The 57,671-nt window shown below is 36.5% G+C and carries 54 protein-coding genes (2 of these 54 running past the window's edge); 43 read left to right on the top strand and 11 right to left on the bottom strand.

Annotated features, from left to right (window positions below):
- The 12 genes from putP to FH508_RS21915 form a co-directional block, all read left to right on the top strand.
- On the top strand, positions 1–708 hold the end of the coding sequence (putP, locus tag FH508_RS21970) for a sodium/proline symporter PutP (RefSeq protein WP_173479371.1). The gene continues 783 nt to the left of window position 1, outside the view; 708 of the gene's 1,491 nt are visible here — the last part of the coding sequence; the start codon falls outside the window, past its left edge; the stop codon is at positions 706–708.
- A 317-nt stretch (positions 709–1,025) separates the two neighbouring features.
- Positions 1,026–2,312: a GTPase HflX gene (gene hflX / locus FH508_RS21965; protein ID WP_173479372.1), complete on the top strand. Its 1,287-nt coding sequence runs from the start codon at positions 1,026–1,028 to the stop codon at positions 2,310–2,312.
- 385 nt (positions 2,313–2,697) lie between these two features.
- Complete coding sequence (locus tag FH508_RS21960) at positions 2,698–4,185, top strand: peptide MFS transporter (RefSeq protein ID WP_173479373.1); 1,488 nt, start codon at positions 2,698–2,700, stop codon at positions 4,183–4,185.
- A 372-nt stretch (positions 4,186–4,557) separates the two neighbouring features.
- Positions 4,558–5,685 (top strand): M20 peptidase aminoacylase family protein, encoded by a 1,128-nt coding sequence (locus FH508_RS21955; protein WP_173479374.1) that lies wholly within the window; start codon positions 4,558–4,560, stop codon positions 5,683–5,685.
- A gap of 15 nt (positions 5,686–5,700) precedes the next feature.
- Positions 5,701–6,525 carry a GNAT family N-acetyltransferase gene (locus FH508_RS21950; protein ID WP_173479375.1) on the top strand — a complete coding sequence of 275 codons (825 nt, stop codon included), beginning with the start codon at positions 5,701–5,703 and terminating at the stop codon, positions 6,523–6,525.
- A 21-nt stretch (positions 6,526–6,546) separates the two neighbouring features.
- The gene (gene menC, locus FH508_RS21945) at positions 6,547–7,656 is read left to right on the top strand and encodes an o-succinylbenzoate synthase (RefSeq protein ID WP_173479376.1); all 1,110 of its coding nucleotides are present in this window, start codon (positions 6,547–6,549) and stop codon (positions 7,654–7,656) included.
- Positions 7,657–7,722: 66 nt separating this feature from the next.
- Positions 7,723–8,778 carry a YkvI family membrane protein gene (locus FH508_RS21940; RefSeq protein WP_173479377.1) on the top strand — a complete coding sequence of 352 codons (1,056 nt, stop codon included), beginning with the start codon at positions 7,723–7,725 and terminating at the stop codon, positions 8,776–8,778.
- 283 nt (positions 8,779–9,061) lie between these two features.
- Complete coding sequence (locus FH508_RS21935) at positions 9,062–10,012, top strand: ABC transporter permease (RefSeq protein WP_173479378.1); 951 nt, start codon at positions 9,062–9,064, stop codon at positions 10,010–10,012.
- Positions 10,005–10,958, top strand: a complete 954-nt coding sequence (locus tag FH508_RS21930) for an iron chelate uptake ABC transporter family permease subunit (protein WP_173479379.1) — start codon at positions 10,005–10,007, stop codon at positions 10,956–10,958. Before FH508_RS21935 ends, FH508_RS21930 begins: the two co-directional genes overlap by 8 nt.
- Positions 10,955–11,716, top strand: a complete 762-nt coding sequence (locus tag FH508_RS21925; protein WP_173479380.1) for an iron ABC transporter ATP-binding protein — start codon at positions 10,955–10,957, stop codon at positions 11,714–11,716. Before FH508_RS21930 ends, FH508_RS21925 begins: the two co-directional genes overlap by 4 nt.
- Before the next feature lie 56 nt (positions 11,717–11,772).
- Positions 11,773–12,780, top strand: a complete 1,008-nt coding sequence (locus FH508_RS21920; protein ID WP_139860004.1) for a siderophore ABC transporter substrate-binding protein — start codon at positions 11,773–11,775, stop codon at positions 12,778–12,780.
- 1 nt (position 12,781) lies between these two features.
- Positions 12,782–13,096: an antibiotic biosynthesis monooxygenase family protein gene (locus FH508_RS21915; protein WP_139860006.1), complete on the top strand. Its 315-nt coding sequence runs from the start codon at positions 12,782–12,784 to the stop codon at positions 13,094–13,096.
- A gap of 289 nt (positions 13,097–13,385) precedes the next feature.
- Here FH508_RS21915 and FH508_RS21910 read toward each other — a convergent pair whose 3' ends face one another.
- Positions 13,386–14,024, bottom strand: a complete 639-nt coding sequence (locus FH508_RS21910; protein ID WP_139860008.1) for a hypothetical protein — start codon at positions 14,022–14,024, stop codon at positions 13,386–13,388.
- A 372-nt stretch (positions 14,025–14,396) separates the two neighbouring features.
- Between FH508_RS21910 and FH508_RS21905 the strand changes: the two genes are divergently transcribed.
- The 8 genes from FH508_RS21905 to zupT all read left to right on the top strand — a co-directional run bounded on the left by FH508_RS21905 (position 14,397) and on the right by zupT (position 21,533).
- Complete coding sequence (locus FH508_RS21905; protein WP_139860009.1) at positions 14,397–15,299, top strand: polyprenyl synthetase family protein; 903 nt, start codon at positions 14,397–14,399, stop codon at positions 15,297–15,299.
- 12 nt (positions 15,300–15,311) lie between these two features.
- The gene (gene comX / locus FH508_RS21900; protein WP_139860011.1) at positions 15,312–15,470 is read left to right on the top strand and encodes a competence pheromone ComX; all 159 of its coding nucleotides are present in this window, start codon (positions 15,312–15,314) and stop codon (positions 15,468–15,470) included.
- Between the two features lie 23 nt (positions 15,471–15,493).
- Positions 15,494–17,761 carry a sensor histidine kinase gene (locus FH508_RS21895; RefSeq protein ID WP_173479418.1) on the top strand — a complete coding sequence of 756 codons (2,268 nt, stop codon included), beginning with the start codon at positions 15,494–15,496 and terminating at the stop codon, positions 17,759–17,761.
- A complete protein-coding gene (locus FH508_RS21890; protein ID WP_228134530.1) occupies positions 17,745–18,359 on the top strand; it encodes a response regulator in 615 nt (204 codons plus the stop codon). Before FH508_RS21895 ends, FH508_RS21890 begins: the two co-directional genes overlap by 17 nt.
- A gap of 416 nt (positions 18,360–18,775) precedes the next feature.
- On the top strand, positions 18,776–19,675 hold the full coding sequence (locus tag FH508_RS21885; RefSeq protein WP_173479382.1) for a hypothetical protein: 900 nt from the start codon (positions 18,776–18,778) through the stop codon (positions 19,673–19,675).
- Positions 19,676–19,712: 37 nt separating this feature from the next.
- On the top strand, positions 19,713–19,847 hold the full coding sequence (locus FH508_RS24005) for a hypothetical protein (protein WP_255639593.1): 135 nt from the start codon (positions 19,713–19,715) through the stop codon (positions 19,845–19,847).
- An 86-nt stretch (positions 19,848–19,933) separates the two neighbouring features.
- Entirely contained in the window at positions 19,934–20,548 is a 615-nt protein-coding gene (locus FH508_RS21880; protein ID WP_217270343.1) for a phosphatase PAP2 family protein, read from the top strand.
- A gap of 175 nt (positions 20,549–20,723) precedes the next feature.
- A complete protein-coding gene (gene zupT / locus FH508_RS21875; RefSeq protein WP_173479383.1) occupies positions 20,724–21,533 on the top strand; it encodes a zinc transporter ZupT in 810 nt (269 codons plus the stop codon).
- A 54-nt stretch (positions 21,534–21,587) separates the two neighbouring features.
- Here zupT and FH508_RS21870 read toward each other — a convergent pair whose 3' ends face one another.
- Genes FH508_RS21870 through thrC form a run of 3 tightly spaced genes read right to left on the bottom strand, consistent with a single transcriptional unit; the run spans position 21,588 to position 24,247 of the window.
- Entirely contained in the window at positions 21,588–22,253 is a 666-nt protein-coding gene (locus FH508_RS21870; protein WP_173479384.1) for a 2-hydroxy-3-keto-5-methylthiopentenyl-1-phosphate phosphatase, read from the bottom strand.
- 51 nt (positions 22,254–22,304) lie between these two features.
- Entirely contained in the window at positions 22,305–23,198 is an 894-nt protein-coding gene (gene thrB, locus FH508_RS21865) for a homoserine kinase (RefSeq protein WP_173479385.1), read from the bottom strand.
- Positions 23,195–24,247, bottom strand: a complete 1,053-nt coding sequence (thrC, locus tag FH508_RS21860; protein ID WP_173479386.1) for a threonine synthase — start codon at positions 24,245–24,247, stop codon at positions 23,195–23,197. Before thrC ends, thrB begins: the two co-directional genes overlap by 4 nt.
- 204 nt (positions 24,248–24,451) lie before the next feature.
- Here thrC and FH508_RS21855 point away from each other — a divergent pair, with 204 nt between their 5' ends.
- Together FH508_RS21855 and FH508_RS21850 are read left to right on the top strand one after the other, a co-directional pair.
- Positions 24,452–25,666: an MFS transporter gene (locus FH508_RS21855; RefSeq protein ID WP_217270344.1), complete on the top strand. Its 1,215-nt coding sequence runs from the start codon at positions 24,452–24,454 to the stop codon at positions 25,664–25,666.
- A gap of 738 nt (positions 25,667–26,404) precedes the next feature.
- Positions 26,405–27,271 (top strand): MurR/RpiR family transcriptional regulator, encoded by an 867-nt coding sequence (locus FH508_RS21850; RefSeq protein WP_173479387.1) that lies wholly within the window; start codon positions 26,405–26,407, stop codon positions 27,269–27,271.
- Between the two features lie 116 nt (positions 27,272–27,387).
- On the opposite strand, the gene FH508_RS21845 is transcribed toward FH508_RS21850, so the two are convergent.
- A complete protein-coding gene (locus FH508_RS21845) occupies positions 27,388–28,194 on the bottom strand; it encodes a GNAT family N-acetyltransferase (protein ID WP_228134196.1) in 807 nt (268 codons plus the stop codon).
- Between the two features lie 332 nt (positions 28,195–28,526).
- Here FH508_RS21845 and FH508_RS21840 point away from each other — a divergent pair, with 332 nt between their 5' ends.
- On the top strand, positions 28,527–29,453 hold the full coding sequence (locus tag FH508_RS21840) for a manganese-dependent inorganic pyrophosphatase (protein WP_139859929.1): 927 nt from the start codon (positions 28,527–28,529) through the stop codon (positions 29,451–29,453).
- Positions 29,454–29,715: 262 nt separating this feature from the next.
- Here the strand turns inward: FH508_RS21840 and FH508_RS21835 are convergent, their stop codons facing one another.
- On the bottom strand, positions 29,716–31,095 hold the full coding sequence (locus FH508_RS21835; RefSeq protein WP_139859931.1) for an FAD-dependent oxidoreductase: 1,380 nt from the start codon (positions 31,093–31,095) through the stop codon (positions 29,716–29,718).
- 126 nt (positions 31,096–31,221) lie between these two features.
- Between FH508_RS21835 and FH508_RS21830 the strand changes: the two genes are divergently transcribed.
- The 3 genes from FH508_RS21830 (at position 31,222) to FH508_RS21820 (ending at position 35,511) form a co-directional block, all read left to right on the top strand.
- Complete coding sequence (locus tag FH508_RS21830) at positions 31,222–31,929, top strand: DsbA family oxidoreductase (RefSeq protein WP_173479389.1); 708 nt, start codon at positions 31,222–31,224, stop codon at positions 31,927–31,929.
- 288 nt (positions 31,930–32,217) lie between these two features.
- Positions 32,218–32,844: an FMN-dependent NADH-azoreductase gene (locus tag FH508_RS21825; protein WP_173479390.1), complete on the top strand. Its 627-nt coding sequence runs from the start codon at positions 32,218–32,220 to the stop codon at positions 32,842–32,844.
- A gap of 306 nt (positions 32,845–33,150) precedes the next feature.
- Positions 33,151–35,511 (top strand): bifunctional 2',3'-cyclic-nucleotide 2'-phosphodiesterase/3'-nucleotidase, encoded by a 2,361-nt coding sequence (locus tag FH508_RS21820; RefSeq protein ID WP_173479391.1) that lies wholly within the window; start codon positions 33,151–33,153, stop codon positions 35,509–35,511.
- Positions 35,512–35,566: 55 nt separating this feature from the next.
- Here FH508_RS21820 and FH508_RS21815 read toward each other — a convergent pair whose 3' ends face one another.
- The gene (locus FH508_RS21815; RefSeq protein ID WP_173479392.1) at positions 35,567–36,430 is read right to left on the bottom strand and encodes a VOC family protein; all 864 of its coding nucleotides are present in this window, start codon (positions 36,428–36,430) and stop codon (positions 35,567–35,569) included.
- 143 nt (positions 36,431–36,573) lie between these two features.
- Between FH508_RS21815 and FH508_RS21810 the strand changes: the two genes are divergently transcribed.
- The 13 genes from FH508_RS21810 (at position 36,574) to FH508_RS21750 (ending at position 48,954) form a co-directional block, all read left to right on the top strand.
- Positions 36,574–36,879 (top strand): winged helix-turn-helix transcriptional regulator, encoded by a 306-nt coding sequence (locus FH508_RS21810; protein WP_173479393.1) that lies wholly within the window; start codon positions 36,574–36,576, stop codon positions 36,877–36,879.
- 281 nt (positions 36,880–37,160) lie between these two features.
- Positions 37,161–38,075: a UDP-N-acetylmuramate dehydrogenase gene (gene murB / locus FH508_RS21805; protein ID WP_139859807.1), complete on the top strand. Its 915-nt coding sequence runs from the start codon at positions 37,161–37,163 to the stop codon at positions 38,073–38,075.
- Positions 38,076–38,130: 55 nt separating this feature from the next.
- Positions 38,131–38,886 carry an exodeoxyribonuclease III gene (locus FH508_RS21800; RefSeq protein WP_139859809.1) on the top strand — a complete coding sequence of 252 codons (756 nt, stop codon included), beginning with the start codon at positions 38,131–38,133 and terminating at the stop codon, positions 38,884–38,886.
- 226 nt (positions 38,887–39,112) lie between these two features.
- Complete coding sequence (locus FH508_RS21795; protein WP_139859811.1) at positions 39,113–41,476, top strand: penicillin acylase family protein; 2,364 nt, start codon at positions 39,113–39,115, stop codon at positions 41,474–41,476.
- 315 nt (positions 41,477–41,791) lie between these two features.
- A complete protein-coding gene (locus FH508_RS21790) occupies positions 41,792–42,163 on the top strand; it encodes an ArsR/SmtB family transcription factor (protein WP_173479394.1) in 372 nt (123 codons plus the stop codon).
- Positions 42,144–44,267, top strand: coding sequence for a heavy metal translocating P-type ATPase (locus FH508_RS21785; RefSeq protein ID WP_173479395.1), 2,124 nt, complete (start codon positions 42,144–42,146; stop codon positions 44,265–44,267). The genes FH508_RS21790 and FH508_RS21785 overlap by 20 nt, the downstream gene beginning before the upstream one ends.
- A gap of 170 nt (positions 44,268–44,437) precedes the next feature.
- The gene (locus FH508_RS21780; RefSeq protein WP_173479396.1) at positions 44,438–44,716 is read left to right on the top strand and encodes a late competence development ComFB family protein; all 279 of its coding nucleotides are present in this window, start codon (positions 44,438–44,440) and stop codon (positions 44,714–44,716) included.
- 140 nt (positions 44,717–44,856) lie between these two features.
- On the top strand, positions 44,857–45,276 hold the full coding sequence (mntR, locus tag FH508_RS21775; protein WP_173479397.1) for a transcriptional regulator MntR: 420 nt from the start codon (positions 44,857–44,859) through the stop codon (positions 45,274–45,276).
- A 156-nt stretch (positions 45,277–45,432) separates the two neighbouring features.
- Entirely contained in the window at positions 45,433–46,290 is an 858-nt protein-coding gene (locus tag FH508_RS21770) for a CvfB family protein (RefSeq protein WP_173479398.1), read from the top strand.
- A gap of 128 nt (positions 46,291–46,418) precedes the next feature.
- Positions 46,419–47,333: a DUF1002 domain-containing protein gene (locus FH508_RS21765; RefSeq protein ID WP_173479399.1), complete on the top strand. Its 915-nt coding sequence runs from the start codon at positions 46,419–46,421 to the stop codon at positions 47,331–47,333.
- A 180-nt stretch (positions 47,334–47,513) separates the two neighbouring features.
- A complete protein-coding gene (locus FH508_RS21760; RefSeq protein WP_173479400.1) occupies positions 47,514–47,795 on the top strand; it encodes a GNAT family N-acetyltransferase in 282 nt (93 codons plus the stop codon).
- 325 nt (positions 47,796–48,120) lie between these two features.
- Positions 48,121–48,570, top strand: a complete 450-nt coding sequence (locus FH508_RS21755; RefSeq protein ID WP_173479401.1) for a GNAT family N-acetyltransferase — start codon at positions 48,121–48,123, stop codon at positions 48,568–48,570.
- 72 nt (positions 48,571–48,642) lie between these two features.
- Positions 48,643–48,954 carry a hypothetical protein gene (locus FH508_RS21750; protein ID WP_173479402.1) on the top strand — a complete coding sequence of 104 codons (312 nt, stop codon included), beginning with the start codon at positions 48,643–48,645 and terminating at the stop codon, positions 48,952–48,954.
- Between the two features lie 124 nt (positions 48,955–49,078).
- Here the strand turns inward: FH508_RS21750 and FH508_RS21745 are convergent, their stop codons facing one another.
- The 3 genes from FH508_RS21745 to FH508_RS21735 all read right to left on the bottom strand — a co-directional run bounded on the left by FH508_RS21745 (position 49,079) and on the right by FH508_RS21735 (position 52,798).
- Positions 49,079–50,230, bottom strand: a complete 1,152-nt coding sequence (locus tag FH508_RS21745; RefSeq protein WP_173479403.1) for an MFS transporter — start codon at positions 50,228–50,230, stop codon at positions 49,079–49,081.
- Positions 50,231–50,336: 106 nt separating this feature from the next.
- A complete protein-coding gene (locus tag FH508_RS21740) occupies positions 50,337–51,857 on the bottom strand; it encodes a succinyl-CoA:acetate CoA-transferase ScpC (RefSeq protein WP_173479404.1) in 1,521 nt (506 codons plus the stop codon).
- 290 nt (positions 51,858–52,147) lie between these two features.
- Entirely contained in the window at positions 52,148–52,798 is a 651-nt protein-coding gene (locus FH508_RS21735; protein ID WP_173479405.1) for a LytTR family DNA-binding domain-containing protein, read from the bottom strand.
- A 505-nt stretch (positions 52,799–53,303) separates the two neighbouring features.
- On the opposite strand from FH508_RS21735, the gene FH508_RS21730 reads away from it, so the two are divergent.
- The 4 genes from FH508_RS21730 to FH508_RS21715 all read left to right on the top strand — a co-directional run bounded on the left by FH508_RS21730 (position 53,304) and on the right by FH508_RS21715 (position 56,394).
- Complete coding sequence (locus tag FH508_RS21730; protein WP_173479406.1) at positions 53,304–54,098, top strand: helix-turn-helix transcriptional regulator; 795 nt, start codon at positions 53,304–53,306, stop codon at positions 54,096–54,098.
- A gap of 225 nt (positions 54,099–54,323) precedes the next feature.
- Positions 54,324–55,085 (top strand): membrane protein insertase YidC, encoded by a 762-nt coding sequence (gene yidC / locus FH508_RS21725; protein WP_173479407.1) that lies wholly within the window; start codon positions 54,324–54,326, stop codon positions 55,083–55,085.
- A gap of 56 nt (positions 55,086–55,141) precedes the next feature.
- Entirely contained in the window at positions 55,142–55,390 is a 249-nt protein-coding gene (locus tag FH508_RS21720; protein ID WP_173479408.1) for a hypothetical protein, read from the top strand.
- A gap of 233 nt (positions 55,391–55,623) precedes the next feature.
- Complete coding sequence (locus FH508_RS21715) at positions 55,624–56,394, top strand: M15 family metallopeptidase (protein ID WP_173479409.1); 771 nt, start codon at positions 55,624–55,626, stop codon at positions 56,392–56,394.
- Between the two features lie 466 nt (positions 56,395–56,860).
- On the opposite strand, the gene cls is transcribed toward FH508_RS21715, so the two are convergent.
- Positions 56,861–57,671, bottom strand: the 3' portion of a protein-coding gene (gene cls / locus FH508_RS21705) for a cardiolipin synthase (RefSeq protein ID WP_228134195.1). The gene runs 647 nt beyond the window's last position; the window shows 811 of its 1,458 coding nt (coding positions 648–1,458); its start codon lies beyond the right edge, outside the window; it ends in the stop codon at positions 56,861–56,863.

The following is a 57,671-nucleotide window of genomic DNA, read 5'->3' as shown; positions in this document are numbered from 1 at the left end:
ATTAGTTCAGTAAAAGAAACAAAACAGGCACGTCGTATTGGTATTGGATGGATGATATTAAGTCTTGCGGGTGCTCTTGCAACGGCATTAGTAGGTGTAGCATACTATCAACAAAATGCTGGCGAATTAAAGGATGCTGAAACGGTGTTTATTGTACTTGGTCAACTATTGTTCCATCCATTTATTGCGGGTATAATGCTGGCGGCCATTTTAGCAGCAATTATGAGTACAATCTCATCACAATTAATTGTTACCTCTTCCGCACTTGTTGAGGATATATACAAGGCTTTGTTTAATAAAACAGCTACTGATAAGCATTATGTTTTTATTGGCCGAATGGCAGTATTAGTAGTAGCGATAATTGCGGCCATTTTAGCTTGGAATCCTGAAAATTCTATTTTAGATTTAGTAGGTTTTGCCTGGGCTGGGTTTGGAGCGGCATTTGGACCAATTATTTTATTATCATTATATTGGAAGAAACTGACGAATTACGGAGCGCTCAGTGGGATGGTATTAGGGGCGGTAACAGCCTTTGTTTGGGGGAAAATTAATTCACTGTCAACAGCTCTTTACGAAATCGTACCAGGTTTCCTCGTTTGTTTAGTAATAGCCATAATCGTTAGTATGATGACATACAAAAGAAACGATGAGATTGAAGATGAATTCAATCGTAGCCTATCGCTGTTAAAAGAAGAACAAGGAAAATGATGAACAAAACTTAAAAAAAGGAATACTGTTCGTTTCTTATAGAATGTAGGCTCAGCCCATTGGGAAAAGTATGACGTAGTTCGATTTTTTATTAGAGGTTAAGAAAATAAAAAGTTTTATCTACAGTTCGAATACGCCCAACTTTAGGGCGTATTTATTTTTTAATCATTAAAATTCAACGCTAAGTAATTTTGTTAAATAATAGCGCTTTGGTGTCATGAAAGAAACACGACTAAAAGACACAGGTTCGGGCATTATATGGTAAGATGAAGAAAATTTGCTGTAGCGTCACCAAGGCGTTGGTGGGAGGATTGTGAGTGGAAAAATTGAAAGAAGTAGATGTTTTGCTAGAAAAGGCTATTCTTGTTGGGGTTAATTTACGCAATGATAAGCATTTTGAATATTCTATGGAAGAGTTAACAAATTTAGCCGAAGCATTGAATGTAGAAGTCGTAGGCGTAGTGACACAAAATTTAGAGCGTGTCACACCTTCACATTATGTTGGTACGGGTAAAATCGAAGAGATAAAAAGCTTTTATGAAGAAGCACAAGGGAATCTTGTTATTTTTAATGATGAATTATCACCTTCACAAATCCGAAATTTAGAGCGTGATTTAGAAACGAAAGTAATCGATCGAACGATGTTAATTTTAGATATTTTTGGTCGTCGTGCAAAAACACGTGAGGCGCAAATGCAGGTAGAGTTAGCGCAACTTCTATATATGCTTCCACGGTTAGTCGGCTTGCACGCTTCGCTAAGTCGACAAGGTGGTGGTACTGGAGGCGGTTTTAAAAACCGTGGAGCTGGTGAAACGAAACTGGAACTAGATCGCCGTAAAATTGAAGATCAGATTTCAAAAATAAAAAAAGAGCTGGAGCAAGTGAAGGAGCAGCGAGAGACACAACGAAAACAACGTCGGAAAAATGCAGTTCCAGTTGTGTCCATTGTAGGGTATACGAATGCTGGTAAGTCAACTATCATGAACCAACTGCTAGCTAAAATTGGACAAGAAGATCATAAGCAAGTATTTGAGAAGGATATGCTGTTTGCGACGCTTGAAACGTCCGTCCGTTATATTGAATTACATGATAAGAAGTCATTTTTATTAACTGATACAGTAGGCTTTGTAAGTAAATTACCACATCACTTAGTAAAGGCGTTTCGCTCAACACTAGAAGAAGCACGTGATGCTGATCTATTGCTTCATGTTGTGGATGTTTCAAATCAAGAGCATGGTTTTATGATGGATGTTACAAATGAAACATTAAAGGCAGTTGGCGTTGAGGGAATCCCTACTATATATGTCTATAACAAAGCAGACTTAGCAAATGTTCCGTACCCAGTCATTAGTGGGGATAATATATGGATTTCTGCAAAGCAGGGTACTGGATTAGATGAACTATTACAAATTATACGCCAACACATTTTTTCTGATTATGTGACATGTAAAATGCTTATTCCATATGAGCAGGGCAATATAGTGTCTTATTTAAATGAAAATGCAACTATTTACGAAACGGCATATGAAGAAAATGGCACATTATTAAAGCTTGAAGCAAAAGAAGCTGATTACGCAAAATATCAACATTTTGTTGTGAAATAGCAATTAAATAATTCATACGCAAATTAGTATTGCAATGTGATTGTAATCTAAATTGGGTGTGTAGAAAAATCAACAGCAATTATGGCTGTTGATTTTTTTATTTGTAAAAAAATATAAAAAACCTAATATTTATTATTTTCAAACATTAAATTTAAATACAATTTATTAGAGGAGAGGGAAGAGTGGGAAAACGTAGATATTTCAATATATTTAATAAAATATTAACTAATCAGTCTGAATATAAAGAAAAATGACAAATTTTCAACATTTTTTAAAACTCTTGCGAAAGTAATAAAAACGCTTTAGTATGATGAAACATAGTTTTTTATCCTTATCAATGGGGAACAATATTTAAATGAATAATGAAAGTGGGAGAGGATATTGTATGTCTACTAAAGATGAAATTGTAAAATCCGTCCCTCAAAAAGGATTTGTCGGACACCCTAAAGGGCTCTTTACATTATTTTTCACAGAATTCTGGGAGCGTTTTTCATACTACGGTATGCGAGCGATTCTAATCTTCTTCATGTATTATGAATTAAATGAAGGTGGATTAGGTCTTGATCGCGGAACAGCGAATTCAATTATGGCTATATATGGATCGCTTGTTTATATGTCGGGTATTATTGGAGGCTGGATTGCCGATCGACTTTTAGGGACACGTAAAACGATTTTTTATGGTGGCGTGTTAATTATGATCGGTCACTTACTGCTAGCATTCCCTGGCGGTGTGACAATGTTATTTGCTTCAATGGCGTTTATTGTTATCGGTACTGGTTTATTAAAACCGAATGTCTCAAGTATTGTAGGAGATATTTATGCTGAAACAGATAGTCGTCGTGATGCAGGATTCTCGATTTTCTATATGGGTATTAATATGGGTGCATTCATTGCGCCGTTTATTGTCGGAACAATTGGACAAAAGTATAGTTTCCATTTAGGCTTCAGTTTAGCAGCAGTTGGTATGCTAGTTGGATTAATTGTTTTTAAAGTAACTGAGAAAAAATATTTAGGTCTAGCGGGCTTACAAGTAAATAACCCGTTAAAACCTGAAGAACGTAAAAAAGTCTTTACGCAATTCGGTATTATAGCATTAGTCATTATCGTTTTAGGTGGCATTGGTATTAAAACTGGTGTACTAACAATGGATGTCTTTAGCTTAATTATTACAGCACTTGGTGTGATAATACCAACAGTGTTCTTTATTTATATGTATCGTAGTAAGAAAACTACAAAAGATGAGAAATCTCGTCTACTTGCATACATTCCGTTGTTTTTAGCCGCGGTTATGTTTTGGGCTATTCAAGAACAAGGTGCAACAATTTTAGCAACGTATGCAGATGAGCGTACACAATTAAATATTGGTGGTTTCCATCTTGAATCGTCTTGGTTCCAATCGCTTAACCCATTATTCGTTATTACCATGTCTCCATTATTTGCGATGCTATGGTTAAAATGGGGCGATAAGCAACCATCAACACCACGTAAGTTTTCTTATTCACTATTTTTTGCAGGACTATCATTTTTAGTAATGATGATTCCAGCACATCTTTCAGGTGGACAAGCTTTAGTTAGTCCATTGTGGTTAGTATTATCATTCTTCTTAGTAGTAGTTGGGGAATTATTATTGTCTCCAGTAGGTCTATCTGCAACAACGAAATTAGCGCCACAAGCTTTTGCTGCACAAACCATGTCACTTTGGTTTTTAACGAGTGCTGCGGCTCAAGCAATTAACGCACAGCTTGTAAAGGTATATGAAGTTGTAAGCGAATTCACATATTTCGGATTCTTAGGAACATTGTCGATTGTTATCGGCATACTCTTATTAGTACTTTCACCTATTATTTCTAAAGCGATGCGTGGTATTAATTAGTTAAAGAGGCTAGAGAAAAGAAAAAAGTGTTAGATTGACTGCGGTCAATCTAACACTTTTTTTGCTATGCCGTTGATGTCCGCTACGGCGGTGCTTTCCGCGGGCACACACGTAAGCCGCAACCCTCGCTAACGCGCGGCTTGTTGCGTCTTACGCTGCGTGCGTTCCCGCAGGAGTCACCGCCTCCGCTACCACCAACTATTATTATTACATACACCTTTGCCCTGCTTTTAAAATTTTAGAGTAATGTCCCTGCACCTTTTTTGTCTCTTGTGTAGTCTATTAGCTAGAAGATAATTTAATTTTCTGTAGAATAGAGCTGTTTTTCGTTATAATAATCTTACTAGTAACAATTTTAAGGGGTTGGTTGTCATGAAAGAAGCATTGGATCGTTTGAGGCCACGATTAATGGAGATATTCACGTATTTACATGCGAATCCAGAAATAAGCTGGCAAGAGGTAGAAACAACAAATTATATATTTGATTTGTTGACGCGTGAAGGATTTTCACCCCAACGCTTTAAAAATTGCACAGGGCTGTATGTTGATATTGGTGATGGAAACCCAAAGGTAGGTTTACGGACGGATATAGATGCATTATGGCAAGAAGTAGATGGTGAGTTTAGAGCAAATCATTCTTGTGGACATGATGGACATATGACAATGGCAATCGGAGCTCTTTTACTTCTGAAAGAGCAGTCTCAATCATACAAAGGCACAATTCGTGTTATTTTCCAACCAGCTGAAGAAAAAGGAACAGGTGCATTAGCGGTTCTAAAAGAGGGCATTATTGATGACTTGGATTTTTTATTTGGAGTCCATTTAAGACCAGTACACGAGCTTGAGGACGGCACATATTGTGCAGCTTTGTACCATGGTGCCTCTCGTTTACTCGAAGGCGAAATTATCGGTGAGGATGCACATGCGGCAAGACCACACCTTGGTGTGAATGCAATTGAGGTAGGTGCAACAATTATCGAAGATTTACGCACCATACATACAGATCCCATGGTGCCTGTATCCGTTAAGATGACAAAATTTCAAGCTGGAGGTGAGTCAGGTAATATTATTCCAGGTAAAGCAGCCTTCACGATTGATATAAGAGCACAACGAAATGATGTAATGGATACACTTGCTCAAGGTGTGAAACGTGTTATTGATTCTTCGAAAATTTTGCATAAAGTGCAAATTGAGTTGCGTACAGTTGCTAATATTGTGGCAGCAGAGGTAGACACAACTGCTCAATATATGATGGAGCAAGCCATTGTTAAGGCAGCGGGGCTATCTAATTTACGAAAGCCTGTGCATACACCAGGCGGAGAGGATTTCCACCATTATGCCGTTCAACGTCCGCATTTAAAATCGACAATGCTTGGACTAGGTTGCGGATTAACACCTGGATTACACCATCCAAAAATGAAATTTAAGCAGGCAAGACTTGTAACTGGAGTTGAGATTCTTACAAACGCTGTATTAGGAGCATTAGAACTCGAAACATAGAGGAGGCATCAGATAATGTTAGAAAACGTTTCTATTAGAAAAATGATGACACCTGAGGAAATTGCTGAGGTGCAATTCTTAAATGTTGAAATCTGGGGGAGTCAGGCAATTCCCTCACATCAAATGCTAGCGGCTGTTCAAAATGGTGGATTATTGCTTGGGGCATATTTGGAAGGTCGACTAATTGGTTTTAATTACTGCTTTGTAGGTTACCGGGAAGAAAAAATGTATCTACACTCACACATGATTGGCGTCGAAAAAACATATCGTGAACAAGGTGTAGGAGAGTTGTTGAAGCATGCTCAGCAAGAATATGCTCGAGAAAATGGTTTTCAGCTAGTTCGTTGGCTATTTGATCCATTAGAAGCGCGTTTAGCAAATTTATCATTTTTAAAGCTGGATGCATATAGCAATCAGTATGAAATAGATTATTATGGACCGTTACAAGATGATTTTAATAATGGACTGCCCTCTGATCGGATTGCGGTAGAATGGTGGGTTGAGCGTAATCATGCAAATGATAGCTTGGATGAGCTAGAAGAAGCGGCAGAGCAAGTTGTATCATGGTCATTGACGGTTGATGGATTACCTGTGCTCGATCAAGATAGTGAATTTCAAAGTAACCAAAAATTTTATAAGGACGCTTATTTAGTTCCTATTCCACAGTATTTACAAAAGATGAAGGTGGAAAGTCCGAAATTAGCTGAGGACTGGCGTTATAAGATTCGTACAATTTTAACTACCTTCTTTGCCCAAGAATATGCCATTGTTCGAGTAAAAAAGCAAAAAGAATATATACACTTTTATCTGTTAGTCAGACGCTCTTTATTGGCTTTATAATAGAGATAAGGAGTGAACTTTGTGAGAATAGAAGAAATTACAATAAGACATTTAAAAATGCCGATGAAGGCTCCGTTCACAACAAGTTTTGGTACTGTTAGTGAAAAAGAGCTATTGCTTTTAGAGGTGAAGGATGCGTCAGGAACGATTGGTTGGGGAGAAACAGTTGCTTTTGTAGCACCGTGGTACACAGAGGAGACATTAAAGACAACTTGGCATATGTTAGAGGACTTTTTAATGCCTACCTTGCTACATAAAGAGATTGCACACCCAGATGAGGTTAGTGCCTTGTTTTCGCCTATTCGGCGTAATTGCATGGCGAAAGCTTCTATTGAAGGGGCTGTGTGGGACATTTATGCACAGCAAACGAAACAGTCCCTTGCCCATGCTTTAGGTGGAAGCAAAGATACTATTGATGTAGGGATTAGTTTAGGAATTCAAGCTAGCACAGAAAAACTGATTGATTTAATAAAGGTCTATGTAGAAAAGGGTTATAAACGAGTAAAAGTTAAAATAAAACCTGGGTACGATGTAGAAGTTATCCGTGCTATCCGTGCTACATTTCCTAATTTACCATTGATGGCAGATGCAAACTCTGCGTACACATTAAAGGATATAGAAGTGTTACAACAGCTGGATGCCTTTAACCTTTTAATGATTGAGCAACCACTTGCAGCTGACGATATTATAGATCATGCCAAGCTGCAAAAGCAGTTACAAACACCAATATGTTTAGATGAAAGTATTACATCACTTGAAGATGCTCGTAAAGCGATCGAGCTAGGTAGTTGTGGTGTCATTAATATAAAAATTGGTCGTGTAGGTGGTTTAACAGAGGCTAAGAAGATTCATGACTATTGTCAGGAGCATGCCATTCCTGTCTGGTGTGGAGGCATGTTGGAAGCGGGAATCGGACGAGCGCATAATATAGCATTAACTGCACTCTCCAATTTCATATTACCTGGTGATACAGCAGGTTCGAGTCATTATTGGTATGAGGATATTATAGTGCCTGAGGTTATGGTAGAAGATGGCGTTATTCATGTGCCTACAAGTGTTGGTATAGGCTATGAGCTAAATATGGCAGTTATTGATAAATTAACAATGAGCAAGAAAGTTTATAAGGAATAGCTTTAAGCGATGGAGGCTGCCTTTTCTCCATCTGTTTGTCAGATAAATAGTCGAGGAGAGAAGTGATTGAAAAAGAGCTTGCAAATCGGCGGTGCTTATGTAGGAATAATCGTCGGTGCGGGGTTTGCATCAGGGCAAGAAATCATCCAGTATTTTACGAGTTATGGCAATAAGGGGATATTAGGCGCTCTTTTAGCGACACTCTGGTTTGCCTTTGTGGGAATGTGTATAGCACAAATTAGTTCACGGTTGCGGACAACATCTCATAAGGATTTGATATATCAAATTTCGGGTAATACTATCGGCTTTCTAATGGACTTTGTACTATCACTTTTTTTGTTTGGTGTGTCAGTTATTATGTTTGCTGGAGCGGGTGCTACTTTCGAGCAAATGTTTGGACTACCCGTATGGCTAGGGAGCATTTGTATGATTGTCCTCACTATGATGACAGTTATGATGAATGTAAAAAGTATTATTAATATAATAGCCATTGCGACGCCTTATTTGTTAGCTGTTGTTACAATTATTGCGGTCTATTCCATAGCTACGATGGATCTAACATTTGCAGAGCAAGCAGTGATAGCAGAACAACAATTACCAACATCATCAAAAAGCTGGTGGGTAACAGCTTTGCTCTATATGTCTTTTAATATCGGCGTTTGTTTTTCGCTTCTCACGGTGATGTGTGGCGCTATACGAAATGAGCGAATTGCAGGCATAGGTGGCATTATCGGAGGACTAATGTTAGGCGCGCTCATTTTAATTATTCATTTTTCCCTTCTCGCTAAAATGAACGTTATTGTTGGATTGGATATTCCCATGCTCGCATTAGCTAATGAAATTCATCCAATAGTAGGTTTATTAATGTCATTTTCTTTATTGGGGATGATTTATAATACAGCGGTAGGTATGTTTTATTCGTTTTCGGTGCGATTTTTTAAACCGACAAAGCCTAGCTTTAAGGTCGCTGTCATTTGCATGGGCATTCTAGGCTTTTTTGCGAGCCAAGTGGGCTTTACAACACTTGTATCAAAATTATATTCGGTAATGGGCTATTTAGGCTTTATTTTAGTAGCGTCGATAATTTTTGCATGGCTACGAGGAATAAGAAGAGTAGCTTAATGAGGTGATTGAGAAGGGCAACTGTGTCATTCTCAATTACCCTTTTTTTATGAATAAATTTCTGAGGGGAAAGAGCAACATGTTTGAATGAGAAATATCTCAATTTAGCGGTGTTTTTGTTGAAAAAACATAGTTTTTAAGTATTTCCAAATAAAGCGAGAACAATTCTCAATAGGAGGTTGACTGATAATAAAAAGATGCTTATAATGAGAATCGTGAGTAATGATAATCATTTTCAGCTGATTATTAATTACACTCAATAATGAATCTACCGGGGATTACAATGAAAATAAGATATCTTTTAACAGCAACTGTTGTGTTGTCTATTGTGTCACTATTCATTGGTGTAGTAAATATTAAGCCAAGTGACTTATTGGACTTCGGATCAGAAGAAACTAGACTATTCTTAATTAGTCGTATACCAAGACTGGTGGCAATTTTGCTGGCAGGTGCAGGTATGAGTATTGCTGGTTTAATTATGCAAAGCTTAAGTAGGAATAAGTTCGTGTCACCAACGACAGCAGGAACTTTAGATGCTACGAAATTAGGTGTTCTAATTTCAATGATGTTTTTTACAAATGTCACGTACTTTCAAAAAATTTCCTTCGCTTTCATATTTGCTTTAGCCGGCACGTTAATGTTTATGCAAATATTAAATCGAATAAAGTTCAAAGATGCGATTTTTATACCGCTTATAGGCTTAATGTTCGGAAATATCCTATCTTCTATTACGACGTTCTTTGCGTATAAGGCTGATATTATCCAAAACATTTCTGCATGGTTACAAGGAGATTTCTCATTGATAATGAAAGGTCGTTATGAGCTTTTATACATAAGTGTACCTGTTCTAATAATGGCTTACATTTATGCAAACCGTTTCACAGTGGCTGGAATGGGTGAGGATTTTGCAAAAAACCTTGGTCTTTCCTACAAATTCGTTGTGAATTTAGGTTTAGTGTTAGTAGCTCTAGTGACAACTACGGTGGTACTAACAGTAGGTGTGATTCCGTTTCTAGGTTTAATTATTCCAAATATTATATCGCTGTTCAAAGGGGATAACCTTGCAAAGACATTACCGCACACGGCTTTACTCGGTATGTCGTTCCTATTATTCTGTGATATTATAGGGCGCGTGTTAATTTTCCCTTATGAAATTCCGATAAGTATGACGGTCGGCGTCATCGGAAGTGCAATCTTTCTAATTATGTTATTTAGGGGGAGAGCATATGCGTAACCGTACGAAAATGTTGATATTAATCGGACTAGCAGTAGCTGCTATGTTACTGTACGTCTTTTATGAATTAAATGGGAACTATAGCTATGCATTCCCACGTCGCCTCATTAAAGTGGTGGCGATGGCACTAACGGGAATTGCCATTGCGTATTCGACAGTGGTTTTCCAAACAATTACGCATAATCGTATTTTAACGCCAAGTGTTATGGGGCTTGATGCTTTGTACATGATGGTCCAAACGATTATTTACTTCTTCTTTGGCTCGATGTCTATATTTGTTATTAACGCACATTATAATTTTTTGCTAGCTGTTTCAGCAATGGTCATTTTCGCATTAATATTTTATCGAGTATTGTTCAAAGAAGGTAAACGTCCGATTTACTTCCTGCTGCTTGTCGGTATGATTGTCGGGACATTTTTAGGAAGTGTCACAACTTTCTTCCAAGTTTTAATTGATCCTAATGAGTTTCTGAGCTTACAAAGTAAAATGTTTGCAAGCTTTAATAATGTAAATTCAGATTTAGTATGGTTAGCAGGTCTTGTTATTGTAGGTACATTTATTTATGGTTGGCGTCATATGAGTCAACTAGATGTAATGTCACTTGGTCGCGATACAGCAATAAACCTTGGGGTACCTTATGATAAACTTGTACAACGCATGCTCATATTATCTTCGATATTAATCGCAGTATCTACAGCTCTTGTTGGGCCAATTACATTCTTTGGCTTAATCGTAGCAAATTTATCGTATCAGTTTTTCAAGACGTACAAGCACTCTGTATTAATTGCAGGTTCTTGTGTAATGAGTATTGTTGCTTTAGTCGGTGGTCAGTGGATGGTCGAGCGAATATTTAAATTCGATACAACACTAAGCGTTATTATCAACTTTGTAGGTGGTGTGTACTTTATCTACCTATTATTGAAGGAAAGTAGGTCAGCAGGATGATCCAAGTAAAAGAAATTTCTAAGTTTTTTGGGAAAAAGCCTGTCATTCAAGATGTTAGTGTAGACGTTGCGCCAGGTAAAATTACGTCCTTTATTGGACCGAATGGTGCAGGTAAATCAACACTGCTTTCAATGGTAAGCCGTTTACTTAATGCAGACACTGGTGAAGTATTACTCGATAAGTCAGATGTGCGTCGCTGGAAATCTGATGACTTTGCAAAGCGCGTTTCGATTTTAAAACAGTCAAACTACATGAATGTGCGTCTAACAATTCGTGAACTCGTTTCATTTGGTCGCTTTCCTTATTCAAAAGGAAATTTAAAACCAGAGGACGAGCAAAAAGTAGATGAAGCAATTCACTATATGAATTTAGTTGACATTCAGCATAATTATTTAGATGAATTATCAGGTGGTCAGCGTCAACGGGCATTTATTGCAATGGTCATTGCGCAAGACACCGATTACATTTTGCTAGACGAACCACTTAATAATTTAGACATGAAGCATTCTGTGCAAATCATGAAAATTTTGCGTAAGTTGGTGGATGAGCTAGGAAAAACGGTTGTCATTGTTTTACATGATATTAACTTTGCATCCGTATATTCTGATCATATCGTCGCTTTAAAAGATGGACGTGTTGTAAAAGACGGTCCGACTAATGACATTATTAACTCAGATGCGTTAAAGGAAATCTATGATATGGATATCCCTGTGCAAGAGCAAAATGGTTGCCGCATTTGTGTGTATTTTAACTCTTAGTAACAATAGATAGTCATCACTATCTAAAAATATAAAAACAAAAAGGAGATTTCACAATGAAAAATTGGAAATTACTTACGGTATTAATGGCAATGATGCTTTTAGTATTAGCTGCTTGTGGTTCTAAAGAAGAATCAAAAGAAGATGATAAAGGTTCAACAGATAATAAACCTGCTGAAGAGCAAAATGAAGCTGCTTCTGCTTACCCAATCACAATCCCAGGTAGTACATCTGGTGAAAATACATTTGAAGATGTAACACTAAAAGAGCAACCAAAAAATATTGTCGTATTTGACTATGGTTTCCTAGATACTTTAGATGCTTTAGGCGTTGAAGTTGCAGGTGTTTCACAAAAATCAGTACCAAGTTATTTAAGCAAATATGCTGACACAACTTACGTAAATGTTGGGTCTTTAAAAGAGCCAGATTTTGAAGCAATCTCTTCTATGAGCCCAGACATCATTTTCATCTCAGGTCGTCAAGCTTCTGCTTACTCAGAATTATCAAAAATTGCTCCAACTGTATTCGTTGGTGTAGATAACAATAATTTTATGGAATCGTTTAAAACAAACACTGAATTAGCTGGTAAAATTTTCGGTAAAGAAAAAGAAGCTGCTGATGCGTTCGCTGCATACGAAGCAAAAGTAGAAGATCTTAAAGCAAAAACTGCTTCATCTGAAGATAAAGCATTAATCGTTTTAGGTAATGAAGGTTCATTATCTGCATACGGTCCTGGTTCACGTTTTGGTGTAATTCATGATGTATTTGGCGTAAAAGCTGCTGATGATAAAATCGAAGCTTCTACACACGGTGCTAACGCTTCATTCGAATATGTACGTGATACAAACCCAGATATTTTATTTGTAGTTGACCGTGACGCTGCTGTTAACCCTGAAGGCGAGTCTGGTACAAAAGCTGCTATTGAAAACGAAATCGTTGGTGCAACTAACGCTGCTAAAAACGGTAAAGTTTACTACTTAGATCCAGAATATTGGTACCTATCAGGTGGCGGTTTACAATCAGAAACTGCTAAAGCTGATGATATTTTAAAGGCGTTTAACTAATATGTTTGTACAAATTAAACGTATGGTCGTAACTGAGGGTAACGCTGATAAGGTTGTTGAACGATTTGGAGCTAAAAAAGATGGTCCTTCATTACTTGAACAACAACCAGGTTATATTGATAAGCAAGTGCTTGTAAAAAAAGTTCGCCGCGGAGATGAAGAAGTGCTAATTATGGTTCGTTGGGAATCAGAAGAGGCGTGGAAAAATTGGGAGAAGAGCCCTGAGCATATTGCAGGTCATAAAGCAAATGCTGGTAAGCCTAAACCTGATTATATTATTGAAAGCGGTCAAGATGTTTACTATGTAAAAGCTTAATAAAAACTAGAGGTGTCTCACAAGTCAATTGTGACACCTCTTTTTTTTATGTCTTTTTATATAAACAACCATTATACAACAAGGTGTGAACAATTAAGCTCACTGAGGAGCTAGTCAAATGATTAGAAGTTTATGTATTTTTGTTGGATTGTAAGAAGGTAGAGGTGAATGGATAAATGGCAAGGGGCTTTTGTTACTACGTCACACCTCGCCACACATAGAAGTTGAATATTGAGGCAATTATATTTGAACGACGAAGCTTAGGAAGCAGCGCAAACGAAACGTCTGTTTAATGTTTGATAGTAGCCTTGCTCCAAATATTAAATGCTGAGTTAATGTTGAAGGAAATACCGCCATTATTAATGAATAGTCCAGAAATATTAGTTGGGTAGTAATGATAGGCGTCAAAGGCCTCTGTGACTGAATTGGATATGTTGGAAGAGAGATGTTGATTATTGTTTTTCAAATCATTTGGTGAGCCTGCAAAGCTGCTTATTTTAGCGGCATTACTACTATTTTGACCACTCTGCGTTCCTCTAGCATAAACAATGCAGTACTGAGTAGTTTTATAGAGCATTGGTGTATTAATATTCAAACTAGATGTAAAAGGGCTCACTAAAGAAAGTAATGGCAAATCTTTTTCGGGTACTTTTACAATGTCGTGTTGCGCCATATACGTGTCTAGTTTTTGCTGAAAAGTATCTTCAAATCCAGGGATATTACAAATGAAGTTAGAAATAGAAGACTTATGTTTATACTCCACTAAAGCTTCTTGATATGCTCGCTGTTCAGCTTGAATAATCAATTGTTCAATAGTTTGTTGTTCATTCGAAGGCTTCTTTATAGTAATTTCCTCTGCAGAGACAGAAATTGTACAGGAAAAAGTTTCTGTAAGTATTAACACGTAGTCATTTACTCCATTCGTCATTTCAATCACCTCTTAATGTTAGAGAATATTATATAAATAATTAAAATATCATACACTCAAATTGCAAATTGAGTCACATACAATACGCATGATTTTTACTTATCATAAGCGTAACACTAGTCAGGACGCCATTTCAATGGTCAGTTAACGCCAAAAACTGGCGGTCTCTCTAATGACACCGCCAGTTTTTTATTATTTCCTAGCAAAAAACTGGCGTGCTTTATATAAATACCGCCATTTTTTGGCGGTATTTATGAATAGTTAATGGTAATAAATAGAAAATAGAGTGATTCATTTAACTTATAAAAGATAGAATTAATTCCCATTAATATGTATAATATTTATCGATACGTTTAAGGGAGTAGAGGACTATTGGGTGATATAGATGTACGTATTAATGAATCGTTAGACAGTCTGATTGAAAATAATTCGATGCTCGGTGATGAAATAAAGTCAATGCTTAAAAGTTTTAAAGCAGAAAAAAAAGAGATGGGTTATGCATTTGGAAAACTATGCTATTGGCATTATGAAGCATTTGTTGATTCTTTAAATGAAGAGATATATATAGTTGCTGCGGCTATTGAACTTCTAATTTTATCCTATGATATTATTGATGATTTGCAGGATAAAGATACGGACTATATTTGGAGCAAAACACCTGAACTTTCTTTAAATGCAGCACTTGCCTTACTCGTCATGTCATCGAGAGCTATACATGAGACATCATTTGAACATAAAGGTATAGCCATTCGTCTACTGGAACAATATGCGTTACGTAGCATTAATGGTCAGCAGTTAGATGTACTGAATGCTTGTCGAGATGAACAATCCTACTTACAAATGATTGACCAAAAATCAGGGTCACTTACAGCAATGAGTTGCGTCATTGGGGAGGCACTTGCAAAAGGGATGGTGACTGCTGAAATTGAGGAGTACGGGAAATACATAGGTATTATCCAACAAATAAAAAACGATATTATAGATTTAAAAACTTGGGGACCTAAAAATGATCTATTAAATAGAAAGTATTCATTACCAATTATTTATCTAATGGCACAAAAAAATAGTGTATCAAAATCAGTGATAAACTATTATAATAAAGATATAGTTACATTTTTGGATAATATTGTTACAGAACATGAGTTGACAAATAGCGGTGCAATACGTTATGCAGTTGCAATTAAAAATCTCTATAAAATAAAAGCATTGAATAATCTTGAAAAAGTTGCTATAAACAAGTTAGGTAAAGAATACCTAATAAAACTAATGAAATGAGGAGAGATTTTTATGATTAATGTAATTCAGTATCTAGAAGAGAACCCAGCACTAGTACCACTGTTAAAAGAACAAAAAGTTGCATTAATAGGTGTTTCAGCAATTGAACAGCAGGCAATACTTGACTCATTCGAAGATGTACTATGCTTAAGAGACCCTATTTGGAATTAAATTTATATAATCAAAAATGGTTTATGCTTGCTATAAGTGTTTACGTATTGCTAGGTTTCTACCTGCTATATGTTCCTTATAGCAAGCCTTATTTGGGTATAGATTTGATCGAGGAAAATGGAAATTGGGTAATAGAGCATTCACATGATCAATTAGTGGATGGGCAGAAAATCTCTGCAGGGGACATCGTTTTAAAAGTTGATAATGTTCAAATAGACGACATTTCTTATATAAAGTATGATTTTACAATTAGGGCTGCAAATTCATTAACAATATTAAAGTCTAACGGGGAAAAAATTCATATTACTCCTACTGGTTTAGATTTTACTGAACGGTTTTACTATATATTGCTTATCCCTGCCTGTTATTATTTCCTTACATTATTTGTTGTTTGTTATTTGCATTATAAACAAAAAAACACTTCACTTTTAAGATTGCTTATTTTATTTATGCTAACAGTTTCCATGGCATATGTGAGTATAGGAGCATCTGGTAGTCTCGATATCGTGGGCATTATGGTCAATCGAGGTAGTATGTTGTTATGTTTAGTATTACTTTTACATTTTTTAAGAAACTATTATTCATTTTTAAATGCCAATTGGTTACTTTTTAATAATATTAAATTGTTTTATCTATTGCCTATCTTTGCGATGTTACTTAGCTATATTGGTATTATTAATAACAATTTGCACAACCTTCTTTCGTACGTTGTTTTAGGCGTTTTTTTAGTTTTACTTATTTTAATACTTATTATTTTATTGTTTAGCTATTTTAAATTTAAATCACCCCAGTTAAAAATTTTATTGAATAGTGTAATGATTCCATTTCTTCCATTCTTGTTTCTGTATGCACTTCCGAATATTTTATTTCATCATCCCGTACTTTCCGCTGAAATCAGTGCTTTATTTTTATTATTTATTCCATTTAGCTTTATTTTTACACAACTAGCGGAACGATTATTTGACATTGAATATCATATTACAAGGCTTCGTTACTATGTCATATTTTCTGTAATTTTTACTGCATGGTTTACTTTTGGTTTGTATTGGATTGCTGGCAAATTTTTAACGATGACGATAATGTCGGGTGTTTCATTGTTTACTTTTTTATCGTTAATTGTTCTTTTCTACATAAAAGAAAAGGTAGATTATCGCAAACGCAAAATTTTGTTTTCGACTAAAGGGGACTATATACATCAGTTATATACGGCTGTAGATAGAATCGGTAAAACAATTAAATTAGACGAGCTTCTAGAAAAGTTTGCCCAGGAAGTTTCGCTGCACCTAGAGCTTGAGCATGTATTTGTATTGACCTATGACTATGACACAAATCAATTTACTTCAATGGTTGAGGGAAAGATTCCGATAAATCCTATGCTAATGGAAGATTTAAAATTAGGAGAAATACGGAAAATTGACAAAGTCTATCTAGCTTTCCTCCATCAAGATGCTCATTACAAAAGAGCCTTAGTATTGGGGCATAACAATTCAATTCATTTAAAAGATGAAGAGCTTTTATGGCTCGAATTGCTCCTGTTATACGTAAATAACTTTATTGAAAATACAAAAATGGTGGAAGAATTGTTAGAGGAACTAAAGCATATGAAGCAAGCAGATGAAAGTCAATTACCTTGGCTAAATAAGCTATTATGGCTTAGGTTTGAAGAGGAGAAATATCAACTAGCTCAAGAATTACATGATACTAATTTACAAGAGCAACTCCATATTGCTCGAGAAGTTGATGTTTTAATAAATGCAAAAGATACTACAGAAATCCAACAAAAACTAGTAAAGATTCATACACAAATGGTTTCATCGCTACATGATTTAAGAGCTTATTGCGAAAACTTAAAGCCCCCACTATTAGATACATTAGGGCTAAATGCTGCTTTAGAAAAGCTCATACGAAAAGTAACGGAAAGAGCTAACTTTCTGTTAATTTATACAATAGATCGCCTTTATTTAGAAGATGAACGAATGAATTTAATGATCTATCGTCTATTTCAAGAATTACTCAATAATGCTTTGAAACATTCCTATGCGACAACAGTTGAAATTCATCTCAAGGAAATGGACAATGGTTTTGAAGTCATTTATAAGGACGATGGAGTAGGATGTAATGTGAATGATATTATTGTCGCTGATTCGATGGGAATCCGAGGTATGCAAGAGCGTGTAAAAGCCTTTGATGGACAATTTTACATTGATACTCAAGTTAATGAAGGGATGTCTATTAGAATTACAGTAAAAGAAGGAAGTGACACACTTGATAACAATGCTCATAGTGGATGATCATCCTATTGTGTTAGAGGGAACGAAAAATTTATTTAAAGATAATGAAGACATTTTAGTTGATACAGAGAGTGATGCAACTTCTGTAATACCAAAAATTAAGGACAAGCCATATGATATTTATCTAATTGATATCAATATGCCTTTAGAAAATGGCATTCATTTAGCGAGAAATATTAAAGCTATGCAAATAGATGCTTCGATAATCCTTTATACAGGGGATGACATTACAGATTATTATCCACTAATTTTAGAAAGGAAAATAGAGGGGATTTTAGCCAAAACGGCCTCTAAAGAGCAGATTTTACGGACAGTTCGTGCCATTGCAAATGGAGAAATTGTTTTGCCGAAAAATTTCTTAGATTTCCTAGATAATCGATTTAAAATACAAGATGCTAAGCTCGATATTCATTTAAATGAAAAAGAAAAGAAAATTTTACGATTGATTGCTGAAGGGCATACAAATAAGGCTATAGCGATAGAGTTAAACATTCCTCAACGAACTACTGAAAGATATTTAACACAGCTGTTTTCTTTGCTAAATGTAGATTCCCGAACAGAGGCAGTAAATCTTGCTGAACGAATGAATTTACTATAGCCTCTTTATATGTTAGTATAAATATTAATTGTTATATTTTTCTATAAAAGGATAGTATTTATGTAATGTAAAGACAATATATTATTAATCAGGAAAAATTATTTAGTTTGCACAACTAAATACCTATATATCTTAAGAAACACCGCCATTTTTTGGCGGTGTTTTTTTCATGACCGCCAAATCACGCCAAAAAAACTAGTGAAGACCGCCAAAAAAATGGCGTAAACCCAACATTGAAATGGTGGTATAAGTACTGGTACGCTTAGATTAATCATAGTTAAGTAATTTTTTCCAAAGTGAGTAATAGTTTAAGAATATATCGTTTATATAAGCAGTTTAATATCATAGATTTTTTAGCATGTTACTAGCTAGACAGCATACTCACGAAAAAACTTTAATAAAGGTAGGCGTATAATTTGAAAGTAGAACTTGAAAATTTAATCTCTATAGATGAATCTAACCAAGATCAAGTCATTAAAGTTTATAATCGCTACGGTATTTATGTAGGTGCGCCTGAAATCAGAAGAAGAAATTTGAAGGCATCTTTTAATCCTATTTTTACTTTAAATGAAGATGTGACGTATGAGCAGGTGGCAGCATTATATAAATCATTGGAACATGAGCTAGGTATTGTTTCTATTGGGGAACGTTTCTATTTTGATTTTTCAAATAGCGAATACGAACAAACTCCATTATTTACGTTAAACTCGACTGGCAACTCGCCAGAAATGTTTTTAGATGATAGAGGCACTTTATTTTCAATAAGTACATATTGTAAGCATTGTGGGCTTATGGAAAAAGAGCAACTTTCACCGTTAGTTATTGATACTTCTCAAATGAAAGGCCGTCATTTAGTCCACGTAAGCGGATACTGGGTAGCCTCCGAAGAATTAGTAGCTTTAATGAAACAAGCAAATATGGAAGGCTATGAACTTCTAGAAGTAATTCACAGCGGGTCGGAAGTAGAGAAGCAACCTGCATATCAAATCATCCCAACTCAAATGCTACCTGCAAGTAATGCAGAAAGAATAAAATTGTATTTTGCAACTGAGCAGCCACCTTGCAAATGTGGGTTAAATGGGGTAATTCTAGGACCTGATATTTATGATGGCAAGGATATTATGAATTTAAATGGAGATGTTTTCTATTCTTCAGAATGGAGTCATGATGGAAGCTATCTTTACAGAAAAACAATATTCAGTAGAAAGTTCAGAGATTTAATTATTAATAATCGTATTTCTCGAGAAGTGAGAGGGGAAAAGGATCGAAACTTTGGACCGAAAGATTGGTTATTCGACCCTGTGTTATTGAAATAGTTTGAACTATAGAATAATAAAAGGTGAGGGAGTGTTAATGTTGTTTAGAAAAATACTACCTATCATTGCAATTTTATTTATCGTTGCGTTAGCACTTTCAAATTACTTTAATAAAACGAATGAAGAATCCATTATATTAGCGAATATAATTAAGTATATTTTTATGCTATAAGACAGATATCGTATATTTCCCTCAAGTTCACCTAAGTATGGTATGATGTGAAAAAACATTGCATGAATGAGCTTTGAGGTGAAATTTTGATAAAAAAATGGTCATTTCCTTTAGCGATTTTAACTCTAATTATATTTTTTGCGTTCCGCTTAACATACGAGAGTGACGTGATTTTAAATTTCGATAAAAAAGTGGCGGAAATATTATTTGGCAATCGGTATATAGAGTTTTTTCATTATATTGGTGAGCCAAAATTTGTCGTTTGGGTTGCGATTATATTAATTATCTATTTAGCATGGATCGCGAAAAATTACCGTGGCATGTTATTTGTCGTATTAACATTTGCAGTAGGGAACGTATTAAACCAAATGTTAAAAAAGTGGGTGCAACGTTCTCGCCCTGAAATAGAAGATCAATTGACATCGTTCAGTTTTCCATCTGGACATGCTATGACAGGCATACTGTATTTATTTACGGTTGCTTATTTATTATCTGAAAATAATACAAAGGCACGTCAAATACAGCTTTGGATAGGCGCAATTGTGCTAACAATTCTTATTGGTCTTTCACGAGTAGCAGGTGCGCGCCATTTTGCCTCCGATGTGCTTGCAGGCTGGTGTATAGGATACACCTGGTTTATCATTTGTGTTTTTTGGTATGAACGACGTAAGCGCGTATTTAATAAGAACAATATTAAATAGTAATACTCAAGTGAGCAGCACCTAACTTTATGGTACTGCTCTTTTTAGTGCCAGGCACCCGAATGATTCTGAAAAATTAGATTTAATAAATATTTTCCTAACAAAAAAGAATTGCTTATAGGAAACTTTTAAGCTAAGATGAGTACAATAAAAAAAAGAGAAAAGGAAGAAGGAATTGGAAGGACAAATTTTATTTGCTTTAGGGTTAACCCTATTTGCAGGGCTTGCAACAGGAGTAGGTAGTTTAATTGCATTTTTTACCTCAAGAACAAATACTAAATTTTTATCAATAGCTCTTGGTTTCTCAGCGGGAGTTATGATTTATGTGTCACTTGTTGAAATTTTTGTGAAAGCAAAGGATGCATTAACCAATGCCTTAGGTCCAACGAATGGTTATTGGATGACGATAGCGGGTTTCTTTGGCGGAATGTTATTTATAGCTTTAATTGATAAGTTTATTCCGAAATCGACGAACCCTCATGAAGTAAAGCTTGTTGAAGATGTGAATGCTGTAAAACCACAGGTAGATGAAAGTCATTTAATGAAAATGGGCGTATTCACTGCACTTGCAATAGGAATTCATAATTTTCCTGAAGGTATAGCAACCTTTATGTCCGCTATGAATGACCCTAATGTCGGCATTGCGATTGCAATTGCTGTAGCCATTCATAATATTCCTGAAGGAATTGCTGTCTCGGTTCCTATTTATTTTGCTACAGGAAATCGTAGAAAAGCATTTAAACTATCCTTTTTATCAGGGTTAGCAGAGCCTGTTGGGGCGCTAGTAGCTTATTTACTATTAATGCCGTTTTTATCAGACGTTATGTTCGGTATTGTATTTGCTGGAGTTGCAGGAATTATGGTGTTTATATCATTAGATGAGCTATTACCAGCCGCACAGAGGTACGATGAAACACATTTATCAATGTATGGTTTAGTTGGTGGAATGGCAGTGATGGCTATTAGTTTAGTATTATTAGCGTAAATCTTAATTAGCTACTGAAAAAGGAATCTAGTCGATAAGACTAGATTCCTTTTATTATGCCTTTATTAATTCTTTAACTGTCTCTAAGCAGTCATAAAAGGTGTTAAAAGGCTTATAGGGAATATGTAAATCATTACAGCGGTCAATTAATTGCTCCCTAGCTAATACTAAATCTGCTTGTTTAGCAGCTTCGAAATCGGAAATAGAGTCGCCAATCACGATTTTAAATTGATCGGGCTGTGCCATTTCTCGCATGACGGTTGGTTTGCAACAGCCACAACTTTGGGTTGAAAATTTTGCACAATGTTCATCACAGCTATGTGGATAGACAACCGTAATTTGCTCTCCAGAGAAGTCTGCATTATTACAATAGATTCCCGAAAATGGGCCAAATCTTTCAAGCAGTGGTTGAATGAAAAAATCTACTCCGCCACTAACAATGTAAAAAGGTATATCGTGCTCCTGCGCATAGCGAACAAACTCGCTAAAGCCCTCACGGATAACGGCGGTCTCCATTAAATATTGAATGATATCATCCTTTTGGCTAGTCGATAAAAGCTCAAACATCGCAGTAATACCGTCTTTGAAGCTTATTGTTTGAGCCATCATTGCCTTTGCAATTTTCTCCGATTGTTCAGGGACGAAATGCGTCATAAGGGAGACGATATTATCTGTTTCTGTAATAGTACCATCAAAATCGCAGAAAATAATTGGTTTCAAAGTACTTCCTCCTTCAAGAAAAAACGTCTACTTTGAAGTAGACGTTCTAATTTATTTTACTTGTACACCATGTTCATCGGCCTGCGTTAAGATGATTTGATGTTCTGGGAATTTCGTTTGCATTGTTGTAACAAAGTCATCAGCAATCGAAGTTGGAATAATGGAAATGAGTGTCGGACCTGCTCCACTTAATGCTGTACCGTATGCACCATGTACTTTTGCAGCTTCACGTATTTCAGCATATTGTGGGATTAATGTTGAACGGAATGGTTCATGGAACAAATCCGCTTCCATGTAGCTTCCTGCACGTTTAAAATCACGTGTCATTAAAGATGCTGCCAGCATATTAGCATTAGCAGAAGCATGTACTGCATATGCTCGCTCAAATTGCTTTGGTAATACGGAGCGAGACTCACTTGTCTTTAGCTCAACATTCGGTACGTACACAACAAAAGAAGCGTTAATATCATTTACATGGAATGTATCGACTACTCCGTTGTCATCCATTGAGGAAATCGTCAAGCCACCGAGTACTGAGGCAGTTGCATTATCAGGATGCCCTTCAATTTGAGAAGATAAATTTAGCTTATCCTGTATAGTTAACTTTAAATCACATAATTGGTTGGCTAGCTCAATACCCGCTACAATGACAGCGGCGCTACTACCTAAACCACGGGCTAATGGTAGTTCACTTGCCATTTCAACTCGGCAAGCAGGTAATGGTTTATTATACTGATCCGCAATTTTTTTGGCGATAATATATAGTAAATGTTGTTCTAGCTCAAATTCACTAGGACCGTTGTCATCGAGATGTATGATCTCCCAACTATCCTGTAGGGAAACATCTAATTTTAAATAAAGAGACAAGCCGAGTCCGATAGAATCAAAGCCAGGGCCTAAATTGGCTGTGCTCCCAGGAACGGTGATTTGCCACTTTTTACTCATAGTACGCCCTCGATATATTTACGAATTTCTTCTTCATCATTTTTAAGAGATACGACGTCCACTGTTGAAACGTTCATAGCAGTATCTGGATCTTTTAAGCCGTTACCAGTAAATACTGTCACGACTTTTGAGCCTTTAGCAATTTTACCATTTTCAACAGATTTAATTACACCTGCTAATGATGCAGCTGAACCAGGCTCAACAAAGATCCCTTCAGTTCCAGCGATTAGCTTGTATGCTGCAATAATTTCCTCATCTGTTACAGAATCAATAATGCCGCCAGACTCATCACGTGCTGCTTCAGCAAATTGCCAGCTAGCAGGATTACCAATACGGATAGCTGTTGCCACTGTTTCGGGGTTAGGAATTGCTTCGCCTTTAACAATAGCTGCGGCGCCTTCCGCTTCAAAGCCGAACATTTTTGGTAAACCTGAAGCTTTCACATCGTTATATTCTTTAAAGCCTTTCCAGTAAGCAGTAATGTTACCTGCGTTTCCAACTGGAATGCATAAATAGTCGGGAGCAGAACCTAAAGCATCTACAATTTCAAAAGAAGCTGTTTTTTGCCCTTCGATACGGTATGGGTTAACCGAATTGACAAGTGCTACTGGTGTTGTTTCGCTAACTTGGCGCACAATATTTAAAGCATCATCAAAATTGCCATCGATTTCAATAATTTTTGCACCATACATTGTCGCTTGTGCTAGTTTACCAAGGGCAACTTTCCCTTTAGGAATAACGACAATCGATTGAATACCTGCGCGTGTTGCGTAAGCTGCAGCTGCTGCTGATGTATTCCCTGTTGAGGCACAAATTACACATTTACTACCATCCTCAATAGCCTTTGCTACCGCAAATACCATACCACGGTCTTTAAAAGAACCAGTCGGATTTGCGCCTTCTATTTTACCATAAAGCTCGATACCAAGCTGTTTTGATAGATTAACTAAATGTATAAGAGGCGTATTGCCTTCGTTTAATGTTAGAGCGGGTGTATTTTCTGTTACGGGTAAAAATTGTTTATATTCTTCAATAAGGCCTTTCCACATAACGTAACGATCTCCTTTTGTTCTTATAGAAAGAACAGTTGTTTTTGTATAAGAGACATTTTAACGCAAAAGACTATATATTTTCAATAGCAATTATTAAATTGTCTAAACAATTCGGTCATTTGAATTTTACTTGTCACTTTCTCGAAACAACTGTATAGTAAACTGGTAATGTAAAGTCATATGTAAAGACAGGTGGTTATTATGACAACAATAAAGACAGAACAATCCATTTCACGTAACAAGCTTTTAGGCGTTGCAGGTGTTGGTTGGCTCTTTGATGCGATGGATGTTGGTATTTTATCTTTCGTTATTACAGCGCTAGCGGTAGATTGGGATTTAACAAAAAGTCAAATGGGCTGGATTGGTAGTATCAATTCTATTGGTATGGCGGTAGGTGCACTTGCATTTGGAATTTTTGCCGATAAAGTGGGGCGCAAGCAAGTTTTTATGTGGACCCTTATTCTCTTTTCAGTAGCGAGCGGCATATCCGCATTTACGACAACATTAGTAGCGTTTATGGCATTACGCTTTTTAGTAGGCATGGGGCTCGGTGGAGAATTACCAGTAGCATCTACACTTGTTTCTGAAAGTGTTGAGGCAAAGGAACGTGGAAGAGTAGTTGTATTACTGGAAAGCTTTTGGGCAGCAGGCTGGCTAATTGCAGCGCTTATATCATATTTTGTTATACCTACATGGGGATGGCGTGTAGCATTATTATTAACAGCTATTCCTGCTATTTACGCGATTTACCTTCGTTGGCATTTACCAGATTCGCCTCAATTTACTGCAAAGGTAGAATCTAAAAAGCGCAGTATTTTTCTTAATGTACGGGAAGTATGGTCGAAAAAATATGCACGTTCGACATTCATGCTTTGGGTGCTATGGTTCACGGTTGTATTCTCGTATTACGGAATGTTCTTATGGTTGCCAAGTGTAATGGTAGGAAAAGGTTTTGATATGATTACTAGCTTTAAATATGTCTTAATGATGACGTTAGCACAGCTACCAGGATACTTCACAGCTGCATGGTTTATTGAAAAATTCGGACGGAAATTCGTACTAGTTTCCTATTTAATTGGAACGGCTGTAAGTGCTTTCATTTTTGGTAATGCAGAAACGTTGGCTGTCCTATTAATATCAGGAATGTTCTTATCATTCTTTAACTTAGGTGCATGGGGTGCGCTATACGCTTACACACCTGAACAGTATCCAGCAGTTATTCGTGGAACAGGTGCAGGAATGGCAGCTGCAGTAGGAAGAATTGGCGGTATTTTTGGTCCGCTATTAGTAGGATCACTGTTAACGGCAGGCTATGATATCGGCTTTATTTTTGCGATTTTCTGTTGTGCGATAATAATTGGCGTTATTGGTGTTATATTTTTAGGAACAGAAACAAAACAAATTGAATTAGAATAAAAAAGTCTTGGATGCTATCTGAATCCAAGACTCAGCTTGTCGACAAAAGGGATTAAGAATAGAAATCTTAATCCCTTTTGTTATTTTTATTGTAAAAAAGGGGTTCTTACTTTCGCGTCGCCATACTCTTCAAGCATCCCCGCCCTATGAAGCTGTTTGCCATAATTATAGTAGACTGCTAGCAAACCATATCAAGTTGATTGGAGTGAAGGGTGGCAACTCCTGCTCAGAACGCACAGTACGTAAGTCGCAACAGACCGCGCGCTAGCGAGGGTTGCGGCTTACGATGTGCCTGCGGAAAGCGCTCGCCCGTAGCGGAAATCAACGGTAGTAGTCATCACCTATATTAGTTTTAATAAAAAAAGACTATAGATAAATTCGGAAAACTTCGAGTTTGTCTATATTCTGATCCAAGACTTTTCAAATCTGCGTTCTTCAAAAAATAAAATATAAGATTATTTTTATACATATTTTTCTGAAATGTGTTAAAATTTCGAATTGAATATTGTATACAGTAAAATGGCGAGGATAATAAACATATTTTTAATATTGCGAATACATAAATTATATGTCAATTTATTACGAACTAGTGCATTAGTGTATTAATGTATTAAAGATTTTTCTGAAAAGTCATTGTATTCAAATTGCAATCGTGATACTGTATTTTTAATCGAATTTAGAATCAGTAGGGAATAATCTCCATTCGTGATAATTTCTTTGAAAGAAAGGTTGTTAGGAATGAGTATAAAAGAAGATATAAAGAAAAGATATGTAAGGCTGTCGAAAGGACAACGAAAAGTCGCACAATTTGTTATAAGTAATCCTGCGGTTGTGATTGCCAATGGTGCGGCAGAAGTGGGGAGGCAAGCGAATGTTAGTGAATCAACCGTGATTCGTTTTTGTTATGCAATGGATTTGTCAGGTTATGTTGAACTACAGGAAGAAATAAGAAACTATTTAAACTCTCAAAATGAGGGTACACCTCACCATCCCACCTATATGACGAGCAACCAGAAGACATCTAGCTTCGGTAAGGTCATGCAGCGTGATATGCAAAATATTCAAGATACAATACATCTAATTAACGATAGTATGCTTCAAAAAAGCTCCAAGTGGATGCATGAAGCGGATACTATTTATATTTTAGGCGCGCGCCAAGATGCCTCGATTGCAAATTGGTTATCGTATACGTTGAAAACTTTACGAACGAATATAAAGCAGCTACGTACAGATTCCGATGATCTCGTTCAACAAATAAACAGTATGAGTGAACGTACTACGTTAATCGTCTTTTCATGTGACAAACAATCCAATGATGTAAAAACAATTGTGGAAATAGCGAAAATGAAAAAAGTAAAAATCATTGCGATTACAGGTTCGGCATTGTCACCAATTAGGGATTATGCAAGTGCTTTGTTTGCATTAGGCTTAAAAAATCAATCTTCCTTAGACGTTGTGCCAGTCCTATTTTCCTTTATGCATGCATTGATTGAGGAGATGGTTAGCCAAGATAAAGAGCAATATGAGCAATATCAACAATCATATGAACAAGTAGAAAATAATTTATTGTTTTTAGATATTGCAAGAGAGAAGCAAGTATTTTGAAAAAACAGCGTATAGATTGGAGTACAACTGCTAATCTATACGTTTTTTTGATGGGCAATCGAAGTAGAAATAAAAAAAGATGTCCAAATAAGCATTAGACATCAAAGAAAAATAATTTATAAAATTTTGCTAAAGCTATATTCAGCCTTAAACGTATCTTTTAGTTTAATAGCATTGGTGCGGGTTCCTTCTTGCACAAACCCATGTTTTTTAAATAACTGTAATGCAGCATCATTATGCTCCATCACGGATAATTCTAAACGGGAAATATCACGTTTGCTAGCCCAGTCTTCCACTGCATTCATAAGTGCTGAACCGATACCATTTCGTTGGTGCTCTTTCTTTACGGCCATGTGAATTGATGCAATATGTTTAGCTTTAGAATGTTTATAGCCATGGACAACGGCATAGCCTGCAAAGGTGCCATTTAAAATGCAAAGTAAAATCGTGCGGTTTTTTAATTGCTTCCAATAAGTTAGATCTTTTCTTAGCTGCTGTACGGTTAGCTCTAACTCATTTTCTACATTATACAAAAATTCAGTTTGCTGAAGGATTTCTTCCTGTAAAAGAATAAATGCTCTAGCATCTGATGCTTCAATCGCTCGGATTATGTACGCAGAAGTATTTTCGTTATTTTCAGAATTATTGTCCAAAGGCATTTTCTCTTGTGTGCGAGAGAAAGTGACACTCGTGCCCAATTTGACATCAATGACATAATAACCTGCATTTGTCCAAGATAAAAAGTGCGTAAGAGGGGGCTTTGTTTTTTTCCACCAGCTCTTATTCAAGTATGCAGCATTGGGTAAAGCTTGTCCCATAATGTTTTCTAATGCGCTAAAGGATAATGTAATTTCATTTTGCGAAGCTACGTCAAAATAGCTTGCTAAAGGAATATACTTTTTTTCCATCTTCTTTGTCATCATAATCCCCATTCCTGTAATTCCTAAAAAAAAATTTTGACTACATGATAATAGCATAAAATTATCGTTTCTTGTATAAAAATCACAACTATATATCCATCTAAAATAAGGAAATTTATGCTTAACATAGAAAAAGTAAAATAATGCTTGGTAATAAATAGATAAACTATGAAAAGAAGTGGAATTCTTTTATTATAGTATAGCGCTGCCTCATTGAACAAGAAGATAGTTGACGAAAATGGTAGATGATGAAAGTTTTACTTTATATCATGTTCTATCATAAATTATGTTAAAATAAATGAAAATGTAGAAGCCATTTAGGAGGAAAAGTATTAATGAGTAAAGTTTTAGTTTTCGGACATAAAAATCCTGATACAGATACGATTACATCTGCAATTGTATATGCCTATTTAAAACAACAAGTTGGCGTAGATAGTGAAGCAGTACGTCTTGGTGACGTAAATAATGAAACAAAATATGCCCTAGAGAAATTTGGCTTTGAGGCACCTCGTTTAATTACTTCCGTAGTAGGGGAAGCGGAAAAAGTTATTCTTGTAGACCATAACGAATTCCAACAATCAGCTGACGGAATTGAAGAAGTACAAATTACTGAGGTAATTGATCACCACCGTATTGCAAACTTCCAAACAGCAGACCCATTGTACTACCGTGCAGAGCCTGTTGGTTGTACGGCAACTATTTTAAATAAAATTTTTAAAGAAAATGATGTTGAAGTACCATCAAACATTGCAGGTTTAATGTTGTCTGCTATTATTTCCGATACATTATTATTCAAATCGCCAACATGTACAGAACAGGATGTCAAAGCTGCACAAGAACTAGCAGCAATTGCTGGCGTTGATGCGGCTGACTATGGCCTAGCAATGTTAAAAGCAGGCGCTGATCTTTCAGATAAATCACTAGAAGATCTTTTATCTTTAGATGCTAAAGAGTTCCAGTTTGGTGAATATAAATCAGTAGTAGCTCAAGTGAATGCTGTCGATATTAATGACGTACTTGGTCGACAAGAGGAATTAGAAATTCTTTTAAACAAAAATGTTGCTGAAAATGGCTTAGACTTATTCTTCTTTGTTGTAACAGATATTTTAAACAATGATTCAACAGCAGTTGCAATCGGACAAGTTGCAGAAGCTGCAGCAAAAGCATTTGGTGCTGAGCTTACAAACAGCCGTGTTGTATTACCAGGTGTTGTTTCTCGTAAAAAACAAATCGTCCCTGTATTAACGGAAGCTTTAAAATAATTTAAGGAATAGCCCAAACGTAAATGTGGCTAGGACAAAAAGGAAAAGTGTTAGATTGACTGTTATCAATCTAACACTTTTTTGCATTGTCAATGTTGTCTGCTACGGCTGAACTTTCTGCAAGCACACCGTAGGCTGCAACAATCACTATTGCACCGCGCCTGTTACGTCTAACTATGCGTGCCATCTTGCAGGAGGCGCCTTTCAACCTTCCACTAAAGCTCTTGCTAGAGGAAATGATGACGTAATGCGGCTGTCCTTTTTAGTCAAGCTTTAATGGCTGTACTGCTGGCCCCTCTAGCACTTCACCTTGTGAATTAAATCGGGAACCGTGGCATGGGCAATCCCATGTTTCATCAGCTTCATTCCATTTCGTTTTACAGCCTAAATGCGTACAAGTTGGAGCGTTGCCGTTTCTTATATGTCCTGAGACAAATTCCTTTGCTACGAAGCCACCAACCTTTAGCATTTGCATAAATTGAGCACCAAATTTCGTGCGTGTTGGTGAATAAAGTGCACTTGCATCATTAGCATTTGTAGTACCTGTAATTAGCGATGACAGTAAGTCTCCAGCTACAAAAGAATTGGAAATGCCCCATTTACGATACCCTGTCGCTATATAGACATTAGGTAGGGACTTTGTAATTCTCCCGACGTAAGGTACCATGTCTGGTGTTTCGATGTCTTGAGCAGACCATCTATATAATGGTTCCTGCCCAAAGTGGACTTTCATTTCATTTTGAATAGCATCGTAATAGGGTTCTGTATTTGTCGTTTCACCAGCGATATGATTTGCCCCACCGAGCAATAAATAATGTTCATCATTTATTGTTGCCGTTCGAATAGAGCGAGAGGGGAAATCAACTGATAAATATTGCCCTTTGAACGTCTCTGTTATTTTGCTAGCGACCATATAAGAGCGGTTATTTGAAAGCTTGAACAGTTGTAGCCCTTTAAATGCCTCAATGGGATAGTGAGTACACAAAATTAGCTTGTTGTATTGAACCGATATATTTTTTTCGGTATGTAAGTTATTTTGTGCAATTTGTAGTTGCTGAACACGGGTATTCGCATACAGTTTAGCGCCCATAGATAACGCCTCTTTTATAAGAAAGTTGCTAACTGTTACAGGATTTATTTGCGCCTGTTGTGATAGGCTGAGCGCTTTTGTAACAGGGAATGGGAGCTCCGTGTCAGATGTGATTTTGGACTTTATATTTAATACTTTATAGGCATTCCATTCTTTTAATAATTGTGAGTAGCCTTCTTTAGTTTGACAATAAAGTAAAGAATCCACTTGTTGAACGGAATCTTTAGGAAGTAACTGTAATGCTTTCTCTATAGCAAGCTGATTCAATTGATAGTACAGTCGGGCATCATCTACAGAAAGCTTTTCGATAAGATTCGCATACACTAAGCCGTGCTGTGCAGTTAATTTTCCTGTTGAATGACCAGTCGTACCATGACTAAGCTTAGCATTTGCTTCAAGTAGTACAACATCAACGCCTGCTTTTGCTAAGACATAGGCAGTGTAAAGTCCAGTCAACCCTCCTCCAATAATACAAACATCACATTTCGTTGAAGCCGTCAATGATGGCAATGAATCGGAGTCGGTCGTTGCTAGCCAAAGAGATTGTGTCATAAATAACCCTCACAGTGTTTTTAGGCTTAGTATGGAGATAGCTTTGAAAATTTATGCAATGAAGCATAAAAATTGCTTCGAGGGAACTGGTGTCGTTACAATGTAGCAAAAGGAGCGTGTTTCATTATGAAAATTGAAATTTGGTCAGATTATGTTTGTCCATTTTGTTATATTGGCAAAAAGCAATTAGAAAAGGCGATTCAGGATACAGGCTTTGAGGGACAGGTGGAACTTGTGTATAAAAGTTATCAGCTTGATCCAACAACGCCAGAAGATACGAATGAGTCAATCTATGAATCTTTGGCTAAAAAATATAGTATGTCATTAGATAAAGCGAAAGAAATGACACAAGGTGTGACAGCGCGTGCGAAGGAAGTAGGGTTAAACTATAACTTCGATAAGATGATGGCAGAAAACACTTTAAAAGCGCATCGACTTGTGAAATGGGCGGAACAACAAGGAGACGCTACAGCACTTGTTGAGGCAATTTTACACAGCTATTTTATAGATGCAAAACGCATTAGTCAGGATGATGTGTTAGTTAGCATTGCAGAACAAGTAGGCCTAAACCGTGATGATGTGTTAAAGGTTCTTGCTAGCGATGATTTTAAAGCTGATGTGGAAGTAGACATACAAGAGGGCCTTCAGCTTGGTGTTAAAGGAGTTCCGTTTTTTGTGCTAAATCGTAAATATGGTATTTCAGGAGCACAACCACAAGAGGTATTTGAAAATACATTACGTAAAGTAGCAGAGGAAGAAGGTTTGCAGCCTACTTTAAAAATGGAAGGCTCTGGAGACGCAGGCGTATGTACAGATGATAGCTGTAATTTTTAACTTAAATTAGGAGTCAATGCAGTGGGGTTCATCTTCGGCTGAATCAAGTTAAAAGCCGCGGCGTATGGCATCGATTTTATAAATGAGCTTTTCGAGCAAGCTTAAAAAATCGGGACGCAATCACGCCGAGGCGTATTCGTTTGGAACATGTTAAGGTTTTCTACTACAATTATTCAGTCAAAAGTCTGATGTTTGGGACGTTGACTTTTTAATGTTATTTTATTATTATAAGTATATATCTTGAATTCGAGAGATATTAAACTAAGATATTTAAGGGAGATTTATATAATGAACGTATTAGTAGTAAAAGCTAACAACCGTCCAGACGGAATTTCAACAAAAATGTATGACACTTTCATGGAAAGCTTACAAGATGTAAACGTAACTACATTCGATGTATACGCTGAAGATATGCCTTACTTCGGTCAAGATCTTTTCAACGCATTTGGTAAAGTTCAAAGCGGTGAAGAATTAACTGATATCGAATCACGCATTTTAGCTGCAAAACAAAAAGCTATGGATGCATTAACTGCAGCAGACTTAGTAGTATTTGCTTTCCCATTATGGAACTTAACAATCCCAGCTACATTACAAACTTTCATTGACTATGTATACCAAGCTGGTTTCACTTTCAAATATGATGAAAACGGTCAATTAGTTGGTTTAATGACTGATAAAAAAGCTATCATTCTTAATGCTCGTGGTGGTTATTATTCAGCACCAGAAGCACAACCTATGGAAATGTCAGTAAACTACATTAAAAACGTAGTTGGTGGCGTATTCGGTATGGAAATTATCAATGAAGTTATCATTGAAGGTCATAATGCTACACCAGATAAAGCAGAAGAAATTATTGCAAACGGCCTAGAAGCTGTTAAAGAACTAGCAAAATCTTTACAAGCTGTAAAAGCATAAGTAACTTTTTTTTACTAAAAGTCCTCTCAATATTGGGAGGGCTTTTTTTATTAGATTTATAGAAGTATGGTAGAGGTATGAAGGTATGACATATTGGTGTTGCGCAGTTATTAGACATTTACATAAAATAACATACTATAAACAATAAAAAATAAGAAATAATAATAATGTATGATTTGTTAAGAAAGTGTTCTGCTATTAGTTTAAAAGTACATACAATTAGGTCTAAGTATTCAGTTAAATTAATGATTAGTATAATATAATAGAATTTGCAGGAAAATATTATATTTATAGGGAGGTAATTGCTTGAATAAGAAATTAATAACTAAAATGTTAGCCTTGTTACTTGTTCTATTTGCTGTATTACCATTTGGCTTTTCAGCGAATGCGGCAGCTAATGATGTAACACGTGGGGATTACGTGAAGGAACTAGTAGAAAGCTTGGATGTCGAGCTTGGTGATGGGTCTTCACTTGGTTTTACGGATGTCCCAAAGGATTTAGCCCCTTATGTGGAAAAAGCGGTAGAACTAAAGTTAATTAAAGGGAAAACAGCAACATTATTTGGTCCAAATGATAAGCTAACACGCCAACAGGCATTTGTTATTTCTGCTCGTGGATTAGTCGCAAACAATGCGTCACTTAATGAATTAGATAAGTTCAAAGATGCAGATCAAGTTGCTGACACACATAAGCAAGATTTAGCAAATGCTGTAGCAGCAAACATATTACAAGGATACGAAGATAATACAATTCGTCCGCGTGACTATGTGACAGCTGATCAAATGCAAAGTATTATTGAACGTTTTGTAGCTGAATACAAAGTACCTACATCTTCAACAACAGTGGATCTTCAAATTTTAGGAACTACTGATATTCATACAAATTTAGCAAACTATAACTACTATTTAGATGCTGAATCTGCTGATGTTGGTCTAGCAAACACTGCTGCTCTTATTGAGCAAGCACGTACAGAAAATCCTAATACATTATTATTTGATAATGGTGATTTAATTCAAGGAACACCACTAGGTTCCTATAAAGCGTTAGAAAATGTGTTAAAACCAGGCGAAACTCATCCAGCTATTGCTGCTTTAAACGCATTAAAATATGATGGCGGCACTTTAGGAAATCATGAATTCAACTATGGTTTAGATTTTTTAACGGAAGTACTCAATGATGCACAATATCCAGTCGTAAATGCGAACACTTACGATGCAAAAACAAAAGAACATATGTATACACCATTTGTTATTATCGATAAAGAGGTTGTGGACAATACAGGTAAAAAACATGCACTAAAAGTGGGTGTAACAGGTATTGTACCAACGAAAATTGTTGAATGGGATGCCATTCATCTAGAAGGTAAAGTTGAAATGCAGGAGCCTGTAGAAGCGATTAAAGAAGTTGTACCTGAAATGCAAAAAGCAGGTGCAGATGTAATCGTAGTGCTTTCTCATTCAGGTATCGGGGAAGATACGAATGTAAAAGGCGCTGAAAATGTAGGATACCAAATTTCTGAAATTGAAGGTATCGATGCGTTAATTACTGGTCACTCACATTTAACATTCCCAGGTGACTATAAAGACCTTAAAAATGTCGATCAAGAAAAAGGTACAATTAATGGCGTTCCAACAGTTATGGCAGGAAGCTATGGTAGCCACCTTGGTGTAATTGATTTGAAATTAGAACAACAAGGTTCGAAATGGGTTGTTGTCAATGGACAAGGGTCAATCCGTTCTATTAAGCAAGAAGGCTTACAACCATCTTCAACTGTATTAAACGCTATAAAAGAAGCACATGAAGGTACATTAACGTATATTCGCCAAGCTGTTGGTGAAACGACTGCACCTATTCATAGCTACTTCTCAATGGTTCAAGATGATCCATCTATCCAAATCGTAACACAAGCTCAAAAATGGTTTATTGAAAAGGAACTGAAAGGGACTGCTGATGAAAACACACCTATTCTTTCTGCGGGTGCTCCTTTCAAAGCGGGTTCACGCAATAACCCTGCAGACTTCACAAACATTCCTGTAGGTCCACTTGCTATTAAAAACATGGCGGACATCTATCATTACGATAATACGGTTGCAACGATAAAAGTAACAGGTGCACAAGCTATCGAATGGTTAGAAATGGCTGCTGGTATTTTCTCAACAATCGATCCGACGAAAACTGAGGAACAAAATATTATTGATGCGGAAGCACGCTCTTACAACTTTGATGTTTTAGATGGTTTAACATATCAAATTGATGTAACATCTCCAGCAAAATATGATCGTCGCGGTGTTGTTTTAGATGACAAAGCAAACCGTATTAAAAATGTACAATACAATGGTAAGCCAATTGATTTAGAGCAAGAATTCATTATCATCACAAACAATTACCGTGTTGGTGGTTCTTATGGAGCAACGTTTAAAAATGCGGAAGGCACAAACGTAACAAACTATGCTTATGAAAATCGTCAAGCAGTAATTGATTATATTATGGCAAACAAAACAATTAATCCAGCTGCGGATAATAACTGGTCATTTGTACCATTCCCAGCTAATACAAAGATTATTTACCACTCGGCTAAGGATGCACAAAAAGTCATCCCAGCAGGAAGCAACATTGAGTATCTTGGTGATACAGAAGGTGGCTTCGGTAAATATTTAATTAAATAATGCCTATATAAAAAAGGAGAGTACGATGAATCATCGTAGCTCTCCTTTTTATACACTAACGAACGTAAAAAATCATTGTATCATCATTGAAATCGACAACGGCTAACTGGTCGTTTTCGAATGTATACGGAATTTGTTGCTCCTTTAAATTATGCAGTAATTTTTGTAGTTCTTCATGTGAAGAAAGAGAAAACGTATAGCTGATTAAACCTGTAGTTAGTTTTGGCGGAACGGGAGCGCCAACTCCTTGCCATATATTTACCGCGATATGATGATGATAACCACCAGCAGAAATGAAAAGTGCGCTATCATGGAAGTTAGTCATAATATCAAAACCGAGTGCATCTATATAGAAGTAAGTTGTTGCTTCATTTAGAATGCTCACATTTAAATGGATGTGGCCGAGTACCGTTCCTTTAGGGAATCCTGCCCAAGGACGCTGACGATCATATAATGCCATCACGCCTTCTATATCCACTGCCTCTGTGCCAGTGACAAGCCCACCATGACCATCGCCAATCCATTCAGAACGAGGGCGATCATGATAGATTTCTATGCCGTTACCTTCAGGATCGTTTAAGTAAAAGGCTTCCGAGTAAATATGATCTCCAGCCCCAGTAATAGATATGCCTGTATTTAATAAATTGCCAATCACATATGCTAAATCTTCCCTAGAAGGAACTAAAATAGCAAAGTGGAATAAACCAGTCGTACGAGGTGGACGAATCGCTACCCCTTCCTCTGTTGATAAAACTAAAATAGGCTTTGTATTGCCTGGAATTGAAAATGTCACTTGTGTTGTCGTTTCATGGAGTACTTGAAGTCCAAGCTTTTTATAAAAGCTCGACATTGTTTCTAGTGACTGTACAAGTAAATGTAAATGCTCAAGCTCTAAATTTGCATCAATTTTAAATGTCATTGCTAATAAATCCTCCAAATATATAAGTTACTTTTTGTAATTAAATATAAAATAGTAAACTCATTACGTCAAGTAAATAAGTTACTTTAAATTTACTTTTACTACATAAATCGTTACAATAGAATACATAAGAGGTGAAAAATATGAATGAGACAACTTTATGTCCTCGTTTAGCTAAGGCAATGGATTTAATCGGAAAACGCTGGACTGGGCTAATTTTATATCAATTATTAGACGGATCGCAGCGCTTCAATGAAATTGAATCGGCATTGCCTGTAAGTGGCCGTTTATTATCTGAACGTTTAAAGGAACTCGAAAAAGAGGGGCTTGTTGAGCGTAAAGTATTTTCTGAAGTTCCTGTACGTGTAGAATATTCATTAACGGATAAAGGTCGAGCATTAGAAGGCGCTATTCGTAATATTGAATCATGGGCAACGAACTGGCTATAGTATGAGAAACTATTAATGTGATAATTCAGCTATAAATGTCAGTGTGAATGCGCGAGATAGTTTAAAATTCATCAAGTGATACCATTTTACTTAGATGATTAGTTGAACAAATCGGGCAGTTATAAAGTCCTGGATGTACTAAAAAATACCGAGTATTACTGAAAAGGACAACAAACTGCCCGTTAAAGCGCGAAAAATACCCTTCATTTTACTTGTCAAATCGAGGTTCTAAATCCATACTAGTGTAGAGTAAGAAGGACGTTAGAAAGGAATTAGCTCTCATGACAAAAGAACAATGGGCTGCGGATTTAGCACAAGACATAAATCCAGCCAATATTAAGTTAGATGAATTATTACAGAAATATACAATGACAAAATTAGGTGGTAAAGCGGATGTTTTTGTTCTCCCTGAAACAGAGGAAGAAGCAATTGCCGTTATTCGCTATGCACATAACAATAATATTCCATTATTAATGTTAGGAAATGGCTCGAACATGGTTGTCCGAGATGGAGGCATGCGTGGGATTGTTGTGACATTCTCCCATTTAGATGAAATTCATATTAATGGCGATCATGTTTATGCACAAAGTGGTGCACTCATTAAAGATGTATCAAAGCTTGCAGCTGCTGCCTCTCTAACAGGTTTTGAATTTGCGTGTGGCATCCCTGGCTCTATTGGTGGAGCGATGGCGATGAATGCAGGTGCTTATGGTGGCGAAATAAAAGATATTATTATTTCTTCGAAAGTTTTAACAAAAGAAGGAGAAATATTAATTTTATCAAAAGAAGAGCTAGAATTAGGTTACCGTCAAAGTAGTATTGCCAAAAAAGGTTACTATGTACTGTCTTCTGAGTTTCAGTTAGTGCAAGGTGTAAAGGAAGAAATTGATGCGAAAATTGCTGATTTAACGTTTCAGCGTGAATCAAAGCAACCACTCGAGTATCCTTCAGCAGGCAGCGTTTTTAAACGCCCGCCAGGACACTTTGCAGGTAAGCTTATTCAGGATAGCGGCCTACAAGGAAAAGGGGTCGGTGGAGCAGAGGTTTCTACAAAACATGCTGGCTTTATTGTTAATAAAGGAAATGCTACGGCTACAGACTATATTGCAACGATTAAAATGGTACAACGAGTTGTAAAAGAAAAGTATGATATTGATTTAGAAACAGAAGTGAAAATTGTCGGTGACGACCTATAAATACAATGCCGCTCTTCGCTTTGGCGAAGGGCGTTTTTTTGAGGAGTGGGAAAGAATGGAATTGATTTCATGGAATGTAAATGGAATACGAGCTTGTTTGGGAAAAGGTTTTTTAGATTTTTTTAACAGTGTAGATGCAGATTTCTTCTGTATTCAGGAAACAAAGTGCCAAGCAGGGCAGGTTGAGCTTAGGTTAGATGGTTATGAGCAATATTGGAATTACGCTCAGAAGAAAGGCTATTCAGGTACAGCGATTTTTACAAAGCACACCCCTCTATCTGTACATTACGGTGTTGGTGAGGACGAGTCGCAGGATGAAGGAAGAATTATTACATTAGAATACGACAACTTCTATGTAGTAAATGTTTATACGCCAAATGCGCAACGGGATTTAGCTAGATTGCCTTATCGATTAAATTGGGAAGATCGATTAGCATTGTATTTAAAAGAACTCGATGCAAAAAAACCAGTCATTTATTGTGGGGATTTGAATGTCGCACATGAAGATATTGATTTAAAAAATGCAAAATCAAATATTGGCAATTCGGGTTTTACATATGAAGAGCGAGCTAAAATGACAGATTTATTAGCAGGTGGCTTTGTAGATTCTTTCCGCTATAAGCATCCAGATGTGACCGATCATTATACGTGGTGGTCTTATATGAACAAAGTTCGTGAACGCAACATTGGATGGCGCATTGACTATTTTATTGTGTCTGAGCGTGTAAAGGAACAAATTGATGTAGCTACCATTCATCCGCATATAATGGGTAGTGACCATTGCCCGATAGAACTTCAGCTAAATGTATAATTGTTTGAGTGCCTGTCACTTTTGTTTAGGCACATTTATTTGGAACCGTATTTTCTATTAGGAAATACGGTTTTTTACTGTTCAATTGGATAATAGGTTGTGATTGAATGTAGAAAAAACAAGCGTAATACAGCAAAAAACGATAAAAATTGAGGTTATTCTAGTTTGCGAAAAAGGATTTGAGAAGCTGAATAAAGAATATATTGCTTATAGAGGGGGTTGTAAGGTGAGAAAGTTTAAGTGGAAAAAGTGGTTATTGGCAATCGCTGGCGTGTTGGCGGTAGTCGCAATAACATCTGTTATTGTCTTTACATGGTTTATGAATAAATCAAAACCGATTATTGATGGAGAGCTCGCTGTTAGCATGCTCGATGAAGATGTGACCGTGACAAGGGATGATAAAGGGGTTCCTCATATATTTGCTGAGACAGATGCGGATTTATATCGCGCTCAAGGCTATGTACAGGCACAGGATCGATTGTTTCAAATGGATTTAGCGCGTAGGCAGGCTAGTGGTCGCCTGTCAGAAATAATTGGGGAAGCGACGATTGAGACAGATAAGCATTTTCGTACATTTAGTCTACGTAATGCAGCTGAAAAATCATTAGCGGCGTATGATCCAGCTAGCAAGCAAGTACTTGAATGGTTTGCCGAGGGAGTAAACGCCTTTATGGAAGAGGCGAAAAGTAAGAATACGTTAAGCTATGAATTTGCGTTACTAGGTTACGAGCCAGAAGAATGGACTGTAGTAGATTCTTTAACAATCGGAAAATATATGGCTTATGATTTAGGTGGAAATTGGAATACACTTGCCTTCCGCCATTGGGCTTTGCAAAATTTTGATGAAGAAAAAGCTAAGGAATTATTTATTACGTATCCTGAGAATGCATCATCAATTATTGAGGCAAATAAAGAAAATCCAGTGTCTGTAGTAGGGCAGTTTAATGCGGAGTTATTGCCAAATGAATTTAATGGCAGTAATAACTGGGTAGTATCTGGCGATAAAACAAAGTCAGGAAAGCCAATTTTAGCTGATGACCCTCATTTAGGATTGAGTACACCATCTATTTGGTATCAAATGCATTTACAATCACCCGAACAAAATGTAAGCGGTGTAATATTTGCAGGGATTCCAGGCATTATTTTAGGTCATAACGAAGAAATCGCATGGGGGGTAACAAATGTTGGTCCTGACGTACAGGATTTATATATTGAAATTCCAAACCCAGATAATCCAACACAATTCCGTTATGACGGTGAGTGGGAGCAGGCAGAGGTGCGTGACGAGCCGATAAAGGTTAAAGATGGAGAAACGGTAGACTTTGAAGTAATCGTTACACGCCACGGTCCCATTATGACAGATTTAGTGTTTAAGGAAACGGAGCCTTCAGCCCAATTTTCAATGCAGTGGACAGCACTTCAACCAACTGCAGAATTGCGAGCAGTGCTTGGCTTTAATAAGTCGAAATCTTGGAATGAGTTTGAGAAAGCTTTAGAAGATTTTAAAGCACCTGCACAAAACTTTGTTTTTGCATCTAAGGATGGCACGATAGCTTATAAAGCAAACGGCCAAATTCCGTTGCGAAAGCAAGGGGATGGGCAATTACCAGTGCCTGGTGACTCAAGTGATTATGGCTGGCAAGGTTTTATTCATTGGGATGAGTTACCGACTGTTGTTAATCCAGAACAAGGCTTTATTGCAACAGCGAATAATGAGGTGATAGGCGATGAATATCCTTATCATATTACGGATTTTTGGGCACAGCCTTATCGCTATGAACGGATTAAGGAAGTGTTAGAAGCGAATGATTCAATAACAGTAGAAGATATGATGAATTTACAGATGGATCAGCACAATTTATATGCTCGTGAATTTTTACCTGATTTATTAACATCTATAAAAACGATGGATAAAGATAGGAAGTATGCTGAAGTCATAGCAATGTTAGAGGATTGGAACATGGTGGACGCTAAAGATTTAGGAGCCCCGTTAGTGTTCCATACGTTAATGCTACAATTGCAAGAAGTGTTATTTAAAGAGCAAATGCCAGAAGATATGTATAAAATGATGTACGGTAAATTTAATATTACGGATCAGCTTCTACGTAAAACATATGCAGGTGAGAGAAGCATCTGGATGGAAGAGCAAGGGGGAGTAGATGCCGCAGTATTTGAGGCGTTAGAGCGTACTGTTGCGCAAATTGAAAATCAGTTCGGGAAAAATGTATCGAAATGGCAATGGGGTGATTTCCATCAACTAACGTTTGATCACACTTTAGGCAGTGCTTCACCAATACTTGCAGCATACTTTAACGCCAAGAAGGTTCCGATTGGTGGCTCGAAGGTGACGGTGCAAGCAGCCGATAATGATTTAGCAGGTAACGTTAATCACGGAGCATCATGGCGTTTTGTTGCTGATGTGGGTGATTTAAGCTCAGCCTTCCATATTGTTGGTCCTGGCCAAAGCGGTCATGTGAAATCGGATTGGTATCAAGATCAAGTAATGGACTGGGCAAACGGTACGTATCATGAAACATTTGTCCAAAAGGAAGATATTAAGGGTAAAACGGTATTATTAAAATCGAAATAATAGAGAAGAGAATCAGCGCATGTTTTTTATGCGCTGATTTTTTGTTGAGCGGACAGTGTCTGTTTAAAAGGTGTCAGGCACTCAAACAATTTATATAACTTCCTAAGTAAAAAACCACCTAGACTTCTAAGCGGCTTACGTCGTGCCCGCGGTAAGCGGAGTGAATTGTTTAAGTGCCAGGCACCCAAACAATTCACAAACAATTTATTATACATTCGTGATAGTAATCATATACATTCAAATGTCTGTTTGAATATGATGGAATATTATGCTATATTAAAAACAATCAAACGAATATTTGAATGAGGTGAGGAATTGACGAAAGAAGTATGCGAAGTGACGCATGTTAATGAACAAGCGGTCACAAAAGTACAGCAGCAAATGCCAGACTTATCAGGCGTAGCCAAATTTTTAAAGGCATTATCTGATGAAACAAGACTCAAAATAGCGTATGCCTTAACCGTAGAAGATGAATTATGTGTTTGTGATGTTGCGACAATTATCGGTTCATCTGTAGCAACAGCATCCCATCATTTACGTTATTTAAAAGAACATAGTTTAGCGAAATCGCATCGTAAGGGGAAGCAAATGTATTACGCTTTAGCCGACGAGCATGTATACCAAATTGTAACGATTGCCTATGAACATGCGAAGGAAGGGATTGCCAATGGCAGTGATACCGAGTAAGCAAGAGTATCGTCTACAAAACTTATCCTGTGCTAGCTGTGCAGCTAAATTTGAAAAAAATGTAAAAGCTATTCCTGATGTTCAAGATGCGCAAGTAAACTTCGGCGCTTCTAAAATAACGATTGTAGGAGCAGTTAGTGTCGATCAAATCGAAGAAGCAGGTGCATTTGATGGCATTAAAGTTTCACAATCTGCGACAAAATCAAGTGAAGGAACAATTCCTTTTTATAAGAAAACGGAGAATATCTTAGCTAGTGTTTCACTGCTATTCGTTGTCGTTGGCTATCTATTATCTTCTGTTCGTGGAGAAGAAGACTTGTCGACCATTGCGATGTTTATCATTGCAATTATTGTCGGGGGCGTGAAAATTTTCAAAACTGGCTTCCGCAACCTTGCACGACTAGAATTTGATATGAAAACGCTTATGACCATTGCCATAATTGGCGCTGCCATAATCGGCGAGTGGGAAGAAGCGGCCGTTGTTGTCTTTTTATTCGCAGTAAGTGAAGCGCTGGAAGCGTACTCAATGGATAAGGCGCGTCAGTCGATTCGTCAGTTGATGGATATTGCTCCACCGACTGCCACTATTAAACGAGCACACGGTGAACATTTCCACGAGATGGAGTTAGCAACAGAAGAGATTGAAATTGGCGATATTTTAATGGTGAAGCCTGGTCAAAAAATTGCAATGGATGGCATTGTCATCGCGGGGTTATCTGCAGTCAATCAGGCAGCCATTACAGGTGAATCAATTCCTGTCAATAAATCAGTTGGTGACGAGGTGTTTGCGGGAACGTTGAATGAAGAAGGCGCATTAGAGGTACGTGTAACGAAACGTGTAGAGGATACAACGATTGCGAAGATTATTCATTTAGTGGAGGAGGCACAGGCAGAAAAGGCTCCATCACAACAATTTGTAGATCGCTTTGCTAAATACTATACACCTGCAATAATGCTTGTAGCGCTTCTTGTAGCCATTGTTCCACCATTATTTGTAGGAGATTGGCAACACTGGATTTATCAAGGGTTAGCAGTTCTTGTTGTTGGTTGCCCGTGTGCGCTAGTTGTTTCGACTCCAGTGGCAATCGTAACCGCTATCGGAAATGCTGCAAGACAAGGCGTTCTTATAAAAGGTGGTATTCACTTAGAGCAATTAGGTCATATAGATGCGGTTGCATTTGATAAAACAGGAACATTAACAAAAGGAACGCCTGTTGTAACAGATATTATTACACATAAGGAAATGCTAGAAGATGATGTATTACAGCTTGTTGCAGCAGTTGAAAAGCAATCTCAGCATCCATTAGCAAAAGCTATATTGAAGGCATTACATGAGAAAAAGCTGACAGAGCTTGTTCCTACAGACTTTCAATCCGTAACTGGTAAGGGTGCTTATGCAACGGTAGATGGTCAGAAGGTTTACGTAGGAAGCATGAATTGGATTTTAACGTTAGCGACAGTTGACGCAACGGTTAAGGAGCAGGTTAATCAACTTCAAAAACAGGGTAAGACTGTAGTAGCAGCTGTTAGTGATAGTCAGTTTATAGGATTAATAGCTATTGCTGATCAATTACGTGCAGAAAGTAAGAAAGTACTAGAAAAATTAAGTGCTTTAAAGGTAAAGCATACGGTGATGTTAACAGGAGATGCCAAATCTACTGCTGAAGCGATTGCCTCTACATTAAGTATGAGCGATGTAAGAGCAGGGTTACTGCCTGCTGAAAAACTATCTGCTATTAAAGAATTACGCACGAAATACGGAGCTGTCGCAATGGTTGGAGACGGTGTGAATGATGCGCCAGCATTGGCTTCAGCTAATGTAGGGATTGCGATGGGTGGCGCAGGTACAGATGCTGCATTAGAGACGGCTGATATTGCGCTAATGGGTGACGATTTAACGAAATTACCGTATACGATAGCTCTTAGCAGAAAAACACTACGAATTATTAAAGAAAACATTATATTTGCACTAGCTTTAAAATTAATTGCCCTATTACTTGTTATTCCAGGTTGGCTAACATTATGGATTGCCATTTTTGCAGATATGGGTGCAACATTACTCGTTGTATTTAATTCTTTAAGGCTTATAAAAACGAGAAAATAATAGGTAAAAAGAAGTGCGTAAATTTTCTCTGTAGGTAAATAATCGTTACAATGTTTATTTATTATTGTTATATAGATGCTACTAGCGATTCTTGAAAAGTGATAAAATTCACGTTATTATTAATAGAGGAAAAATGTAACAATACATTATAAATGAGGCGAAAGTTTTATATGTCAGAACCTATTTTAGTAAATGTTACAGAGGAAATAGTGCGTGGTTTAGTAAGTTTTCTACTTCGAGGACCAGAATATCAAACATTTTGTAAATGTCAAAACTGCGAATTTGATACAGTGGCACTTGCATTAAATGCTTTGGCAAGTAAGTATGTTACATCTATGGAAACGCGAGATGAAGCATTTAAAGCGTTGAATACTCCTGAAAATATCGAGTTGATTAACAGAGAAATTATTCATGCATTACATGTGGTAAATAAGTATCCTCGTCATTAAAAAGAGCCCACTTCTATAGTGAAGTAGGCTTTTTTTATGTTTCAAAGAAGTGTTTAACTTGGTTATGTATTTTCAGTTAACTTTTAAGGCAAGCTTGTAGTAAACTAGAGAGTAAGAATAGGAAAGAGAGGGAATAAGATATGCCAACACCTAGTATGGAGGACCATATCGAACAAATATATTTATTGATCGCTAATAAAGGTTATGCTCGTGTGTCTGACATTGCTGAAGCATTATCTGTTCTTCCTTCTTCTGTTACTAAGATGGTTCAAAAATTAGATAAAGATGGTTATTTAGTTTATGAAAAATATCGTGGTCTTACATTGACGCCAAGAGGAGAACAACTTGGAAAACGTCTTGTGCAACGACATGAACTGCTAGAACAATTTTTGCGAATCATTGGTGTAGATGAAGAGCGTATTTACAATGATGTAGAAGGAATAGAGCATCATTTGAGTTGGAATTCAATTGATCGTATTGCGGAACTTGTGCAAGTAATGGAAGAAAATCCAGACATCGCAAAAAAGCTAGAAGCATCAAGAAAACAACACAATCTATAAGATAAGAGATTATGTTCACGCTATAATCTCCATGTTAGAGGAGCTGCTTGTATAACCTATATTTGTGTCCTTGTGCTCGTTGCTTTGAAGTATATGCATTAAGTACGGAATTATATATTTTGCGAAATTGATGGTATGAAGGAAAGGAAGACATTGATGAACGAATTAAAATCAGGTGAAGTTGTTACTTTAACAGTGTTAGAGCAACAAGCATCGAAATGGATCTTAACAAATGGGGTAGTTGAACTACCATTAAATGCTTCTGAGGTCACAGAACCGCTAGCTGTAGGGGATCGTCTTGAAGTGTTTTTATTTGCGGATCGACGTGGTGATTTAGCAGCTACTACTGCTATTCCTGCATTTGCACAGGGTGAATACGGCTGGGCACGCGTTCTTCGTGTTGTAGAGCGCGAAGGTGCTTTTGTAGATATTGGTACTTCTCGTGAAGTGCTTGTACAAGCAGAGGACCTACCTGCTGTTAAAGAAGTGTGGCCAGAACCTGGTGATCATTTATTTATGACATTACGAACAGATCGAAATGGAGATTTATTCGGTCGTTTAGTAACGGAGGAAAAGATTTCAGAGCTATACGAAGGTGCATTTGAAGATATGCACAATAAAAATATTACAGCTCGTCCGTATCGTGTATTACCTGTAGGCACATTTTTACTAGGGGTAGAACAACCATATCGTATTTTCGTGCATGAATCAGAACGTTATGCGGAACCACGTCTTGGACAAGATGTAGAAGTGCGAATTATTGATGTAAAAGATGATGGCTCAATGAACGGGTCTCTTTTACCTCGAAAACACGAGCGCATCACAGGAGACGCACAGCAAATATTAAGCTATTTACAAGATGTTGGCGGGAAAATGCCATTTAGTGATAAGTCTTCTCCAGATGAAATTAAAGAAATGTTTAATATGAGTAAAGCGGCATTTAAACGAGCGCTTGGAACACTTATGAAGGCTGGTAAAGTGAAGCAGCAAGATGGCTGGACAGAAGAAATTTAATTTCTTTAAAATATAGAAAATGACGAGAGCCATGCCTGAAACCTTCTCGTCATTTTTTCGTACTAATAATTGTATAGTGACATACATTATACAGGCTATATGATTTCTAGCGAAAGGGGTCACACAATTTGAAAAAAACATGGGGGAAAATACTAGTAGCTACGATGCTAGTGTTTGGTGTGCTGGCACCGTCAACAGGATTTGCAGCAGACAATACGCCGCCGAAAGCAATTGATGAAAAATTAGGTGTACCAATTGTCGTATATGGCGCAAACCTATCTGAGACCGAAAAAGAATCTGTAAAAAAATCGTTAAAAGTAAATGAAGATCCTGAAGTTGAGGAAATAACAGTATCAGGGAATGACTTAGCTAAATACATTAAAGATAGTAATGCAAGCTCACGTATGTATTCTTCTGCGAAAATTACGCGTAAGGATGCTGGAAAAGGCTTAGTTATCGAAATTGTCACACCATCAAATATTACACAAGTAACTTCTGAAATGTATGCAAATGCAATGTTGACAGCGGGTATTGAGGATGCAACAGTTCAAGTGGCAGCTCCAAAGCCTGTAACAGGTCACTCTGCGCTTGTAGGTATATATAAAGCCTATGAGGTAACAACAGGCGAAACGTTAGATATAGACCGTACAGACGTTGCCAATGAAGAACTGTCCGTAGCAACTAAACTAGCAGATTCTGCTGGCGTTGATGATGCAAAGGTTGCGGAATTACTTACAGAAATTAAAAAACAAATTGCTGAAGTAAAGCCTGAAACACGTGAAGATGTTGAAAAAATTGTACAAGAGCAGTTAGAAAAACTAGAAGTGAATTTGAGTGAAAAAGATCGTCAGTTATTAGTGGACTTAATGGACAAAATTAGTAAACTAGATATTGATTTTAGTAAATGGTCAGAACAACTAAATGATATTAGTAATACATTGCAAGAGAAGTTTGGAGCATTGATGGAAGACGAAGGTTTCTGGACGAGTGTGAAAAATTTCTTTGCAAATTTAAAAGATACAATTTCAACATGGTTTAATTAAATGAAAGCGTGCTTTGCCATTAGGTAGAGTGCTTCAGACTGTAGATAAAGTCATATGTCCTTGGCTTATCTGCAGTCTTTTTTAGTATAAACGGTAGGATGGATGACAATAAAAACGTATCTACTATTTTTGTAAAAATGCAAATAGCTATGGTACTATGAAAAAAAGGAGTGGTGAGAAATGGAATTCCAATTACAAAATGAAACGGAAAACAAACTAGCATTTGTTTATAAGCAGGATGGGGAACAGATAGCGGAAATTACGTGGAAACAGGAAGGTCAAGTAATGGTCATGGATCACACCTACGTTTCAGACAAGCTTCGTGGTCAAGGGGTAGCTAAAAAATTATTGGATCGTGCAGCAGATTATGCTCGTGAAAATAATTATAAAATGGTAGCTGTTTGTTCATATGTAGTCGCAGCATTTGAAAAATCGGATGCTTATAACGATGTAAAACAATAAAAATAAAGCAATCTGCGATTTAGCTCTTAGCTATAATGCGGATTGCTTTTTAGGTTGAATAAAGAAATTTTTCATTACACATATTAAAAGAATAGGACACTGTAAATAAGTACTGTTAAGAAGCCTGCGCCTCCAACTAATGAAGCCATATCTACCCAATCATATACTAAATCTAAATCTTTCATAAAAACATCCTCCTATCGATTGTATTATTGTATTATTTCCCTCATATTGTCAGTGTTAATCATATATAAGTACAAAATAATAAAGAATTACGAAAAAGATTAGAATTATGTGATAATAACGAGTAGGAGAGTGATGGCGAATGTCTTGGAAAATTCAGACGTACGATGAATTAACGACGGAAGAACTGTATAAAATTATTCAGCTACGAGTAAATGTTTTTATTGTTGAGCAACAAACATGTTATGAGGATTTAGATAACCATGATCAAAACTCTATACATATATCATATGTTGAAAATGGAAAATTATGCGCATATTCGCGTATATTGCCCCCTGGTGAAAAATTTAAAATGGCCTCGATTGGGCGAGTTATTACGAGCCAGGAAATGCGTGGGACAGGACTAGGGAAAGAAATGATTCAATTCGCATTAGATATAATCGAACAGCGATGGCCAGGTTCGGCGGTATTTATACAGGCACAGGAATATTTAAAAAAATTTTATGGTTCCTTTGGCTTTGAACAAGTCTCAGAGCCTTATATTTACGACAGCTTGCCACATTTAGATATGCTCTATCAAGGAAAAAAATAATGTTTAGTCCTCACAGAATAGGGAAAAGCTATAGTACAAGGCTAGTTTCTATATTTTTAGGAGGGATTTATTATGGCAAAGCGTAAAGGAACAGGTGTTGTGCTTGCTGGATTAGCAGGATTTGCAGCATCTTATTTAAGTAAAAAAGAGAATCGTGATAAAGCATGTGAAATGTTCAACAATGCAAAGTCCAAACTTGAATCTTTTCTGAATACATCAAATGTTAATATGGATGATCGAATTGCGGAACGTGTCACTTCTGAAGTAGCAACGGAAGCAGGGACAGCGCCAACAAAGTTAGCGTCAAACGAAATGGTTTCCGAAGGCGGAGGACATACAGGCGTTCATTTCTACAATGAAGAAATCCAAGAAAAAGAAAAATAAAAAAACAAACCTTCTCATTTAGCTATGAGAAGGTTTGTTGAGTTTTGTATTGGTGTCAGGCACTCGAATAATTCTGAAAATTAACGGATAATACTGTATTAGCCGCAAGCGAAGTGGTTTTTTCTTAGAGCGGCTTATGGAAAAGTCCTTGTTTATTTGGAATAAGGGTAACACCAGCGAAAGTGATTAACACAATTCCTGTGAAAATAAATCCGCTGACTACACCGAGTGATAACCATCCGAGTAATGAGGAGCCTAGTACCACTCCTAATGAGAAAAAGGCATAAAAATATCCGTATGCTTTCCCACGGATTTCAACAGTCGTAGAATCAATTAATAATGAATTTACAGACGGGAACAACAAACCGAAACCAATGCCGTAACAAGCCATTGCTATGTAAAGTAACATACTCGAATCAGCCTGACTGATCAATATTTGACTTAAGCCCATTAAAGCAATGCCAAGCGATAATGTTTTAACTGGGGCAACTTTATCGAAAATGCGGTTACTCGGTAAAATAAATACTAGTACAGCAACAATACCAAAAGCACTCATTAATGTACCGCTTAAGCGTGAATCAAAACCTAAAGATTGAACTTTTAAAGGTAATAAATAGGCAATGACTCCTTGAGAAAACATTAAAAAGAATGCGCCTGAGAAAGCCTTTAATGTTCCTGCATTATTAAAAAATACACTAATAGGGATATAGGTACTAGAAGAAGACTTTTCTTTTTTAACTTTATTCGAATTGAGTAAAAAGAAAGAAAGGATTCCTAACAATAGCATACAACTTGCCGTAATATTAAAGACAAAAGGCACACTAGTACGGCTTGCTAAGATACCACTAAAAGCTGGCCCGATTATGGCTGCAATACCTACAAATGCTCCAGAAATAGCACTGCCTTTGCCGCGTTTCTCTTGCTCAGTAGCATTAGCTAAAAATGTGAAAGCAGCAGGAACGATAAAACCAGCAACTAGTCCATGAATAAAGCGGACTATTAAAAGGGCAAGTGGTGCTTCGACTAAATTATATAATGTTAGCGAAAGCCCTGTTGTTAGAAGGCCGATAATTAAAATGATAAAAGGTCCTTTACGATCGGTTAAAAAGCCAGAAATAATATTCCCGAACGTATTGGAAAGAGAATACATACCAACAGCAAGTCCAGTTAAAAAGGCAGAAGCACCTAAAGATTCTGCATATGTACTCATTACAGGCAGCTGAGTAAATAGGTCAAAAAATGAAAAGAATATAATCAAATAGATAAATTTTTTCATAACTCCTCCACTACAAATTACGACATAGTGGGTTTATTATACCATTTTCGACAAAAAAAGAATGCCTAATAAGTTGAACTTATTAGACATTCTAAAATTGATAAAATTAAGCTTTAGCAATTTCTTTTTTCATTGTTTTGTTTTTCGCAAGGTTTACATGCCAAGAAAGAGCCTCTTCTAAAATGTGAGGAGTTTGTTGGTTACCAGTTGCTTCGATAGCGCGGTTGTAGTAATCCCATAATTGTTCTTTGTAATCTGGGTGTGCACAGTTTTCAATAATTAAAGGTACACGTTCTTTTGGTGCTAAACCACGTAAGTCAGCAATACCTTGCTCAGTGATAATTACATCTACATCATGCTCAGTGTGGTCTACGTGAGAAACCATCGGTACGATTGAAGAAATCGCTCCACCTTTTGCATATGATTTAGTTACGAAAATACCAAGACGTGCATTACGTGCAAAGTCTCCAGAACCACCGATACCATTCATCATACGAGTTCCTGATACGTGTGTTGAGTTTACGTTGCCGTAGATATCTAACTCAAGAGCAGTGTTGATTGAAATTAATCCCAAACGACGGATAAGCTCTGGGTGGTTAGAAATTTCTTGTGGACGTAAGCAAATTTTATCAGCATATTTTTCTAAATTGCCGTATACTTTTTGCTGTAATTCTTCAGTAAGCGTAATTGAAGTAGCAGCTGCGAATTTAACTTTACCAGCATCGATTAAGTTAAATACAGCATCTTGAAGTACTTCTGATGCAACAACTAAATCTTCAAATTCAGAATCTGCAAAGCCATCAAGTACAGCATTTGCTACTGAACCTACACCAGATTGTAATGGCATTAATTGTTTTGTTAAACGACCCGCTTTAATTTCATCGCGGAAGAAGTCTAATAGAATGTTAGCCATTGTTTGTGTTTCTTCATCTGGTGGTACGATTAATGAAGGAGCATCGGGCTCTTCAGAAATAACAATCGCTTTAATTTTAGCTGGATCAACTTTGATACCGATTTCACCAATGCGTTGCATAGCATCTGTCATTGGAATAGCTTCACGATTACCTTGTTCTCCAGGTACATAAATATCATGAATACCAATTAAAGCTTCTGGATGAGAAATGTTTAACTCGATAATAATGTTTTCTGCGTATTGTGCAAAGATTGGTGAGTTACCAACAGAGTTTGTTGGGATAATATAACCATCTTCAGTAATAGCAACTGCTTCAAGAATTAAATATTTAATTGGTCCAATAATTCCTTGACGTACTAACTCAGCATTATGAGAAAGGTGAGCGTCTACATATAGGACATCACCAGAGTTAATTAAGTTACGGATACCCGAATCTCCTTGGAATGGTCCGCGTTTACGAATTGCACCAGCTTCAGCTAAGTATTTATCTACTTCTGGCCCTAATGATGCACCTGTGTATACATCAATTTTAAATTCTTCATTTTTTGCACGCTCAACTAATGCCATTGGAACAACTTTTGCATCCCCAGCACGAGTAAAACCACTCATACCAACTACATCACCGTTAGAAATAAGTGCTGCTGCTGCTTCAGCAGAAACAATTTTACTTTCAAGTTCTTTTAAACCTAGGCGTTTTTGAATATTTGCATCCATAAAAAAATCCTCCCCTAAATCATTTTGATGGAAACCGATTACAAAACTAGAAAAAACCTGTATGAATTTTCTGTTTATTTAGTTGTAGTATGACTCCAACCATTTGATTAATACTATCACCAATTTGTCACAAAAACTTTATAATTAGCATTAAATTAAGTAAACAAAGAAAAAACGAGCGGAAGGCTGATTTTTCGACAGAGAAAACGTTTTATTGTAGAGCTGAGGTTTCGAAACGAAAAAAGTACAGCAAGCTATCCTAAAAGAGGAGCTTGCTGTACTAGAGCATATTAGAAGCCTAATGAACGACGGAAATAACTTGCGTAGCGTTGACTAACAGGGATACGCGTACCATCTTTCATTATTAATAAGAACGTTGAGTGTGAATCTGGCTGAATTTCATCAATGTAATCAATGTTTACAATATAAGAACGGTGACATCTAATAAATGAGTCAGGTGCTAAAAATAGCTCAAGATCACTTAAATTTAAACGGTGATAGCCTTCACGCCCCATTGTTTTAACAAATGTTTTACGAAGCTGTGTTTCAAGATAAATGACTTGATCATGCTTAATTGGATACCAACAATCATCGATTTTAATCGTGATATAGTTTGTTAAAAATGCAGATGGTTTTTGCGGGAAGATAGCTGTGATAGCACCTTTTGTCTCGCCTTCTTCCATTAAAGGAATACTCATACCATAGTAAGCAACACCAAATACATCAGGTTCAATATACGTGCTGATTTTTTGATTATAGCTTAAAGCCTTATGTGCAGCTGAACCTTCTTTAATAGGGTCACCTGGCTTAATTTTTAAATCAACCTTTTTGCTCGGTTGGTAGTACAAGTATTCATTTGTATCGGAAATTGCAATTGAAGTATTCTCAGGGAAAAACTCCTTAATAATCTCCATGATTTCTTCTATTTGTTTTGGATCCACTATTAGCACCTCGTTTTAACTTTTAAAAATAGTATTATCATCTATTTTACTACATATTCGTATAAATTATATAGAGAAGATTTCGGAATAAAATAGAGATATGTCGATTGCTAAAATAAAAAGCGGAATAAATGCTTACATAAAATTCAATATGGAGTAATTAATTACTAATTAATTTTATTATGTATATGGTAAAATTTAAATGTCTATTAATAAGTTTACAAGGTTTCAACTATCTTTATATGATAAATAAGAACTAGAACGATGTGCAAAATGTGGTTGAAAGGAAATCGCAGAATATGGTAAAATTCACTGTAAAGTATATTTTTTTTTAATACTGGTGTTTAAGTTGGGTTATTTTTAAGCTATATTCAATATATAATTGTGTAATAGGACTCAATTCATATGATAAATAAGTAAATACTTTTTTCTTATTTTGAAATTGCAATTCGATGTCAAATATTGTAATGTAATTCGTGCACTCTGAGGAAAGATGGGGAAGATTATGCAACTACATCAACATTCTATGTCCGAAACGATATCAAAAAGATACTTCCAAGAAATCGATAATATTAACCAATATGTCGGTGTAGAAGAATTTTTTAATATTGAGTCAAAGTTAATATTTGAAATTTATCATTTAGAATCTGCGAAGGCAAAAAAATCTTTGCATGAATTAATTGATATTCTTTCTATACGTTTTGGCAAGCAAGTTATTAAAATTGTGAGAGGTTACTTTTCTGTATTAGCGTCGATTGTTGCTCGTAAATTACTAGACAATCAAGTACCTTCAAAGAAAGCCTTCGCTTTTAATATTGCTTGTAATGATATGATTGAAAATCAAATGAAAGACGCTGAATTTTTGCAATTTGCTGATGATTTAATCGATTTCTTTGTTTATTTTATCGCAGATAGAAAACAACCGACTTTCCGTCATCAGACAGTCAACAAAGTGATTATGTATATAAATGATGAGTTAGAAAATGATTTAACAGTCGAAAGTATCGCGAATAACTTCCATATTAGTACTAGTCACTTATCACGTATTTTTAGAGAACATGTGGGCATAACATTGGTTGAATATTTAAATGTTCGTCGAGTAGAAGAATCACAATATTACTTACGACATACAAATAAAAGCATTACGTCAATCTCAGACCAATTCCATTTTTGTAATCAGAGCTATTTTACACGTATTTTTAAAAAATACACAGGTGTAACACCAAAGCATTTCCGTGATGAGCTACACCATGAGTTTTATCGTTTTGAAATGAACGAGACTGAGATGCAAAACGTATAAATCTAATTTGGACATTAAATGACTGGCGCTAACTATATGAACATACTATAAGATGCGATCGTATTAGCGATGCTAAAGCGTGCATCTTTTTTATGTAGCCGATTGCCATTGTTCCAAGTTTGCGATAACACGTATAAGAATTGATAAGTAGCGCTTGCTATTTGATAAAGGTAGTCTTTATAAGGTATACTTCACATTAGTTGAAAAATAATAGTAGGTGGAAAAATGAAAAATTTGAAGCTATTATCAATGCTTGGTCTTGTTGTTTTTGTATTAAGCGGCTGTCAAGCAGTTGAGAACAAAGAAGGCTTTTTCTATAGTGTTTTTGTAAAACCTATGGAATTTTTACTGGAGTTTTTCGGGAATGATATTTTTTCAGGTAGCTATGGTTTAGCGATTATCGCCATTACGGTCCTTATCCGCTTAGTCTTAATGCCAATTATGTTGAAAAATTATCGTCAGCAACAATTAATGAAATCGAAAATGGATGCCTTCAAACCAGAAATGGAAGCCGTTCAGAAAAAAATGAAGGAAGCAAAGACAAAAGAAGAACAAATGCAATACCAGCAAGAAATGATGGCTTTGTATCAAAAGCATGGTGTCAATCCGTTGAATATGGGTTGTTTACCAATGTTAATTCAAATGCCAATCATTATGGGTCTTTACTTTTCAATTTTATATTCTGCCGATGTGAAGTCACATGAGTTTTTATGGTTTAGCTTAGGTTCACCAGACATTGTTATGACAATTATTGCAGGGATTGTTTATTTAGTACAAGCACGTGTATCTTTATGGACTGTACCAGAGCAACAAAAAAAGCAAATGAAAATGTTTATTTACATTTCGCCAATTATGATTGTCTTTATTTCTATGTCCTCTATGGCAGCTCTACCTCTTTACTGGTCTGTCAGTGGTGCATTACTAATTCTTCAAACGTATATTGGTCGAAAATATTATTCGGAGCATCCCGAAAAAGCAAAATCATAAATGAAATTATGTCGAGGCGCTTGTGTAGCCTCGATTTTTTTTAGGAGGAAAACAGCATGAACACAAAATGGATTTCATCAATTCTTGTTGCAGTTTTTAGTATCGCAGCCATTGTATTTATCATTTTAGGTAACTTCAATTTTGCTGTACTAGCAATGACTATAATGTTTGCCATGTCAAATGGTTTCAGAGCAAAAAACTTTAAAGAGCAGGGATATATTAAAGAAGCTAAATGGATGAAGTATATGTCTATCTTTTTCTCTATAGCTTCAATCGTTGTTCTCATTATCATTTTTACAGAATAATAGGGGAAAAGCTTCACTAAAAAATATGAACAGTGATAAAATAAAAATATCATATTGAAATGTCTTGGCGAAGGTCACAGATTTTCAGAGTTTTTTTCAGCAGGCTCAATAAATCTGGACGCCATTAATGCCGAGGCGTACTGATTAAAGGTCTTAGGGTTGCGCAAACTCTCGATGAAACGACCTGTCTGGTAGTTAAGCAACCCTGTATCTGTACAAAAGGGGCAAAAAAAGTGAAAAAAAGTCGTTTACCACTTATTATTGGTGCTGTTATTTCTGTGGCATTAATTGTTTCTATTTTTGTAGTTGTAAACTATAAAAATAGCCAAGTAAATGTAGCATCTGACGAGGAACAACCAGCAGCACAAAAGGGCAAAGAAGATGAGCCAACAAAAGAACAACCAAAAACACCTGATAAAACATCTGAGCCTCAAGAGCAGCCAGATGAAAACGGCTATTACCCAAATCAAACGATACCAACAGAGCCTACTTATATTGATGGCGTTTTATTAGCAAATAAAAGATACCCACTACCATCAACATTTGCACCTGGTGAAAGTCCAGAGGCTCGTCAAGCGTTAAATACAATGATTGCAGAAGCGAAGCAACAAGGTTTTAACTTAGTAGCGTTTAGTGGATATCGTTCCTACGAGTATCAAACAACTTTGTATAATAACTATGTGAAGCGTGATGGTCAGGCTGCTGCAGACCGTTATAGTGCACGACCAGGTTTTTCAGAGCATCAAACAGGCTTAGCATTTGATATTGGTGAAGTTGGCAAAGATGATTTATGGCTGACTGAGGAGTTTGGAGAAACACCAGCTGGACAATGGCTATTTGATAATGCTGCACAATTCGGTTTCATTTTACGATTCCCACAAAACAAAGAAGAAATTACAGGGTATATGTATGAATCATGGCATTACCGTTACGTAGGGGTCGAAATTGCTAAAAAAATTAAAGAACAAAATCTTACTTTAGAAGAATATTTAGGCGTGAAATAAAAAACAAGAGAATCCTACCGTTGATTTACGCTAATGGTGGGCGCACTGTAAGTCGCAACCCTGGCGATGCACGGTTTTGATCCTTTTGTCTAGTTTCTTGGACTATAGCTTTAGTCGATGTTAAACCGACAAGTTGTTGTACTATCCTTATGAAAACAGGGGAGACGCAACCGTCGTAGCGGAAATCAACAACATAAAAAGTGTTAGATTGACTCCAGTCAATCTAACACTTTTTTCTTTTGTCTCGGCATCCAGGGAACATTATTAAGTAGCTACAATACTGGTGTTAACAAACGCGAAATAGATTCCTTGAACTTAATCATGTTCGATCGATTTTGATACATTTCCCACGTTAATTCCGTGCAATCTAAAATATCCTTTTCAAATAGCTCTGCTAATTGATGTGAAATCGTTGAATCATAAATATTTTCTTTTGTCTCGGCATCCAGGGAACATTATTAAGTAGCTACAATACTGGTGTTAACAAACGCGAAATAGATTCCTTGAACTTAATCATGTTCGATCGATTTTGATACATTTCCCACGTTAATTCCGTGCAATCTAAAATATCCTTTTCAAATAGCTCTGCTAATTGATGTGAAATCGTTGAATCATAAATAAATGCATTCACTTCGAAATTTAAACTGAAACTTCGTACATCAATATTGGCAGTTCCAACTGTAGACGCTTCATCGTCAATAATAATGGCTTTAGCATGAATAAATCCTTTTTCATAAATATAAACTTTTGCCCCAGCGCGCAGTAGCTGCCCCACATAAGAGTATGTAGCCCAATAAACAAACATATGATCCGGTTTATTTGGAATCATTATACGAACATCAATACCTGAAAGTGTAGCAATTTTAATGGCATCTAAAAAACTAACATCTGGAATAAAATAAGGAGTTTGAATATAAATATATCTTTTCGCCATATTAATAAGTTTTAAATAACCTATTTTAATTTGTTCCCACTCAGAGTCTGGACCGCTTGAAACGATTTGTAAGCCTACATCACCTTTTTTCGGAATCGCTGGGAAGTAGCGATCTGAATAGCCCATTTTTTGCTGTGCACAAGCTTGATTCCAATCTAGCAAAAAGCGTGTTTGTAGCGGATGGACGGCACTACCTTCAATGCGTAAATGAGTATCTCTCCAATAGCCAAATTTCTTTTGGAGTCCAAGATATTCATCTCCTACATTAAAGCCACCAATATAACCAATACGACCATCAATAACTACGATTTTACGGTGATTTCTAAAATTTAGACGTGGATTG

The sequence above is a fragment of the Lysinibacillus sp. CD3-6 genome (genome assembly GCF_006351725.2).
Lineage (GTDB): Bacteria > Bacillota > Bacilli > Bacillales_A > Planococcaceae > Lysinibacillus.
This window is presented reverse-complemented; position numbering and strand designations above follow the sequence as displayed.

Coding starts and splice junctions, on each gene's coding strand:
- FH508_RS21960 (WP_173479373.1), top strand. CDS start 2,698: ATGTCTACTAAAGATGAAATTGTAAAATCCGTCCCTCAAAAAGGATTT.
- FH508_RS21955 (WP_173479374.1), top strand. CDS start 4,558: ATGAAAGAAGCATTGGATCGTTTGAGGCCACGATTAATGGAGATATTC.
- FH508_RS21950 (WP_173479375.1), top strand. CDS start 5,701: ATGTTAGAAAACGTTTCTATTAGAAAAATGATGACACCTGAGGAAATT.
- FH508_RS21935 (WP_173479378.1), top strand. CDS start 9,062: ATGAAAATAAGATATCTTTTAACAGCAACTGTTGTGTTGTCTATTGTG.
- FH508_RS21930 (WP_173479379.1), top strand. CDS start 10,005: ATGCGTAACCGTACGAAAATGTTGATATTAATCGGACTAGCAGTAGCT.
- FH508_RS21925 (WP_173479380.1), top strand. CDS start 10,955: ATGATCCAAGTAAAAGAAATTTCTAAGTTTTTTGGGAAAAAGCCTGTC.
- FH508_RS21920 (WP_139860004.1), top strand. CDS start 11,773: ATGAAAAATTGGAAATTACTTACGGTATTAATGGCAATGATGCTTTTA.
- FH508_RS21915 (WP_139860006.1), top strand. CDS start 12,782: ATGTTTGTACAAATTAAACGTATGGTCGTAACTGAGGGTAACGCTGAT.
- FH508_RS21910 (WP_139860008.1), bottom strand. CDS start 14,024: ATGACGAATGGAGTAAATGACTACGTGTTAATACTTACAGAAACTTTT.
- comX (WP_139860011.1), top strand. CDS start 15,312: ATGATTAATGTAATTCAGTATCTAGAAGAGAACCCAGCACTAGTACCA.
- FH508_RS21895 (WP_173479418.1), top strand. CDS start 15,494: ATGCTTGCTATAAGTGTTTACGTATTGCTAGGTTTCTACCTGCTATAT.
- FH508_RS21890 (WP_228134530.1), top strand. CDS start 17,745: ATGCTCATAGTGGATGATCATCCTATTGTGTTAGAGGGAACGAAAAAT.
- FH508_RS24005 (WP_255639593.1), top strand. CDS start 19,713: ATGTTGTTTAGAAAAATACTACCTATCATTGCAATTTTATTTATCGTT.
- thrB (WP_173479385.1), bottom strand. CDS start 23,198: ATGAGTAAAAAGTGGCAAATCACCGTTCCTGGGAGCACAGCCAATTTA.
- thrC (WP_173479386.1), bottom strand. CDS start 24,247: ATGTGGAAAGGCCTTATTGAAGAATATAAACAATTTTTACCCGTAACA.
- FH508_RS21855 (WP_217270344.1), top strand. CDS start 24,452: ATGACAACAATAAAGACAGAACAATCCATTTCACGTAACAAGCTTTTA.
- FH508_RS21850 (WP_173479387.1), top strand. CDS start 26,405: ATGAGTATAAAAGAAGATATAAAGAAAAGATATGTAAGGCTGTCGAAA.
- FH508_RS21845 (WP_228134196.1), bottom strand. CDS start 28,194: ATGATGACAAAGAAGATGGAAAAAAAGTATATTCCTTTAGCAAGCTAT.
- FH508_RS21840 (WP_139859929.1), top strand. CDS start 28,527: ATGAGTAAAGTTTTAGTTTTCGGACATAAAAATCCTGATACAGATACG.
- FH508_RS21835 (WP_139859931.1), bottom strand. CDS start 31,095: ATGACACAATCTCTTTGGCTAGCAACGACCGACTCCGATTCATTGCCA.
- FH508_RS21830 (WP_173479389.1), top strand. CDS start 31,222: ATGAAAATTGAAATTTGGTCAGATTATGTTTGTCCATTTTGTTATATT.
- FH508_RS21825 (WP_173479390.1), top strand. CDS start 32,218: ATGAACGTATTAGTAGTAAAAGCTAACAACCGTCCAGACGGAATTTCA.
- FH508_RS21815 (WP_173479392.1), bottom strand. CDS start 36,430: ATGACATTTAAAATTGATGCAAATTTAGAGCTTGAGCATTTACATTTA.
- FH508_RS21810 (WP_173479393.1), top strand. CDS start 36,574: ATGAATGAGACAACTTTATGTCCTCGTTTAGCTAAGGCAATGGATTTA.
- murB (WP_139859807.1), top strand. CDS start 37,161: ATGACAAAAGAACAATGGGCTGCGGATTTAGCACAAGACATAAATCCA.
- FH508_RS21800 (WP_139859809.1), top strand. CDS start 38,131: ATGGAATTGATTTCATGGAATGTAAATGGAATACGAGCTTGTTTGGGA.
- FH508_RS21785 (WP_173479395.1), top strand. CDS start 42,144: ATGGCAGTGATACCGAGTAAGCAAGAGTATCGTCTACAAAACTTATCC.
- FH508_RS21780 (WP_173479396.1), top strand. CDS start 44,438: ATGTCAGAACCTATTTTAGTAAATGTTACAGAGGAAATAGTGCGTGGT.
- mntR (WP_173479397.1), top strand. CDS start 44,857: ATGCCAACACCTAGTATGGAGGACCATATCGAACAAATATATTTATTG.
- FH508_RS21770 (WP_173479398.1), top strand. CDS start 45,433: ATGAACGAATTAAAATCAGGTGAAGTTGTTACTTTAACAGTGTTAGAG.
- FH508_RS21760 (WP_173479400.1), top strand. CDS start 47,514: ATGGAATTCCAATTACAAAATGAAACGGAAAACAAACTAGCATTTGTT.
- FH508_RS21755 (WP_173479401.1), top strand. CDS start 48,121: ATGTCTTGGAAAATTCAGACGTACGATGAATTAACGACGGAAGAACTG.
- FH508_RS21750 (WP_173479402.1), top strand. CDS start 48,643: ATGGCAAAGCGTAAAGGAACAGGTGTTGTGCTTGCTGGATTAGCAGGA.
- FH508_RS21745 (WP_173479403.1), bottom strand. CDS start 50,230: ATGAAAAAATTTATCTATTTGATTATATTCTTTTCATTTTTTGACCTA.
- FH508_RS21740 (WP_173479404.1), bottom strand. CDS start 51,857: ATGGATGCAAATATTCAAAAACGCCTAGGTTTAAAAGAACTTGAAAGT.
- FH508_RS21730 (WP_173479406.1), top strand. CDS start 53,304: ATGCAACTACATCAACATTCTATGTCCGAAACGATATCAAAAAGATAC.
- yidC (WP_173479407.1), top strand. CDS start 54,324: ATGAAAAATTTGAAGCTATTATCAATGCTTGGTCTTGTTGTTTTTGTA.
- FH508_RS21720 (WP_173479408.1), top strand. CDS start 55,142: ATGAACACAAAATGGATTTCATCAATTCTTGTTGCAGTTTTTAGTATC.